General features: G+C 70.7%; 54 protein-coding genes and 2 pseudogenes (2 of these 56 only partly in view). 37 read left to right on the top strand and 19 right to left on the bottom strand.

What is annotated here, in order from left to right; all coding sequences use genetic code 11:
- From ACIP94_RS00815 to pgi, 7 genes and pseudogenes are all read left to right on the top strand, one after another.
- Positions 1-53 (top strand): annotated as a pseudogene (locus ACIP94_RS00815) (M14 family zinc carboxypeptidase); its annotated part reaches 260 nt to the left of the window's first position; the annotation flags it as partial.
- Positions 54-630: 577 nt separating this feature from the next.
- Entirely contained in the window at positions 631-1,638 is a 1,008-nt protein-coding gene (gene gap, locus ACIP94_RS00810) for a type I glyceraldehyde-3-phosphate dehydrogenase (protein ID WP_402417760.1), read from the top strand.
- Between the two features lie 166 nt (positions 1,639-1,804).
- Positions 1,805-3,016 (top strand): phosphoglycerate kinase, encoded by a 1,212-nt coding sequence (locus ACIP94_RS00805; RefSeq protein ID WP_402417758.1) that lies wholly within the window; start codon positions 1,805-1,807, stop codon positions 3,014-3,016.
- 3 nt (positions 3,017-3,019) lie between these two features.
- Entirely contained in the window at positions 3,020-3,796 is a 777-nt protein-coding gene (gene tpiA / locus ACIP94_RS00800) for a triose-phosphate isomerase (RefSeq protein WP_402417757.1), read from the top strand.
- Positions 3,797-3,927: 131 nt separating this feature from the next.
- Positions 3,928-4,164, top strand: coding sequence for a preprotein translocase subunit SecG (gene secG, locus ACIP94_RS00795; protein ID WP_355903554.1), 237 nt, complete (start codon positions 3,928-3,930; stop codon positions 4,162-4,164).
- 271 nt (positions 4,165-4,435) lie between these two features.
- Positions 4,436-4,723, top strand: coding sequence for an RNA polymerase-binding protein RbpA (locus ACIP94_RS00790; RefSeq protein WP_210719133.1), 288 nt, complete (start codon positions 4,436-4,438; stop codon positions 4,721-4,723).
- A 363-nt stretch (positions 4,724-5,086) separates the two neighbouring features.
- Positions 5,087-6,739, top strand: a complete 1,653-nt coding sequence (gene pgi, locus ACIP94_RS00785; protein ID WP_402417754.1) for a glucose-6-phosphate isomerase — start codon at positions 5,087-5,089, stop codon at positions 6,737-6,739.
- A gap of 79 nt (positions 6,740-6,818) precedes the next feature.
- On the opposite strand, the gene ACIP94_RS00780 is transcribed toward pgi, so the two are convergent.
- The 3 genes from ACIP94_RS00780 to ACIP94_RS00770 all read right to left on the bottom strand — a co-directional run bounded on the left by ACIP94_RS00780 (position 6,819) and on the right by ACIP94_RS00770 (position 10,426).
- Positions 6,819-9,101 (bottom strand): ABC transporter permease, encoded by a 2,283-nt coding sequence (locus tag ACIP94_RS00780; RefSeq protein ID WP_402417753.1) that lies wholly within the window; start codon positions 9,099-9,101, stop codon positions 6,819-6,821.
- A gap of 63 nt (positions 9,102-9,164) precedes the next feature.
- On the bottom strand, positions 9,165-9,953 hold the full coding sequence (locus tag ACIP94_RS00775; protein ID WP_402420271.1) for an ABC transporter ATP-binding protein: 789 nt from the start codon (positions 9,951-9,953) through the stop codon (positions 9,165-9,167).
- Positions 9,911-10,426: a PadR family transcriptional regulator gene (locus tag ACIP94_RS00770; protein ID WP_402417751.1), complete on the bottom strand. Its 516-nt coding sequence runs from the start codon at positions 10,424-10,426 to the stop codon at positions 9,911-9,913. The genes ACIP94_RS00775 and ACIP94_RS00770 overlap by 43 nt, the downstream gene beginning before the upstream one ends.
- A gap of 121 nt (positions 10,427-10,547) precedes the next feature.
- Between ACIP94_RS00770 and ACIP94_RS00765 the strand changes: the two genes are divergently transcribed.
- The 5 genes from ACIP94_RS00765 to ACIP94_RS00745 all read left to right on the top strand — a co-directional run bounded on the left by ACIP94_RS00765 (position 10,548) and on the right by ACIP94_RS00745 (position 17,238).
- A complete protein-coding gene (locus ACIP94_RS00765; protein ID WP_402417750.1) occupies positions 10,548-11,822 on the top strand; it encodes an ABC transporter substrate-binding protein in 1,275 nt (424 codons plus the stop codon).
- Between the two features lie 196 nt (positions 11,823-12,018).
- Positions 12,019-13,668 carry an alpha-amylase family glycosyl hydrolase gene (locus ACIP94_RS00760; protein ID WP_402417748.1) on the top strand — a complete coding sequence of 550 codons (1,650 nt, stop codon included), beginning with the start codon at positions 12,019-12,021 and terminating at the stop codon, positions 13,666-13,668.
- A 40-nt stretch (positions 13,669-13,708) separates the two neighbouring features.
- Complete coding sequence (locus ACIP94_RS00755) at positions 13,709-15,034, top strand: ABC transporter substrate-binding protein (RefSeq protein ID WP_402420268.1); 1,326 nt, start codon at positions 13,709-13,711, stop codon at positions 15,032-15,034.
- A 6-nt stretch (positions 15,035-15,040) separates the two neighbouring features.
- Positions 15,041-16,402 carry an ABC transporter permease subunit gene (locus ACIP94_RS00750; protein WP_402417746.1) on the top strand — a complete coding sequence of 454 codons (1,362 nt, stop codon included), beginning with the start codon at positions 15,041-15,043 and terminating at the stop codon, positions 16,400-16,402.
- A complete protein-coding gene (locus tag ACIP94_RS00745) occupies positions 16,399-17,238 on the top strand; it encodes a carbohydrate ABC transporter permease (protein WP_402417744.1) in 840 nt (279 codons plus the stop codon). The genes ACIP94_RS00750 and ACIP94_RS00745 overlap by 4 nt, the downstream gene beginning before the upstream one ends.
- 72 nt (positions 17,239-17,310) lie before the next feature.
- Here the strand turns inward: ACIP94_RS00745 and pgl are convergent, their stop codons facing one another.
- The 5 genes from pgl to tkt are packed head-to-tail and all read right to left on the bottom strand — an operon-like array spanning position 17,311 to position 23,940.
- The gene (gene pgl, locus ACIP94_RS00740) at positions 17,311-18,093 is read right to left on the bottom strand and encodes a 6-phosphogluconolactonase (RefSeq protein WP_402417742.1); all 783 of its coding nucleotides are present in this window, start codon (positions 18,091-18,093) and stop codon (positions 17,311-17,313) included.
- On the bottom strand, positions 18,090-19,166 hold the full coding sequence (gene opcA / locus ACIP94_RS00735) for a glucose-6-phosphate dehydrogenase assembly protein OpcA (protein ID WP_402417740.1): 1,077 nt from the start codon (positions 19,164-19,166) through the stop codon (positions 18,090-18,092). Before opcA ends, pgl begins: the two co-directional genes overlap by 4 nt.
- Positions 19,163-20,695: a glucose-6-phosphate dehydrogenase gene (gene zwf, locus ACIP94_RS00730; protein ID WP_402417738.1), complete on the bottom strand. Its 1,533-nt coding sequence runs from the start codon at positions 20,693-20,695 to the stop codon at positions 19,163-19,165. Before zwf ends, opcA begins: the two co-directional genes overlap by 4 nt.
- 4 nt (positions 20,696-20,699) lie before the next feature.
- A complete protein-coding gene (tal, locus tag ACIP94_RS00725; protein WP_402417736.1) occupies positions 20,700-21,818 on the bottom strand; it encodes a transaldolase in 1,119 nt (372 codons plus the stop codon).
- A gap of 34 nt (positions 21,819-21,852) precedes the next feature.
- Entirely contained in the window at positions 21,853-23,940 is a 2,088-nt protein-coding gene (gene tkt, locus ACIP94_RS00720; RefSeq protein WP_402417734.1) for a transketolase, read from the bottom strand.
- A gap of 395 nt (positions 23,941-24,335) precedes the next feature.
- Here tkt and ACIP94_RS00715 point away from each other — a divergent pair, with 395 nt between their 5' ends.
- The 3 genes from ACIP94_RS00715 (at position 24,336) to ACIP94_RS00705 (ending at position 26,960) form a co-directional block, all read left to right on the top strand.
- Complete coding sequence (locus ACIP94_RS00715; RefSeq protein ID WP_402417732.1) at positions 24,336-25,337, top strand: heme o synthase; 1,002 nt, start codon at positions 24,336-24,338, stop codon at positions 25,335-25,337.
- 91 nt (positions 25,338-25,428) lie between these two features.
- Entirely contained in the window at positions 25,429-25,785 is a 357-nt protein-coding gene (locus ACIP94_RS00710) for a hypothetical protein (protein ID WP_402417731.1), read from the top strand.
- Positions 25,786-25,853: 68 nt separating this feature from the next.
- Complete coding sequence (locus tag ACIP94_RS00705) at positions 25,854-26,960, top strand: amidohydrolase family protein (protein WP_402417729.1); 1,107 nt, start codon at positions 25,854-25,856, stop codon at positions 26,958-26,960.
- Positions 26,961-27,017: 57 nt separating this feature from the next.
- Here the strand turns inward: ACIP94_RS00705 and ACIP94_RS00700 are convergent, their stop codons facing one another.
- The 4 genes from ACIP94_RS00700 to ACIP94_RS00685 all read right to left on the bottom strand — a co-directional run bounded on the left by ACIP94_RS00700 (position 27,018) and on the right by ACIP94_RS00685 (position 30,707).
- Positions 27,018-28,025 (bottom strand): heme A synthase, encoded by a 1,008-nt coding sequence (locus ACIP94_RS00700; protein WP_402417727.1) that lies wholly within the window; start codon positions 28,023-28,025, stop codon positions 27,018-27,020.
- A 55-nt stretch (positions 28,026-28,080) separates the two neighbouring features.
- Entirely contained in the window at positions 28,081-28,851 is a 771-nt protein-coding gene (locus ACIP94_RS00695; protein ID WP_402417725.1) for an ABC transporter permease, read from the bottom strand.
- Positions 28,852-28,939: 88 nt separating this feature from the next.
- Positions 28,940-29,863, bottom strand: a complete 924-nt coding sequence (locus ACIP94_RS00690; protein WP_402417723.1) for an ABC transporter ATP-binding protein — start codon at positions 29,861-29,863, stop codon at positions 28,940-28,942.
- 52 nt (positions 29,864-29,915) lie between these two features.
- Positions 29,916-30,707: an aminoglycoside N(3)-acetyltransferase gene (locus ACIP94_RS00685; protein ID WP_402417721.1), complete on the bottom strand. Its 792-nt coding sequence runs from the start codon at positions 30,705-30,707 to the stop codon at positions 29,916-29,918.
- 160 nt (positions 30,708-30,867) lie between these two features.
- Here ACIP94_RS00685 and ACIP94_RS00680 point away from each other — a divergent pair, with 160 nt between their 5' ends.
- The 11 genes from ACIP94_RS00680 (at position 30,868) to dapD (ending at position 39,637) form a co-directional block, all read left to right on the top strand.
- Entirely contained in the window at positions 30,868-31,641 is a 774-nt protein-coding gene (locus ACIP94_RS00680) for a helix-turn-helix transcriptional regulator (RefSeq protein ID WP_402417720.1), read from the top strand.
- The gene (sufB, locus tag ACIP94_RS00675; RefSeq protein ID WP_402417718.1) at positions 31,638-33,059 is read left to right on the top strand and encodes a Fe-S cluster assembly protein SufB; all 1,422 of its coding nucleotides are present in this window, start codon (positions 31,638-31,640) and stop codon (positions 33,057-33,059) included. The genes ACIP94_RS00680 and sufB overlap by 4 nt, the downstream gene beginning before the upstream one ends.
- 89 nt (positions 33,060-33,148) lie before the next feature.
- Positions 33,149-34,369 carry a Fe-S cluster assembly protein SufD gene (sufD, locus tag ACIP94_RS00670; RefSeq protein WP_402417716.1) on the top strand — a complete coding sequence of 407 codons (1,221 nt, stop codon included), beginning with the start codon at positions 33,149-33,151 and terminating at the stop codon, positions 34,367-34,369.
- Complete coding sequence (locus ACIP94_RS00665) at positions 34,366-34,695, top strand: non-heme iron oxygenase ferredoxin subunit (RefSeq protein WP_402417715.1); 330 nt, start codon at positions 34,366-34,368, stop codon at positions 34,693-34,695. The genes sufD and ACIP94_RS00665 overlap by 4 nt, the downstream gene beginning before the upstream one ends.
- Positions 34,696-34,702: 7 nt before the next feature.
- A complete protein-coding gene (gene sufC, locus ACIP94_RS00660) occupies positions 34,703-35,467 on the top strand; it encodes a Fe-S cluster assembly ATPase SufC (protein ID WP_402417713.1) in 765 nt (254 codons plus the stop codon).
- The gene (locus ACIP94_RS00655) at positions 35,464-36,720 is read left to right on the top strand and encodes a cysteine desulfurase (protein ID WP_402417711.1); all 1,257 of its coding nucleotides are present in this window, start codon (positions 35,464-35,466) and stop codon (positions 36,718-36,720) included. The genes sufC and ACIP94_RS00655 overlap by 4 nt, the downstream gene beginning before the upstream one ends.
- 16 nt (positions 36,721-36,736) lie before the next feature.
- Positions 36,737-37,204 (top strand): Fe-S cluster assembly sulfur transfer protein SufU, encoded by a 468-nt coding sequence (sufU, locus tag ACIP94_RS00650; RefSeq protein WP_402417709.1) that lies wholly within the window; start codon positions 36,737-36,739, stop codon positions 37,202-37,204.
- A complete protein-coding gene (locus ACIP94_RS00645; RefSeq protein ID WP_402417707.1) occupies positions 37,201-37,536 on the top strand; it encodes a metal-sulfur cluster assembly factor in 336 nt (111 codons plus the stop codon). Before sufU ends, ACIP94_RS00645 begins: the two co-directional genes overlap by 4 nt.
- A gap of 145 nt (positions 37,537-37,681) precedes the next feature.
- The gene (locus tag ACIP94_RS00640; RefSeq protein WP_402417705.1) at positions 37,682-38,002 is read left to right on the top strand and encodes a DMT family transporter; all 321 of its coding nucleotides are present in this window, start codon (positions 37,682-37,684) and stop codon (positions 38,000-38,002) included.
- On the top strand, positions 38,002-38,541 hold the full coding sequence (locus ACIP94_RS00635) for a TetR/AcrR family transcriptional regulator (RefSeq protein WP_402417704.1): 540 nt from the start codon (positions 38,002-38,004) through the stop codon (positions 38,539-38,541). Before ACIP94_RS00640 ends, ACIP94_RS00635 begins: the two co-directional genes overlap by 1 nt.
- A 106-nt stretch (positions 38,542-38,647) precedes the next feature.
- Positions 38,648-39,637, top strand: coding sequence for a 2,3,4,5-tetrahydropyridine-2,6-dicarboxylate N-succinyltransferase (dapD, locus tag ACIP94_RS00630; RefSeq protein WP_402417702.1), 990 nt, complete (start codon positions 38,648-38,650; stop codon positions 39,635-39,637).
- Positions 39,638-40,071: 434 nt separating this feature from the next.
- Here dapD and ACIP94_RS00625 read toward each other — a convergent pair whose 3' ends face one another.
- Positions 40,072-40,575, bottom strand: a complete 504-nt coding sequence (locus ACIP94_RS00625) for a hypothetical protein (RefSeq protein WP_402417701.1) — start codon at positions 40,573-40,575, stop codon at positions 40,072-40,074.
- Between the two features lie 41 nt (positions 40,576-40,616).
- Positions 40,617-41,537 carry a 4-hydroxy-tetrahydrodipicolinate synthase gene (gene dapA / locus ACIP94_RS00620; protein WP_402417699.1) on the bottom strand — a complete coding sequence of 307 codons (921 nt, stop codon included), beginning with the start codon at positions 41,535-41,537 and terminating at the stop codon, positions 40,617-40,619.
- Positions 41,538-41,872: 335 nt separating this feature from the next.
- Between dapA and ACIP94_RS00615 the strand changes: the two genes are divergently transcribed.
- Positions 41,873-42,013, top strand: a complete 141-nt coding sequence (locus ACIP94_RS00615) for a hypothetical protein (protein ID WP_402417698.1) — start codon at positions 41,873-41,875, stop codon at positions 42,011-42,013.
- Positions 42,010-42,672, top strand: coding sequence for a hypothetical protein (locus ACIP94_RS00610; protein WP_402417696.1), 663 nt, complete (start codon positions 42,010-42,012; stop codon positions 42,670-42,672). Before ACIP94_RS00615 ends, ACIP94_RS00610 begins: the two co-directional genes overlap by 4 nt.
- A 33-nt stretch (positions 42,673-42,705) precedes the next feature.
- Here ACIP94_RS00610 and ACIP94_RS00605 read toward each other — a convergent pair whose 3' ends face one another.
- Positions 42,706-43,185, bottom strand: a complete 480-nt coding sequence (locus ACIP94_RS00605) for a MarR family winged helix-turn-helix transcriptional regulator (RefSeq protein ID WP_402417694.1) — start codon at positions 43,183-43,185, stop codon at positions 42,706-42,708.
- 99 nt (positions 43,186-43,284) lie between these two features.
- Between ACIP94_RS00605 and ACIP94_RS00600 the strand changes: the two genes are divergently transcribed.
- The 4 genes from ACIP94_RS00600 to ACIP94_RS00585 all read left to right on the top strand — a co-directional run bounded on the left by ACIP94_RS00600 (position 43,285) and on the right by ACIP94_RS00585 (position 46,527).
- Positions 43,285-44,166: an NmrA/HSCARG family protein gene (locus ACIP94_RS00600; RefSeq protein ID WP_402417692.1), complete on the top strand. Its 882-nt coding sequence runs from the start codon at positions 43,285-43,287 to the stop codon at positions 44,164-44,166.
- Positions 44,167-44,375: 209 nt separating this feature from the next.
- Positions 44,376-44,801, top strand: coding sequence for a MarR family winged helix-turn-helix transcriptional regulator (locus tag ACIP94_RS00595; protein WP_402417691.1), 426 nt, complete (start codon positions 44,376-44,378; stop codon positions 44,799-44,801).
- A 253-nt stretch (positions 44,802-45,054) separates the two neighbouring features.
- Positions 45,055-45,720, top strand: coding sequence for an ArsR/SmtB family transcription factor (locus ACIP94_RS00590; protein WP_402417689.1), 666 nt, complete (start codon positions 45,055-45,057; stop codon positions 45,718-45,720).
- A gap of 72 nt (positions 45,721-45,792) precedes the next feature.
- Complete coding sequence (locus tag ACIP94_RS00585; RefSeq protein ID WP_402417687.1) at positions 45,793-46,527, top strand: SRPBCC domain-containing protein; 735 nt, start codon at positions 45,793-45,795, stop codon at positions 46,525-46,527.
- 25 nt (positions 46,528-46,552) lie between these two features.
- On the opposite strand, the gene ACIP94_RS00580 is transcribed toward ACIP94_RS00585, so the two are convergent.
- On the bottom strand, positions 46,553-48,379 hold the full coding sequence (locus ACIP94_RS00580; RefSeq protein ID WP_402417685.1) for an endonuclease/exonuclease/phosphatase family protein: 1,827 nt from the start codon (positions 48,377-48,379) through the stop codon (positions 46,553-46,555).
- Between the two features lie 415 nt (positions 48,380-48,794).
- Between ACIP94_RS00580 and ACIP94_RS00575 the strand changes: the two genes are divergently transcribed.
- Positions 48,795-50,222 carry a hypothetical protein gene (locus tag ACIP94_RS00575; RefSeq protein ID WP_402417684.1) on the top strand — a complete coding sequence of 476 codons (1,428 nt, stop codon included), beginning with the start codon at positions 48,795-48,797 and terminating at the stop codon, positions 50,220-50,222.
- 228 nt (positions 50,223-50,450) lie between these two features.
- Complete coding sequence (locus ACIP94_RS00570; RefSeq protein WP_402417682.1) at positions 50,451-51,896, top strand: alkaline phosphatase PhoX; 1,446 nt, start codon at positions 50,451-50,453, stop codon at positions 51,894-51,896.
- Positions 51,897-52,056: 160 nt separating this feature from the next.
- On the opposite strand, the gene ACIP94_RS00565 is transcribed toward ACIP94_RS00570, so the two are convergent.
- Positions 52,057-52,524: a nuclear transport factor 2 family protein gene (locus tag ACIP94_RS00565; protein WP_402417681.1), complete on the bottom strand. Its 468-nt coding sequence runs from the start codon at positions 52,522-52,524 to the stop codon at positions 52,057-52,059.
- Between the two features lie 138 nt (positions 52,525-52,662).
- Between ACIP94_RS00565 and ACIP94_RS00560 the strand changes: the two genes are divergently transcribed.
- Positions 52,663-53,229 (top strand): TetR/AcrR family transcriptional regulator, encoded by a 567-nt coding sequence (locus tag ACIP94_RS00560; protein ID WP_402417679.1) that lies wholly within the window; start codon positions 52,663-52,665, stop codon positions 53,227-53,229.
- Positions 53,230-53,352: 123 nt separating this feature from the next.
- Positions 53,353-54,006 (top strand): class I SAM-dependent methyltransferase, encoded by a 654-nt coding sequence (locus ACIP94_RS00555; protein WP_402417677.1) that lies wholly within the window; start codon positions 53,353-53,355, stop codon positions 54,004-54,006.
- Positions 54,007-54,158: 152 nt separating this feature from the next.
- Here ACIP94_RS00555 and ACIP94_RS00550 read toward each other — a convergent pair.
- A pseudogene (locus tag ACIP94_RS00550) lies at positions 54,159-54,344 on the bottom strand (helix-turn-helix domain-containing protein); the annotation flags it as partial.
- A 105-nt stretch (positions 54,345-54,449) separates the two neighbouring features.
- Positions 54,450-54,848, bottom strand: a complete 399-nt coding sequence (locus ACIP94_RS00545) for a VOC family protein (protein ID WP_402417675.1) — start codon at positions 54,846-54,848, stop codon at positions 54,450-54,452.
- 93 nt (positions 54,849-54,941) lie between these two features.
- Here ACIP94_RS00545 and ACIP94_RS00540 point away from each other — a divergent pair, with 93 nt between their 5' ends.
- On the top strand, positions 54,942-55,228 hold the start of the coding sequence (locus tag ACIP94_RS00540) for a helix-turn-helix transcriptional regulator (RefSeq protein ID WP_402417673.1). 703 nt of this gene lie beyond the right edge of the window; the window shows 287 of its 990 coding nt (coding positions 1-287); it begins with the start codon at positions 54,942-54,944; its stop codon lies beyond the right edge, outside the window.

Genomic DNA, 55,228 nt, shown 5'->3' with positions numbered 1-55,228 from the left:
CGGAGCCCGAGCCCCGAGCCCTGGACGCCTTCGAGAAGCGCATCGGGTTCACTTCGATCCGAGCGCCTGCGCCGGGAAGGCGGTCGAGGTCTCGCCGGCCTGCATCACCGACCCGAGCGGCGGCCGAGGCGTCCTCGCCGACGACGTCTCGCTCGTCGGCGGCGGCACCGCAGCGGAGACGGAGGGCTTCCGAGACGTCCCCCGGCGCCTGGAGCGTGCCCGGCCCGCCCCCGGGCAGCCCCGCCGTCCTCAAGGACTGGGCGCGCCGGGGCGCCGTTCCGGACGTATGGAGCGGTCACCACGGAGCGCACGGTGCCTCTCGGCTTCGGCCTGGAACACCTCGCCTCGGCGGCCGACCTGACCGCGCTGATCGGCAAGGCACTCGCCGCGCTCGGCGGCTGACGTCCTGTAGTCAACGGCAGTTGGTTCCGTATCGCCTGAAGGGGTGAGAGGGCCTTCGGGGCGGGGCGGTCCGTACCCCTACTGGCGGGTACGGACCACACTGCCGTGTATGAGCCATCTCGATGTCACTCCGGAGGCCTCAGGGAGGTAGGGTCGTAGGCGGTCGGGGACATCCCAAATAAAGCTCGCCGGCGTCGAAAGCCGGCGTACCAACGAGGAGATCGGTTCGTGACGATCCGCGTAGGCATCAACGGCTTCGGCCGCATCGGTCGTAACTACTTCCGCGCGCTGCTGGAGCAGGGTGCAGACATCGAGATCGTGGCTGTCAACGACCTGGGTGACACCGCGACCACCGCTCACCTGCTGAAGTACGACACCATCCTCGGCCGCCTGAAGGAGGAGGTGTCCCACACCGAGGACACCATCACGGTCGGCGGCAAGACCATCAAGGTCCTGTCCGAGCGCAACCCGGCCGACATCCCCTGGGGTGAGCTGGGCGTCGACATCGTCATCGAGTCGACCGGCATCTTCACCAAGAAGGAAGACGCCGAGAAGCACATCGCCGGTGGCGCCAAGAAGGTCATCATCTCGGCTCCGGCCAAGAACGAGGACGTCACCATCGTGATGGGCGTCAACCAGGACGTCTACGACTCGGCGAACCACCACGTCATCTCCAACGCCTCCTGCACCACCAACTGTGTGGCGCCGATGGCGAAGGTCCTCGACGAGAACTTCGGCATCGTCAAGGGTCTGATGACCACGGTGCACGCGTACACGAACGACCAGCGCATCCTGGACTTCCCGCACAAGGACCTGCGCCGCGCCCGTGCCGCCGCCGAGAACATCATCCCGACGACCACCGGTGCCGCCAAGGCCACCGCCCTGGTCCTGCCGCAGCTCAAGGGCAAGCTGGACGGCATCGCCATGCGCGTCCCGGTGCCGACCGGCTCGGTCACCGACCTGGTCGTCGAGCTCTCCCGCGAGGTCACCAAGGAAGAGGTCAACGCCGCCTTCCAGAAGGCCGCGGAGGGCGAGCTCAAGGGCCTGCTCGAGTACACGGAGGACCCGATCGTCTCCTCCGACATCGTCAACGCCCCGGCGTCCTGCACCTTCGACTCCTCCCTGACCATGGTCCAGGACGGCAAGAACGTGAAGGTCATCGGCTGGTACGACAACGAGTGGGGCTACTCCAACCGCCTCGTCGACCTGACGGTCTTCGTCGGCAACCAGCTCTGATCGCCGAAGCAGGCATCTCGATGTGAGAACAGGGCTCGGGCAGCGCACGCGCGCCGCCCGGGCCCTGACTCACGTACAGCGAGCGGCTCCGCGCATGGCGGCGGGGCCCCTTGTGTGCAGTGCGATCAGCCCTCGTACGATCAAGAGCCCTCTCCAGGAGTCCCCTATGAAGACGATCGACGAACTTCTCGCCGAAGGCGTGGACGGCAAGCGGGTCTTCGTCCGCGCCGACCTGAACGTCCCGCTGGCCGACGGCCTCATCACCGACGACGGCCGTATCCGCGCCGTCCTGCCCACCGTCAAGGCACTCGCCGAGGCGGGCGCCAAGGTGGTCGTGGCCTCGCACCTGGGCCGCCCCAAGGGCGCCCCGGACCCGGCGTTCTCCCTGCTGCCCGCCGCCGAGCGCCTCGCCGAACTGCTCGGCGCGCCCGTGGCGTTCGCCCAGGACACGGTGGGCCCCGCCGCCCATGACGCGGTGGACGGCCTCCAGCCGGGCCAGGTCGCGGTCATCGAGAACCTGCGCTTCAACCCCGGCGAGACCGCCAAGGACGACACCGAGCGCGGCGAGTTCGCCGACCGGCTCGCCGCCCTCGCCGATGTGTACGTGGGTGACGGCTTCGGCGCGGTACACCGCAAGCACGCCTCCGTCTACGACCTCCCGGCCCGCCTGCCGCACTACGCCGGCTACCTCATCGCCACCGAGGTCAATGTCCTGAAGAAGCTCACCGAGGACGTCAAGCGCCCGTACGTCGTCGTCCTGGGCGGTGCCAAGGTCTCCGACAAGCTGGCCGTGATCGACCAGCTGCTCGGCAAGGCCGACCGGCTGCTCATCGGCGGCGGCATGGCGTACACCTTCCTCAAGGCCAAGGGCTACGAGGTGGGCATCTCCCTCCTCCAGGAGGACCAGGTCCCGGCCGTCACCGAGTACATCGAGCGCGCGGAGAAGCGCGGCGTCGAGCTGCTCCTCCCCGTCGACGTGCTGGTCTCGCCGGAGTTCCCGGACCTGAAGACCAAGGCCCCGACCAACCCCACCGTCGTCGCCGCGGACGCGATCCCGGCGGACCAGGAGGGCCTGGACATCGGTCCGGAGACCCGCAAGCTGTACGCATCCAAGCTCGCCGACGCCGCCACCGTCTTCTGGAACGGCCCCATGGGCGTCTTCGAGCACCCCGACTACGCCGAGGGCACCAAGGCGGTCGCCCAGGCCCTCGTCGACTCCCAGGGCTTCACCGTGGTCGGGGGCGGCGACTCCGCCGCCGCCGTCCGCATCCTGGGCTTCGACGAGTCCGCATTCGGCCACATCTCGACCGGCGGCGGCGCCTCCCTCGAATACCTCGAGGGCAAGACGCTCCCCGGCCTCGCCGCACTGGAGGACTGACCCTTGAGCACGCGCACGCCGCTGATGGCGGGCAACTGGAAGATGAACCTCAACCACCTCGAGGCCATCGCGCACGTCCAGAAGCTCGCCTTCGCCCTGTCCGACAAGGACTACGAGGCCGTCGAGGTCGCCGTCCTGCCGCCCTTCACCGATCTGCGCTCCGTGCAGACGCTGGTCGACGGCGACAAGCTCAAGATCAAGTACGGTGCCCAGGACGTCTCGGCGCACGACTCCGGCGCCTACACCGGCGAGATCTCGGGCTCGATGCTGGCCAAGCTGAAGTGCACCTACGCGGTGATCGGCCACTCCGAGCGCCGGCAGTACCACCACGAGAGCGACGAACTGGTGAACGCCAAGGCCAAGGCGGCGTTCAGGCACGGGCTGACCCCGATCCTGTGCGTCGGCGAGGAGCTGGAGATCCGCGAGGCGGGCGACCATGTCGGGCACACGCTCGCGCAGGTCGAGGGCGGTCTGAAGGACCTCCCGGCCGAGCAGGTCGAGTCCATCGTGATCGCCTACGAGCCCGTCTGGGCCATCGGTACCGGCAAGGTCTGCGGCGCTGACGACGCGCAGGAGGTCTGCGCGGCGATCCGCGGCAAGATCGCCGAGCTGTACACGCAGGATGTGGCCGACAAGGTCCGCATCCAGTACGGCGGCTCTGTGAAGTCGGGCAATGTGGCCGAAATCATGGCAAAGCCGGACATCGACGGCGCCCTGGTCGGTGGCGCCTCGCTGGACGCCGACGAGTTCGTCAAGATCGTCCGCTTCCGCGACCAGTGACCGGCGCCCCGCGGGCGAGCCGAACGGTCGTGAGTGTGTCCTAGGGGCGATCCGTCGTACCCTTGCGGGGGCATGGTGGTCATCCACCGTGCCCCCGTCGTCCATCCGAGTCCGAGGAAGTTGGTCCAGCCGTGGTTTTGGGGTTCTCGATCGCCCTGATCATCTTCAGCCTGCTGCTGATGCTGCTGGTGCTGATGCACAAGGGGAAGGGCGGCGGCCTCTCCGACATGTTCGGTGGCGGCATGCAGTCCTCCGTCGGCGGCTCCTCGGTCGCCGAGCGCAACCTCGACCGGATCACCATCGTGGTCGGTCTGCTCTGGTTGGCGTGCATCGTGGTGCTCGGCATCCTGATGAAGGTCAAGAGCTAACAGCAAGAGCCGGCGCGGGCCGATACCGGCAGACCGCGCAGGAAGCACGTAACGCCCCATGCCGGGTACGCGCCTTCGGGCGCGGCCTATCATGGGGCTTGCGTCTGGGGGCGGGGGTAACTCCCATCACTGGACGCGCGTTGGGCCTTACGTAGACTGAGGCGCTCGCAGCGAAGCGAAACGCCGACTCGCTTCGCGGCACCATCACGCAGGGAGTTACGACGTGGCAAGTGGCAACGCGATCCGAGGAAGCCGGGTCGGGGCGGGGCCGATGGGCGAGGCCGAGCGCGGCGAGTCCGCGCCGCGTCTGCGCGTCTCCTTCTGGTGCTCCAACGGGCACGAGACCCAGCCGAGCTTCGCCAGCGACGCGCAGGTTCCCGACACCTGGGACTGCCCGCGCTGCGGCTTTCCGGCCGGACAGGACCGGGACAACCCGCCGGCTCCGCCGCGTACCGAGCCCTACAAGACGCACCTCGCCTATGTGCGGGAGCGGCGCAGCGACGCGGACGGCGAGGCGATCCTCGCCGAGGCGCTCGCCAAACTGCGGGGCGAGATCTAGAAACCCAGTCCGGCCGGGCACCGTGCGGTGCCCGGCCGGAACTGCTTTCCCCACCGGCGGCGGGGCGCCTCCACCACGCGGGTCCCTCGTGCCCTCCGGCGTACGCCCCTGCGCGCACGCCGTCCGCAGCCCGTCCGCGGCCGTGGTCCGGTGCCGCACCGCCGGGCTCGCCCCGCTCGCCGCCGCCTTCCTCGTTCCGCTCGTCACCGCGCCGATACCCCGGCGCAAGCCGGACGTACCTGTTGTTGTGCCGGACGACGGCGCGACACCGGCTCACCGCGCCCCCTGATCAATTAGGTTGGAACCGGCAGCGGGGTGAGGCACACGCAGCAGCACAGGCAAGGAAGAAGGCTGAAGTCCGAGATGAACGCAGACAGCCGTACCAGGCTCAATCAGACGCCCGAGTGGACCGCTCTGGCCAAGCACCGCGAGGAACTCGGCGAGGTGCGGCTGCGCGACCTGTTCGCGGCGGACCCCGGGCGCGGCAGCGGGTACACCCTCGAGGTCGGCGATCTGTACGTCGACTACTCCAAGCACCTGGTCACCGACGAGACACTCCGGCTGCTGCGCGAGCTGGCCGCCGCTCGGGACGTGTTCGGGCTCAGGGACGCCATGTTCCGCGGCGAGAAGATCAACACCACCGAGAACCGCGCGGTTCTGCACACGGCGCTGCGTGCCCCGAGGGACGCCGTCATCGAGGTCGACGGGAAGAACGTCGTCCCCGAGGTCCACGCGGTGCTGGACAAGATGAGCGCCTTCTCCGACCGGGTCCGCTCGGGCGAGTGGACCGGCCACACCGGCAAGCGCATCAAAAACGTCGTCAACATCGGCATCGGGGGCTCCGACCTTGGCCCGGCGATGGCGTACGAGGCCCTGCGCGCCTACACCGCACGCGATCTGACGGTCCGCTTCGTCTCCAACGTCGACGGCGCCGACCTGCACGAGGCCGTCCGGGACCTGGACGCCGCCGAGACGCTGTTCATCATCGCCTCGAAGACGTTCACCACGATCGAGACGATCACCAACGCCACCTCGGCGCGCGCCTGGCTGCTGGACGAGCTGAAGGCAGGTCAGGAGGCCGTCGCCAGCCACTTCGTGGCCCTGTCGACGAACGCCGCGAAGGTCGAGGAGTTCGGCATCGACACGGCCAACATGTTCGAGTTCTGGGACTGGGTCGGCGGTCGCTACTCCTACGACTCGGCGATCGGCCTGTCCCTGATGATCGCCATCGGCCCGGACCGCTTCCGGGAGATGCTCGACGGCTTCCACACCGTCGACGAGCACTTCCGCACCGCCCCCGCCGAGTCGAACGTCCCGCTGCTGCTCGGCCTGCTGGGCATCTGGTACAACAACTTCCACGACGCCCAGTCGCACGCGGTGCTGCCGTACGCGCACTATCTGTCCAGGTTCACCGCCTACCTCCAGCAGCTGGACATGGAGTCCAACGGCAAGTCCGTGGACCGGGACGGCAAGGAGGTCGACTGGCAGACCGGTCCGGTCGTGTGGGGCACGCCGGGCACCAACGGCCAGCACGCCTACTACCAGCTCCTCCACCAGGGCACCAAGCTGATCCCGGCGGACTTCGTCGGCTTCGCCCGGCCCGTCGACGAGCTGAGCGGCGACCTCGCGGCCCAGCACGACCTGCTGATGGCCAACTTCTTCGCCCAGACGCAGGCGCTGGCCTTCGGCAAGACTCCGGACGAGGTGCGCGCCGAGGGGGTCCCGGAGGAGCTGGTGCCGCACAAGACGTTCAAGGGCAACCACCCCACCACCACGATCCTCGGCGGACAGCTCACCCCGTCGGTGCTCGGGCAGCTCGTCGCGCTCTACGAGCACAAGGTGTTCGTCCAGGGCGCGATCTGGAACATCGACTCCTTCGACCAGTGGGGCGTCGAACTCGGCAAGGTCCTCGCCAAGCGCGTGGAGCCCGCGCTGACCGAGGGCGCTCAGGTCCCGGGCCTGGACGAGTCAACCAAGACCCTGGTCGCCAAGTACCGGGAGCTGCGCGGCCGTTAGCACGCGCGAACCGGGAGGCGGGCGGAGCGCCGCCGTCCGCCTCCCGCGTGCTCCCGGGTGGTGCGCCCGCCTTCCCCGCTCAGGTCACCGCGCTCAAGGTGTCCGCGAGCCGTCGGCGTGCGGCGCGCGACGCGGGCAGGGCGGCGAGGGCGCCGGCACCGAGCACGGCGACCGCCCCGAACGGGACCAGAAGGAGTGGGGACGGCCCCCGGGCGAGCCCGGCGCCGATACCGCTGGACCGGCCCTGGGCGTCGATCAGCCAGTGGGCGAGGGGAAGGCCGAGCGCCGTGCCGACGCAGACCGCGGCCAGGGCGGTGCAGACCATGGCCGTGACCGTGATCCCGGTGATCTGCCGCGGGGACAGCCCGATCGCCTTGAGCGCCAGCAGGTCCCGCTCGCCCTCCCGGACCGTGCCGCCGATCGCGGTCAGCAGCTCGACGATCCCGATCAGCGCGAGCACGGCGATCAGGCCGACGACGACCCCGCGCATCGGCGAGAGGCCGTCCGCGGGATTCGTTACCGGATGCACGTCCAGATGTCCGTGCGCGGCCCGGGACAGCTCGTCGGCGACCGCGTGCGGGTCGGCGCCGGGACGCAGCCGGAGCTGGTAGAGGGTGGGGCGCAGCCCCGGGTCGTTCTCGCGCAGGGTGTCGAGCGAGGTGGAGATGACCCGTCCGGCGTTCTCCGGCTCGATGCTGCGGCCCACGATGTGCAGGATCTGCGGCTGGTCGCCCACCGTCATCCGCACCCAGTCGCCGACGCGCACATCCAGCAGATCGAGCAGGCCCTGGCCGGCCACGGCCTCGTCGGGGCCGCGCGCGGCGCGGCCCTCGGCCAGGGCGTAGGGGTAGGGATCCCGGCGGGTGCCGAGGCCGCGCAGGGCGATCGTCGCGGTCTGGCCCGGCACCAGGGCCGCCACCTCCACACCGGGGTAGGCGGCGGTGACCCGGGGATTGCCCGCCAGCAGGGAGCGGGCGGCCGCGTCGCCGAGGCCGGGGTCGGGGCGCACGGTGAGGGCGGCGGCGAGGCCGATGTCCGCGGGCCTTGACTGGAAGCGGTCGATGGTGGTCCACGCACTCATGGCCACCACGATCAGCAGCAACGGCAGCGCCAGCCGGACGACCGTCGCCAGCGACCGGGCACGGCGCGTGAACGCCTGGTGCCAGCCCAGGACCAGCGCGGGCGGCAGCCGCAGGCCGAGCGCCGTGCGCGCCAGGCCCGTCAGCCGCCCGCCGGCCGGAGCCGCGGGCCGTGGCACCGGCACCGGAGGCACCCGCCCCGCCCGCCAGGCCGCGAGCCCGGTGGTGGCGGCGATGAACAGCACCGCGGCCACGGGCACGACAAGCAGCGCCACGGTGTGCCCCGGCAGCCCCTGCCACACCCCGACCGCGTCCCCGAGCCGCCCCGGGATCCGGCCGCCCAGCCCCTGCGTGAGCACGGCCGCGGCCACCGCTCCCAGCAGGGCGTACGCCACATGCTGGAGCAGGAAGACGCGGACGACCTGGCCAGGGGTGAAGCCGATCGCCTTCAGGACCGATATGTCCCTCAGATGCCCCCGGATCCGGGTGCCGATCGCCCCGTGCACCGCGCATCCGGCGGCGACCAGCGCGCCCAGCCCGAACAGACCGAGGACCTGGCCCAGCAGCCGGTTCTCGCCCTGCGCCTCGGCCCGCGCCTGCTGCCAGGTGGAGACCTCGCTGATCGCACCGGCACCCAGCACGGTGACGGCGCGCTGGACGGCGTAGTCCGTGTCCTCGGGCTCGCTCAGGCGCAGCCCGGTGACCTGGCCGTCGGGGGAGCGCACGGCGGACGGCAGCGCCCAGACGAGCCCCGGCTGCTCACCCGGGCTGTAGCGGGGCTCGGCGCTGTCGGCGATGCCCACGACGGTCAGTGCCCGGGCCGTTCCGGGCACGTTCAGGGTGTCACCGGGCTCGGCCAGCAGCGCCCGGGCGAGCCGGCTCTCCAGCACCACCCCGCTGGGGTCCGCCGGATCCAGCCAGTGGCCCGCGGTGAGCAGCGGCCGGCCGACCGACGGCGGCCGGAGCGTGCCGCGCAGTTCCACCGAGGCCCGGGTGCCGCGGGAGGCCACGGTCACGGACTCGGTGGGGTAGGGGCCGGCGACGGACTCGACACCGTCCAGCCGGGCCAGCTTCGAGGCGTCGGACGAGCGGCCGGAGTGGATCCACACATGGGCGCCGTGAGCCTGGGTGAAGACGCGCTGCCAGGGGTTGGTCGCATACCCGAACAGGGCGGTGGCGAGGAGCAGCGAGGCGACGATGCCGGCGGAGACGAGCACCATGAACAGCGCCTCGCCACGGTGCGACCGCAGATCGGAGTGCGCCCAGCGCAGGGTGGCCCGCACGGCGTCAGCCCCTCTGCCCGTGACGGCGGGAACGGGTCGGCGTCGGATGGTCGTGCACCGTGATCAGTCCTTCAGTTCCAGCACACCGGAGGTCCCGCCCCGGCGCGCGGGCGCCCCGTCCAGCTCCGCGTCGTCGACGATCCGGCCGTCGAAGAAGCTGATCACCCGGTCGGCGGCGCTCGCCAGCCGGGCGTCATGGGTGACCAGCACGATGGTCTGGCCGCGCTGGTGGAAGCGGGTGAGCAGCCGCATCACCTCGCGGGTGCCCTTGCTGTCGAGGCTGCCCGCGGGCTCGTCGGCGAGCAGCAGCGGCGGATGGTTGACCAGGGCCCGGGCCAGCGCGACCCGCTGCTGCTCGCCGCCGGAGAGCTCGCCGGGCATGCTGCGTTCCTTGCCCGTGAGGCCCAGCTCCGCCAGCAGCTCCTCCCGGCCGGCGCGCGCCTGCTTCGGCGGCCTTCCGGCGAGCAGCGCGGGCAGCTCGACGTTGTCCGCGACCGACAGCCCGGAGACCAGGTTGAAGAACTGGAAGACGATCCCGATGCGCTTTCTGCGCTCCACGGCCCAGCGCGCCTCGGTGTAGGAGTCCGTGCGCTCGCCGTCCAGCCAGATACGGCCGGCGTCCGGCCGCTGCAGCCCGCCCAGCAGGTGCAGCAGTGTCGACTTGCCGGCGCCGGAGGGGCCGGTGACGGCCACGAACTCGCCGCGCCTCACCCGCAGATCGACTCCCCGCACGGCATGGGCGGGAGCGCCCTCGCCGTGGTGGGTCTTGACGAGGCCCTCGGCTCGCAGCAGAGATGGGGAGCCGTCGCTCACTGAAGCTCCTCCAGTTCCTCCTGGCACCGCTCCAGCCAGTCGAGGTCGGCCTGCAGATGCAGCATCGCGCCCTCGATCAGCAGCTGGGCGATCCGGTTGTCGCGGTCTTCGGCGGCGGCCAGTTTCGACAGGCTGCGCATGGTGTTGAGGTACTGGCGCCGCTGCTGGTTGATCAGGGCGATCTGGTCGGCGAGACCGGTCTGCGGAGCGAGTGCCAGCTTCATGAAGAACTCGTCCCGTACCCGTGGTTCGTCCTCGGTCTCCTCGAACCAGGCGCGCAGCGCCTCCCGCCCGGCGTCGGTGAGGTGGTAGATCTTCTTGTTGGGCCGGCTGGACTGCTCGACCTCCTCGCCCTCGATCAGTCCCGACTTCTCGAGGCGGCCGAGGGTGACGTAGATCTGGCCGACGTTCGGCTGAGGGTACGCGGAGCCCAGCAGTTGCTCAAGGTCCTGCTTGAGCTCGTAGCCATGGGCGGGGCCGCGGGCGAGGAGTGCCAGGAGGGGCAGGCGCACGCGTGCTGTCCTCCTGTCCTCGTAATGTGCTCCAGGCCCTAGTATCGCCCATACCTAACAGGTATACATGGCCTCTGACCCCGGGCGAGGGCGCCCGGTGCCGGTGTACAGGGAGGAACCTATGCGGTGGATGCGCGCCGCCGGTAGGGGCCTCCTCGTCCTCGCCGTGGTTCTGGCCGGCTATGTCGCCTCGGGCGCCCGCGCCGACGACGGGACCGCGGGCGGCCGCGGCCCGCTCACCCTGGCCACGGCGGGCGATCTCACCGGCTATCTCGGCCCGCTCCTGCAGGGCTGGAATCGCACCCACCCCGGCGAGCGGGTCACCCTGGTCGAGCTGCCGGACTCCGCGGACGAGACCCATGCGCAGATGACGACGGACCTGCGCGGCGGCGACCGCGGCCGCTTCGACGTCCTCAACATCGACGTCGCCTGGACATCCGAGTTCGCGGCGGCCGGCTGGATCCGCCCGCTGCCGCGCGACCGCTTCCCGCTGAAGAGTTTTCTGCCGCCGGTCGTCGGCACGGCGACCTATGACGGCCGGCTCTACGCGGTCCCGTATGTCACCAACGCCGGTCTGCTGCTGTACCGCAAGGACATCCTCGCCAAGGAGGGCGTGGCGCCGCCGCGAACCTGGGCGGAACTGGAGCGGGACGCCAGGACCATCGCCCCGAAGTACGGTGTCGGCGGCTACGCGGGTCAGTTCCTGCCGTACGAGGGTCTGACCGTCAACGCGGCGGAGGCCGTGTACTCGGCGGGCGGCACGATCCTCGGCGACGAGGGCGAGCGCGTCACCGTGAACTCGGCCGCGGCCCGTGAGGGCATCGGGTTCCTGGCCCGCGGTGTGCGCGAGGGCTGGATACCCAAGGCCGCGCTGACGTACAAGGAGGAGGAGTCCAAGCAGGCCTTCCAGGACGGCCGGCTGCTCTTCCTGCGCAACTGGCCCTATGCGTACGTCGCCGCCTCCGCCAAGGGGTCGCGGGTGGCGGGCAAGGTGGGCGCCGTACCGCTGCCGGGTCCGCACGGGCCGGGCACCAGTGTCCTCGGCGGCTCCAACCTGGCCGTCAACGCGCATGCGCGGCACCCGGACTCCGCCGAGCGTCTGATCGCCTACCTCACCGGCGAACGGGTCCAGCGCCAGGTCCTCACACGCGGCGCCCTGCCGCCCGTGCGGGCCGCGCTCTACGACGACCCGGACCTGGTGCGGCGGTTTCCGTATCTGCCGACCCTGCGCGCGAGTGTGCTGGCCGCCGCCCCGCGTCCCAAGAGCCCGCGCTACGACCAGGTGAGCCTGGCCGTGCAGGCGGTCGTCCATGACGCGCTGACCGGACACGAGACGCCCGAGAGCGCGGTACGACGGCTGGCGCGGGAGCTGGCCGCCGTCTCTCGCTCTCGATGAGTTAGTTACATGTTAGGTAACGCCAGATCTCATTCTCGTGCCTAAGAGGTCCGATATATCTCCATATACAGGGCCAACTCCTGGCTATCTCGGACCAGTTCATTGACACCCTCACGACATCCGTACTTAACATGCATGCATAACAGCTGGCCCCGGACGACCGGGGCCTTCCCGCACGCACAGACAGGTCGACGGGGTGAGTCTCGAGCGCATCTGCACCCACCACTGGTGGCGCGACGCAGTGATCTACCAGGTGTACGTCCGCAGCTTCCTGGACAGCACCGGCGACGGTATCGGTGATCTCGCCGGCGTCAGGGCCGGACTGCCGTACCTGAGGAAGCTCGGCGTCGACGGGATCTGGCTGAGCCCCTTCTACCCCTCACCGCAGCACGACCACGGCTACGACGTCGCCGACTACTGCGACGTCGACCCGCTCTTCGGTGATCTCGCCGAGTTCGACCTGCTGACGGCGGCGGCCCACCGGCTCGGCCTCAGGATCCTCCTCGACATCGTCCCCAACCACTGCTCCAGCGAGCACCCGTGGTTCCGCGAGGCGCTCGCCGCCGCGCCCGGCAGCCCGGCCCGCGCCCGCTTCCACTTCGCCGACGGCCGTGGACCGGACGGCGCGCAGCCGCCCAACAACTGGCACGCCATGTTCGGCGGTCCGGCCTGGACCCGCGTCACCGAGGCGGACGGCAGTCCCGGCCAGTGGTACCTGCACATGTTCACGCCCGAGCAGCCCGACTGGAACTGGCGCACCCCCGAGGTCGCCGCCGAGTTCGACCGGGTGCTGCGCTTCTGGCTGGACCGGGGCGTCGACGGCTTCCGTATCGACGTCGCCGCCGGCCTCTTCAAGCACCCCGCGCTGCCGGACTCCCCGGACCCGGAGGCCGACGCCCGCACCCGCGACTCGGTCAACCCGCTCGCCTGGAACCAGCCCGAGGTACACGAGATCTGGCGGCACTGGCGGGCGGTGTGCGAGGAGTACACCGCACGGGACGGCCGTGAACGCCTGCTGGTCGGCGAGGTCTCCGTCCCGACCGCCCGTGACCACGCCCGGTACGTCCGCCCGGACGAGCTGCACCAGGCGTTCTTCTTCGACCTGCTGAGCGCCCCCTGGGACCCCGACGCCTTCCGCAAGGTGATCTCGGAGGCCATGCAGGACATCGCCGGCACCGGCTCCACGGTCACCTGGGTCCTCAACAACCACGACCAGGTCCGCACGGTCACCCGCTACGGAGAACCCGCCACCGAGGGCAGCGGCCTGGGAACCGCCCGGGCGCGCGCCTCCGCGCTGCTGATGCTGGCGCTGCCCGGGGCCGCGTACATCTACCAGGGCGAGGAGCTGGGCCTGCCGGAGGTCGTCGACCTGCCCGACGACGTCCTCACCGACCCGATCTTCCATCGCACCGGCAGCCGCGCCCGGATCCGCGACGGCTGCCGGGTGCCGCTGCCCTGGTCGGGGCAGGCCTCCCCGTTCGGCTTCACCTCCGGCGCCGAGGGCGCCAAGCCCTGGCTGCCGCAGCCCGAGTGGTTCGCCGAGCACGCCACCGACCGGGCCCTCGCCGACACCCGATCCTTCTGGCATCTGTACCGCGACGGTCTGCAACTGCGCGCCGCGCTGCCCCAGTTGGGGGAGGGCGAGCTGCGCTGGCTGGACACGCCGCCCGGCGTCCTCGGCTTCGTCCGCGGCGACGGCCTGGTCTGCGCCGTCAACTTCGGCACCGCCCCCACGCCCGCCCCCGTCTCCGGCACCCCGCTGCTGGCCAGCGGACCCTGCCCGCCCGGTGTGCTCGCCGGCTCCACGGCCGCCTGGTGGATCGCCGACGACGCACCCGGCCTCTGAGCCCCCTCAGTTTTCCCAACTCCCCGAAGGGACATCAATGATGATGCGACGACGTACCACCCTGCTCACCGGCTGCACCGCCCTGGCGCTGGCGCTCGGCGCGACGGCCTGCGGCGGCGGACCGGTCGCCGCCGGCGGCGGCGACAAGGCGCTCAGCGGTCAGACGGTCACCGTGGCCGGCGTCTGGTCGGGCAGCGAACAGAAGAACTTCCAGAAGGTGCTGGACGCCTTCACCGCAAAGACCGGCGCCAAGACGCAGTTCGTGTCCACCGGCGACAACGTCTCCACGGTCGTCGGCAGCAAGATCGAGGGCGGCAACGCCCCCGACGTGGTGATGGTCCCGCAGGTCGGTGTGCTCCAGCAGTTCGCGAAGAAGGGCTGGCTCAAGCCGCTGTCGGCGACCACGCGGCAGACCGTCGACGCCGACTACGCCTCCGTCTGGAAGAAGTACGGCAGCGTCGACGGCACCCTCTACGGCCTGTACTTCAAGGCCGCCCACAAGTCGACCGTCTGGTACAGCCCCGACGCCCTGACCCAGGCCGGGGTCAAGGCCCCGAAGACGTACGACGAGATGCTCAAGGCCGGGCACACCGTCTCCGACTCCGGGCTCGCCGCCTTCGCCGTCGCCGGGCAGGACGGCTGGACCCTCACCGACTGGTTCGAGAACATCTACCTCTCCCAGGCCGGACCCGAGAAGTACGACGCCCTCGCCGCCCACCAGCTCAAGTGGACCGACCCGAGCGTGGTCAGGGCGCTCACCACGCTCGGCAAGCTCTTCAAGGACAGGCAGCTGATCGCGGGCGGCCGGAAGGAGGCCCTCAACACCGACTTCCCGGGCTCCGTCGAGAAGGTCTTCGGACCCAAGCCCGAGGCGGGCATGGTCTACGAGGGCGACTTCGTCGCCGGGGTCGCCCACGACCAGTTCGGGAAGACGATCGGCAAGGACGCCGACTTCTTCCCGTTCCCGGCCGTCGACGGCGGCACCGCGCCCGTGGTCAGCGGCGGTGACGCGGCGGTCGTCCTCAAGGACGGCAAGAACGCCAAGGCCGGCATGAAGCTCCTGGAGTACCTGGCGACCCCCGAGGCGGCGGCCGTCTGGGCGAAGGCGGGCGGTTTCCTCTCCCCGAACAAGAAGCTCGCCCTCGCCTCCTACGGCGACGACGTCACCCGCGCCACCGCCAAGTCCCTCGTGGCCGCCGGGGACTCGGTCCGCTTCGACATGTCCGACCAGGCACCCGCGGTCTTCGGCGGCACCAAGGGCACGGGCGAGTGGAAGCTCCTCCAGGACTTCCTGCGCGACCCGTCGAACCCGAAGGCGACCGCGGCGGCGCTGGAGGCCGCAGCGGCCAAGGCCTACCAGGGCTGACCGGTCATGACCACCGCCACGCTCGCGAACGAGGCGAGCTCCCCGCCCGTCGCGTCCGCCGCCCGCACGCGGCGCACGCGACGGCGCGGCCGGACCGTCGCCCTGCTGTTCGTCCTCCCCGCGCTGCTGCTGCTCGGCGCGCTCGTCGTCTACCCGGTGCTGTTCTCCGTCGGCCGCAGCTTCTTCGACGCCTCCGGCACCCGCTTCGTGGGCGGCGGCAACTACGCCGAGATGTTCCGGGACCCGGCGACGCTGAAGGCCATCCGCAACACCGCGATCTGGGTCGTCGTCGCCCCGGCGCTGCTGACCGGCCTGGGCCTGGTCCTGGCCGTCCTGGTCGAGAAGGTCCGCTGGGCCACGGCGTTCAAGCTCCTGCTCTTCATGCCGATGGCCGTGTCCTTCCTCGCCGCGGGCATCATCTTCCGGCTCGCCTACGACGAGGACCCGAACAAGGGCGTGCTGAACGCCGCCGTGGTCTCGGTCCACGACGCCTTCGAGGGCACGTCCTCGTATCCGACCGCCCGGGCCCGCTTGGGGCAGGGGCTGACCCAGGGCCGGGACGGCTCCTACGTCACGAGCGAGGGCGTGTCGCCCGGTGCCTCGGTGGTGCTTCCGATGGTCGGCGTGCTGCCCAAGGACCTTCCCGGGAGCGCCGCGCCCGCCGCTGCGGCTGCCGGGCGCCGGGCGGCGCCCGACGAACTGCGCGGAGTCGTCTATCTGGACTTCACACCCGGCGGGGGAGGGCGGCAGGGCAAGGTCGACCGGCGGGAGAGCGGCCTGCCGGGGATGAAGGTCGAGGCGGTGCGAGACGGGCGAACCCTGGCGCGTACCACGACCGCGTCCGACGGTTCCTTCCGCTTCCCGAAGCTGGCCTCCGGCACCTACACGGTGAAGCTGCCGGCGGCGAACTTCGCACCGCCGTACCAGGGCGTCTCCTGGCTCGGGCCGGCCCTGGTCACCCCCGCGATCATCGGGGCGTATCTGTGGATCTGGACCGGCTTCGCGATGGTGCTGATCGGCGCGGGCCTGTCCACCCTGCCGCGGGACGCGCTGGAGGCGGCGCGGATGGACGGGGCGAACGAGTGGCAGATCTTCCGGCGCATCACCGTGCCGCTGCTCGCCCCCGTCCTGACCGTCGTCTTCGTGACCCTCGTCATCAACGTGATGAAGGTCTTCGACCTCGTCTACATCATCGCGCCCGGCCCTGTGCAGGAGGACGCGACCGTGCTCGCCACACAGATGTGGCTGGTCTCGTTCGGAGGCGGCAACAACCAGGGGCTCGGCAGCGCGCTCGGTGTGCTGCTTCTGCTGCTGGTGATCCCCGCGATGGTCTTCAACGTCCGCCGCTTCAGAAGGAGTCAGCGATGAACGCGGTCAGGCGCGGCTTGGGCAACGGGCTGGTGCAGGCCTTCCTCGTGGTGATCGGCCTGGTCTGGCTCACGCCGCTGGCGGGACTGTTCGTCTCGTCGCTGCGGTCGGCCGAGGACACCGCGAAGGGCGGCTGGTGGACCGCACTGGCCAGTCCGGGGCAGCTGTCCTTCGACAACTACTCGGCGCTGCTGAAGAACGCCGGGATCACCCAGGCGTTCTGGAACACGGTGCTGATCTCCGTGCCGACCACCGCGCTGGTCGTCGTCATCGCGGCGCTCGCCGGATACGCCTTCGCCTGGCTGGACTTCCCCGGGCGCGAGCCGCTCTTCCTGCTGGTGGTCGCCCTGCTGGTGGTGCCGGTGCAGATCGGCCTGCTGCCGGTCGCCAAGCTCTTCGGGCAGCTGGGCCTGTTCGGCACGATTCCCGGAGTCGTCCTCTTCCATGTGGCCTACGGTCTGCCGTTCGCCGTGTTCCTGCTGCGGAACTACTTCGCCGAGATGCCCAAGGAGATGCTGGAGGCGGCCCGGATGGACGGCGGGAACGAGTGGCGCATCTTCACCCGGCTCGTGCTGCCCGTGGGACGGCCCGCCATCGCCAGCCTCGCGATCTTCCAGTTCCTGTGGGTGTGGAACGACATGCTGGTGGCCCTGCTGTTCGCCGACAGCTCCTCCCAGCCGCTGACCGTCGAACTCCAATCACAGATACGGCAGTTCGGCAGCAACATCGATGTCCTGGCGCCGGGGGCGTTCCTGTCCCTGATCGTGCCGGTGGTGGTCTTCTTCGCCTTCCAGCGGCACTTCGTGCAGGGGGTCATGGCGGGCTCGGTCAAGTAGCCCCGCCCCGGAAAAGCGAGACGCCGCACGGGCCGTCACCCGGCCCGTCCGGCGTCTCGCCCACGTCGTGCCTCAGGCGGAGGCCGGCGGATACAGCGACCTCGGCAGCTGGGCGGCCGCGGCCGCGTCCAGCAGCCACAGCGTGCGGGATCTGCCGTAGGCTCCGGCCGCCGGGGCCTGGATCTCGCCCGCGCCCGACAGCGCGATCGCCACGGCCTGCGCCTTGTCCTCGCCGGCCGCCAGGAGCCACACCTCCCGCGCCGAACGGATCGCCGGCAGCGTGAGGGTGATCCGGGTCGGCGGCGGCTTCGGCGCGCCGTGCACGCCGACCACCGTCCGCTCCGTCTCCCGCACCGCGGGCAGCTCCGGAAAGAGCGAGGCCACATGGGTGTCCGGGCCGACGCCCAGCATCAGGACGTCGAAGGTGGGCACCGAGCCGTGGTTCTCGGGGCCCGCGGCCCGGGCCAGCTCCGCCGCGTACGCCTCGGCCGCCGCTTCCACGTCGGCCCCGTACGGGCCGTCCGACGCGGGCATGGGGTGCACGCGCTTCGGGTCCAGCGGGACGGCGTCGAGCAGCGCCTCGCGCGCCTGGGTGTAGTTGCGTTCAGGGTCGCCCTCCGGCAGGAAACGCTCATCGCCCCACCACAGGTCGAGCCGGCCCCAGTCGATGGCGTCCCGGGCGGGCGCGGCGGCGAGCGCGGCGAGCAGCCCGTTGCCGTTGCGGCCGCCGGTGAGCACCACCGAGGCGGAGCCCCGCGAGGCCTGCGCGTCCACGATCTTGGTGATCAGCCGGGCAGCCGCGGCCTGGGCCATCAGCTCCTTGTCGCGGTGCACCACGAGCTGGGGCGTACTCACTTCGCTGCCGCCTTCCTCGCCGGGGCCTTCTGGGCGGCCTGCTTCGCGGGTGCCTTCGCGGCGGTCTGCACGGGTGCCTCGGCCGCCCCCGGGCCCTCGGCCGCGGACTCCTTCGCGCCGGGTTCCCCGGCCGGGGCCGGTGCGGCCGCGGTGGTCAGCCGGTGCACGCCGTACCGCAGCGCCGATGCGTAGGTGTCGTCGGGGTCGAGCCGACGCAGCTCCTCCGCGATCAGCTCGGAGGTGTCGCGGCGCTTGAGCGCCACCGCCCGGTCCGGCTGCCCCTCGATCGAGAGCGTGGCCAGCGCGCCGTCCGCCCGGTCGAGGACGATCGGGCCGCAGCTCGTGTCCATCCGGACGGCCGTGAGGCCGGGGCCGGCGGACAGGGACCGCTTGACGGGGACGTCCAGCCGGTCCGCGAGCCACATCGCGAGCAGCTCACAGCTCGGGTTGAACTCCTCGCCCTCCACCTCGACGGCCTCGACCTCGCAGGTGACCTGGTCGAGCGCCGCGGCCAGCATCGAGCGCCAGGGCGTGATGCGGGTCCACGACAGGTCGGTGTCGCCGGGGGTGTAGGCATCGGCGCGGGCGCTCAGCTCCCGCACCGGGGCCTCGGCCGTGTAGGAGTCGGTGACCCGGCGCTGGGCGAGCGCGCCGAGCGGGTCGTTGGCCGGGTCGAGCGGGGCGTTCACCGGCCACCACACGACCACGGGCGCGTCCGGCAGCAGCAGCGGCAGCACCACCGAGTCGGCGTGGTCGACCACCTCGCCGTACAGCCGCAGGACGACCGTCTCGCCGGTGCCCGCGTCCGCGCCGACCCGCACCTCGGCGTCCAGCCGCGAGGACGTGCGGTCGCGCGGGGAACGCGAGACGCGCTTGACGACCACCAGGGTGCGCGAGGGGTGCTCGCGGGACGCGTCGTTGGCGGCCCTCAGGGCGTCGTACGCGTTCTCCTCGTCGGTGACGATGACCAGCGTGAGCACCATGCCGACGGCGGGGGTCCCGATGGCGCGGCGGCCCTGCACCAGCGCCTTGTTGATCTTGCTGGCCGTGGTGTCCGTGAGGTCTATCTTCATGGCCGGCGCCAGCTCCGTCCGTCTCGTTCCAGCATCTTGTCGGCCTGGACGGGCCCCCAGGTGCCGGCCGGATACTGCGCGGGCTTGCCGTGCTTGTCCCAGTACTCCTCGATCGGGTCGAGGATCTTCCAGGACAGCTCGACCTCCTCGGTGCGCGGGAACAGGTTCGAGTCGCCGAGCAGGACGTCCAGGATCAGACGCTCGTACGCCTCCGGGCTGGACTCCGTGAAGGACTCGCCGTACGCGAAGTCCATGGACACGTCCCGGATCTCCATCGACGTGCCCGGCACCTTGGAGCCGAAGCGCACGGTGACGCCCTCGTCCGGCTGGACGCGGATGACGACCGCGTTCTGCCCGAGTTCCTCGGTGGCGGTGGTGTCGAAGGGGGAGTGCGGGGCGCGCTGGAAGACGACCGCGATCTCGGTGACCCGGCGGCCGAGCCGCTTGCCGGTGCGCAGGTAGAAGGGAACGCCCGCCCAGCGGCGGTTGTCGATCCCGAGCTTGACCGCGGCGTAGGTGTCGGTCTTCGACTGCGGGTCGATGCCCTCCTCCTGGAGGTAGCCGATGACCTTCTCGCCGCCCTGCCAGCCGGCGGTGTACTGGGCGAACACGGTGTCGCGGCCCAGGTCCTTGGGCAGCCGGACGGCCCCGAGCACCTTGGTCTTCTCGGCGGCGAGCGCGTCCGCGCCGAAGGAGGAGGGCTCCTCCATGGCCGTCAGCGCCATCAGCTGGAGCAGGTGGTTCTGGATGACGTCCCGGGCGGCGCCGATGCCGTCGTAGTAGCCGGCCCGGCCGCCGATGCCGATGTCCTCCGCCATGGTGATCTGCACATGGTCCACGAAGGACCGGTTCCAGACCGGCTCGAAGAGCTGGTTGGCGAAGCGCAGCGCCAGAATGTTCTGGACGGTCTCCTTGCCCAGGTAGTGGTCGATGCGGAAGACCTGGTCCGGGGCGAAGACCTCGTGCACGATCGCGTTGAGCTCCTCGGCCGACTTAAGATCGTGGCCGAAGGGCTTCTCGATGACCGCCCGGCGCCAGGAGCCTTCCGTCTGGTCGGCCAGGCCGTGCTTCTTCAGCTGCTGGATGACCACCGGGAAGGAGCGCGGCGGCACCGAGAGGTAGAAGGCGAAGTTGCCCCCCGTGCCCTGTGCCTTGTCCAGCTCCTCGATGGTGGCGCGCAGCCGCTCGAAGGCGTCGTCGTCGTCGAAGGTGCCCTGGACGAAGCGCATGCCCTGAATGAGCTGCTGCCAGACCTCCTCGCGGAAGGGGGTGCGGGCATGCTCCTTGACAGCGTCGTGGACTTCCTTGGCGAAGTCCTCGTCCCGCCATTCGCGACGGGCGAAGCCGACGAGCGAGAAGCCCGGCGGCAGCAGGCCGCGGTTGGCCAGGTCGTAAACGGCAGGCATCAGCTTTTTACGTGACAAATCGCCCGTAACGCCGAAGATGACCAGGCCCGACGGCCCCGCGATACGCGGGAGCCGTCGGTCCGCGGCGTCACGAAGCGGATTCGCTCCGTGTACGGATGTCAAGGTGTCAGCCCTCCGAGGGGGCGAGGCGCTCGAGTTCCGCCTCGGTCGACTTCAGGAGGTCGTTCCAGGACGCCTCGAACTTCTCTACGCCCTCGTCCTCCAGGATCTGGACCACGTCGTCGTACGAGATCCCGAGCTTCTCGATCGCGTCCAGGTCGGCGCGGGCCTGCTCGTAGGTGCCGGCGATGGTGTTGCCGGTGATCTGCCCGTGGTCCTCGGTGGCCAGCAGGGTGGCCTCCGGCATGGTGTTCACCGTGTTCGGCGCCACCAGTTCCTCGACGTACATGGTGTCCTTGTACGCCGGGTCCTTGACGCCCGTGGACGCCCACAGCGGACGCTGCTTGTTGGCCTGCGCCTTGTCCAGGGCGAGCCAGCGGTCGCCGCTGAACACCTCCTCGTAGGCCTGGTAGGCGAGGCGGGCGTTGGCGATGGCCGCCTTGCCGCGCAGCGCCTTGGCCTCGGGGGTGCCGAGGGCGTCGATCCGCTTGTCGACCTCGGTGTCCACGCGGGACACGAAGAAGGACGCCACCGAGTGGATCTTCGACAGGTCCAGGCCGCGCTCCTTGGCCTTCTCCAGGCCGGTCAGATAGGCGTCCATGACCTTGCGGTAGCGGTCCAGCGAGAAGATCAGCGTGACATTGACACTGATGCCGTTGGCGATCGTCTCGGTGATCGCCGGGAGTCCCGCCTCGGTGGCCGGGATCTTGATGAGCGTGTTCGGCCGGTCGACCAGCCAGGCCAGCTGCCTGGCCTCGGCGACGGTGGCCCGGGTGTTGTGCGCCAGGCGCGGGTCGACCTCGATCGACACGCGGCCGTCCTGGCCCTGCGTGGCGTCGAACACCGGGCGCAGGATGTCGGCGGCGTCACGGACGTCCGCCGTGGTGATCATGCGGATTGCCTCTTCGACCGTGACCTTGCGGGCGGCGAGATCGGCGAGCTGCTGCTCGTAGCCGTCGCCCGACGAGATCGCCTTCTGGAAGATCGTCGGGTTGGTGGTGACGCCCACGACGTGCTGCTGGTCGATCAGTTCGGCGAGGTTGCCGGACGTGATCCGCTTGCGCGACAGGTCGTCCAGCCAGATCGCGACGCCTTCCTCGGAGAGGCGCTTGAGTGCGTCTGTCATGGAAAATGCATCTCCTACGTGTCGTGTATCAGCGTCAGCGCTGGGCTGCGGCGATCGATTCCCGGGCGGCGGATGCAACGTGCTCGGCAGTGAAACCGAACTCGCGGAAGAGCACCTTGCCGTCGGCCGAAGCACCGAAGTGCTCCAGGGAAACGATGCGGCCCGCATCCCCGACGAACCGGTGCCAGGTGAGGCCGATCCCGGCCTCGACCGCGACCCGAGCCTTCACCGACGGCGGCAGGACGCTGTCCCGGTACCCCTGGTCCTGCTCCTCGAACCACTCCACCGACGGCATCGAGACGACCCGCGTCGGGACGCCCTCGGCCTGAAGCTGCTCACGGGCCTCGACGGCGAGGTGCACCTCGGAGCCGGTGGCGATCAGGATCACCTGCGGCCGGCCGCCCTCTGCCTCGAACATCACATAACCGCCGCGGACGGTGTCCTCGTTGGGCTCGTACGTCGGCACGCCCTGACGGGTCAGCGCGAGACCGTGCGGAGCGCCCTTGCCGAACTCCTTGGTCCATCGCCGCTGGATCTCGCGCCAGGCGATCGCGGTCTCGTTGGCGTCGGCCGGGCGGACGACGTTCAGACCCGGGATGGCACGCAGGCTGGCCAGGTGCTCGATCGGCTGGTGGGTGGGGCCGTCCTCGCCGAGACCGATGGAGTCGTGCGTCCACACGTACGTCACCGGCAGGTGCATCAGGGCCGACAGACGCACGGCGTTGCGCATGTAGTCGGAGAAGACGAGGAAGGTGCCGCCGTAGACGCGGGTGTTGCCGTGGAGCGTGATGCCGTTCAGCTCCGCGGCCATGGAGTGCTCGCGGATGCCGAAGTGGATCGTGCGCCCGTAGGGGTTCGCCCCCGGCAGCGGGTTGTCCGCCGGCAGGAAGGAGCTGTTCTTGTCGATGGTGGTGTTGTTGGAGCCGGCCAGGTCGGCCGAGCCGCCCCACAGCTCGGGAATGACCGCGCCGAGGGCCTGGAGCACCTTGCCGGAGGCGGCACGGGTGGCCACCGCCTTGCCCGCCTCGAAGACCGGGAGCTTCTCCTCCCAGCCGGTGGGAAGTTCACCCTTGCTGATGCGGTCGAACTCGGCGGCGCGCTCGGGGTTGCCCGTCCGCCACTCCTGGAAGCCCTTCTCCCACTCGGCCTTGGCCTCACGCCCCCGCTCCAGCGCCTTGCGGGTGTGCGCCAGGACCTCGTCCGTGACCTCGAAGGTCTTCTCGGGGTCGAAGCCGAGGACGCGCTTGGTGGCCGCGACCTCCTCCTCGCCCAGCGCAGAGCCGTGCGCGGCCTCGGTGTTCTGCGCGTGCGGGGCCGGCCAGGCGATGATCGAGCGCATCGCGATGAAGGACGGCCGGTCGGTGACCTTCTTGGCCTCCTCGATCGCGTCGTAGAGGGCGTGCGGGTCCAGGTCGCCGTCCGGCTTCGGCGCCACGCGCTGCACATGCCAGCCGTACGCCTCGTAGCGCTTGACCGTGTCCTCGGAGACCGCGGTCTCGGTGTCGCCCTCGATCGAGATGTGGTTGTCGTCCCACAGCAGGATCAGGTTGCCGAGCTTCTGGTGGCCGGCCAGCGAGGACGCCTCCGCGGAGATGCCCTCCTGGAGGCAGCCGTCACCGGCGATGCAGTAGATGAAGTGGTCGAAGGGCGAAGCGCCCTGGGCGGCGTCCGGGTCGAACAGGCCGCGCTCGTAACGAGAGGCCATCGCCATGCCCACAGCGTTCGCGACACCCTGGCCCAGCGGGCCGGTCGTCGTCTCCACACCCGTGGTGTGCCCGTACTCCGGGTGGCCGGGGGTCTTCGAACCCCAGGTGCGGAACGCCTTCAGATCGTCCAGTTCCAGCCCGAACCCGGCCAGGTACAGCTGGGTGTAGAGGGTCAGGGACGAGTGGCCCGCGGACAGCACGAAGCGGTCGCGCCCCACCCAGTCGGCGTCCGCCGGGTCATGGCGCATCACCTTCTGGAAGAGGGTGTAGGCGGCCGGAGCCAGGCTCATCGCCGTACCCGGATGGCCGTTGCCGACCTTCTGTACGGCATCGGCGGCCAGGACGCGGGCGGTGTCCACGGCCCGCTGGTCCAACTCGGTCCACTCGAGGTCTGTGGTGGTCGGCTTGGTGCTCACCCTGAGTCAGGGCTCCTCTCCACATGTCGAATGCCGGTGCACTGGGCGCCCACCGGCCGCTGCTGAGCCTACCCCTGTAAGTACGTGCGTCTTTTCGAGTCATTCCAGACTGCCGGGCCTCGTTCCGATCCGCCTCCCGACCGCCCGAACGGTATTCGGCAAATGAATACGGAGCCGCTCATCCGACTGCTCAATCGAGCGGTCCCGGGCTCGTCCATTTCCGCCTTTCCCTCGTCTTTCCGCCCGCTCGGCGGACGGGCCCCACCGCTCACCTGCGCACCGGGCGGCGGTGCCAACACGACCGACCCCCGCGAAGGGCGGGCTGGGGGCAACGTCTAAAGTTGCGTGGGTACGCGCGAGCCTTTACCGCAAGTTCACAGCCCGGGCTCGCTGGGATGTCTCTGTCAGGGGTGTACGTGACGGCCGTCGAATCCCGTCCGCTGGGTGGGGGTAGTACCACCCATGCCCTCAAGGCCATGGGGGAGCCCGGGACGAGCAGCAGCGGCCGGCGGCCGTTTGGGGCCCGTGTCAAGGCTTTCGTGGCGCTGACCAAGCCACGGATCATCGAACTGCTGCTGATCACCACCGTCCCGGTGATGTTCCTCGCCCAGCAGGGCGTGCCGAGCCTGAGACTGGTCGTGGTCACCTGCATCGGCGGCTACCTCTCCGCGGGCGGCGCCAACGCGCTGAACATGTACATCGACCGTGACATCGACGCGCTCATGGAGCGCACGTCGCGGCGTCCTCTGGTCACCGGCATGGTCAGCCCCCGTGAGTGCCTCGCCTTCGGCATCACGCTGGCGGTCGTCTCGACGCTGTTGTTCGGATTCACCGTCAACTGGCTGTCGGCCTGGCTGTCGCTCGGAGCGCTGCTCTTCTACGTCGTCGTCTACACGATGATCCTCAAGCGGCGTACGTCGCAGAACATCGTGTGGGGCGGCATCGCCGGCTGCCTCCCGGTCCTCATCGGCTGGTCCTCCGTCACCGACTCCCTGTCGTGGGCGCCGGTCATCCTCTTCCTCGTCATGTTCTTCTGGACTCCGCCGCACTACTGGCCGCTGTCCATGAAGGTCAAGGAGGACTACGCGCGCGTGGGCGTGCCGATGCTGCCGGTCGTCGCCTCCAACAAGGTGGTCGCCCGGCAGATCGTGATCTACAGCTGGGTGATGGTCGCGGTCTCGCTGCTGCTCACCCCGCTCGGCTACACGGGATGGTTCTACACGGCGGTCGCCCTCGCGGCCGGCGGTTGGTGGCTGTGGGAGGCGCACGCGCTCCAGAACCGCGCGAAGGCGGAGGCGACCGGCGGGAAGCTGAAGGAGATGCGCCTGTTCCACTGGAGCATCACCTATGTCTCGCTGCTGTTCGTCGCGGTCGCCGTGGACCCGTTCCTGCGGTAGCCGCCCCGCGGACCAACCGGGAGGGGGGCGTGGTCAAGGCCACGCCCCCCTCCCGTCGCCGTTTGGTCTACTCGTCGGTAGCATCCTGGCCATGGCAGACACGCAGCAGGTTGACGAGGGCACCGACGCCAGGCAGGCCGCGAAGGCCGAGCGCAGGGCGGCCCGGCTCGCCAAGGAGATCGGTGCCTTCGCCAAGGCGCATGGCGGCGCCGAGGGCCAGGTGGCGTACATCGGGGAGCGCGGCGCCCGGATCGTGCTCGTCGGCGAGGACGGCGGCTGGGGTGACCTCGTCGCACCCACGTACGACATCGCCGAGAAGGCGGTACGGAAGGCGGGCATCACCGTCCACGAGAGCTTCGACGGCGAGTTCGCGGGCAAGGTGCGGACCGGCCCGTACGAGTGGACGCGGATGGCGGGGATCCAGGTGGGCGGCAAGCGCGGCGCCTGAGAGCAACACCTCACGCCGGTTCACCCGTTAGGACCTTTGGAGGCACGGTCCAGTCGCGGGGAGTCCGGATGATCGAAACGCCGTCCCTGGTGGACCAGTACTGCCACGGCGTGCTCCGTACCGAGCTGGGCCTCGGCACGTTCGAGGCCCACCTGGCCCGCACCGAGGGCCCGCCGGCCGCCGGCACCACCCTCTTCGACACCCAGACCGGTTTCGCCGTACGCCGCTGGTGTCCGCCGCTGCTCGGCCTGGAGCCGCACTGCCCGCCCGCCCGCTATCTCGCCCGGCGCCGCGAACTCGGCGTTCTGGAAGCGGACCGCAGACTGCTGCGCGGCAGCGGCATCACCACGTACCTCGTCGACACCGGGCTGCCCGGCGACCTGACCGGGCCGGCCGAGATGGCCTCCGCGGGAGACGCCGAGGCGCACGAGATCGTCCGCCTGGAGCTGCTCGCCGAGCAGGTGGCCGACACCTCCGGCACGGTGGAGGCCTTCCTCGCCAATCTGGCCGAGTCCATCCACGGTGCGGCGGCCCACGCGGTGGCGTTCACCTCCCTGGCGGGCGTGCGGCACGGTCTGGCGCTCGCGCCCGAGCCGCCGGGGCCGGGGGAGGTACGAGGCGCCGCCGGCCGCTGGCTCGCCGGCCGCCGGGTGGGCGGCGCCCTGTCGGATCCCGTCCTGCTCCGTCATCTGCTGTGGAGCGCGGTGGCCTCGGGCCGCCCCCTCCAGCTCCACGCGGGCCTGGGCGAACCGGGTCTGCGCATCGACCGCACCGACCCGGTCCTGCTCACCGACTTCGTGCGCGCCACGGCCGGGCTCGGCACGGACCTGGTGCTGCTGCACGGCTATCCGTACCACCGGCACGCGGCACATCTGGCGGGGGTGTTCCCGCATGTGTACGCGGATCTGGGCGCGGTGCTCGCCCGCACCGGTGCCCGGGCCGCCGCCGTCCTGGCCGAACTGCTGGAACTGGCCCCCTTCGGCAAACTCCTCTTCTCCAGCGGCGCCCACGGCCTGCCCGAGCTGCATGTCATCGGCGCCCGCCTGTTCCGCGAGGCGCTGTCCCGGGTACTGGGCGGCTGGGTCGCCGAGGGCGCCTGGTCGCTGGAGGACGCGCAGCGGGTGGCTGGGATGATCGCCGCCGGGAACGCCCGGCGGGTGTACGGGCTGACATGACCGTGGGCCCGCCGGGCGCGCCGGATCAGTGGGGCCGCACGGCCCCGGGGCCCGCACTCACGCGGCGGTGAGCGCCGACTCGGCCGACGGGCCCGGAAGACCGGCCGTCACCCCGGGGCGCTCGCGCAGCGACAGAAGCACACGGAGCGTTCCGATCCACACCAGGCAGGAGCCGAGCATGTGGACGCCGACCAGGACCTCGGGAAGGTGCGTGAAGTACTGCACATAGCCCACGACTCCCTGGCACAGCAGCACCACGAACAGATCGCGGGTGCGGTGCAGCGGCCCCTTGGGCGCGTCGACCGCCTTGAGGACGAACCACAGGGCGAAGGTCAGCGTCACCACGATCCAGGCGAGCACCGCGTGCAGCTTGCTGACGGTCTCCCAGTCGAGCGGAATGCGCTTGACGTCGCTGGAGTCACCGGCGTGCGGTCCGGCGCCGGTGACGACCGTGCCGACCGCGATCAGCAGCGCCGAGGCGACGACCAGGAACCACACCAGCTGCTGCACGGCCCTGCCGACCAGCGGGCGCGGGGCCGCGTCGCCCTCGCGGGTGCGCTGCCACATGAGCGCGGCCACCGTGATGAGCGCGGTCGTGAGCAGGAAGTGGGCGGCGACGGTGTACGGGTTGAGGCCGACGAGGACGACGATGCCCCCGAGGATCGCGTTGCTCATCACGATCCAGAACTGCGCCCAGCCGAGCCGGGTGAGGCTGCGCCGCCGCGGCTTCTCCGAGCGTGCGGCGATGATCGCCCAGCCGACCGCCGCGCACAGCACATACGTCAGCATGCGGTTGCCGAACTCGATGGCGCCGTGCATGCCCATGGCGCTGGTCGTGGTCAGCGAGTCGTCCGTGCACTGCGGCCAGGTCGGGCAGCCGAGCCCCGAGCCGGTCAGGCGCACGGCGCCGCCGGTGACCACGAGGACCACCGACATGACGAGCGCGGCGAACGCCGCCCGCTGCACCGTCCGGGGTTCCGGGGTCCAGCGTGCGGCGATGAAGGCGAGCGGGTTGCGCACGGCCGCTACGGCGTCGGCGCGGGTCACGTTTGGCACGCCCCTCATGGTAGGGGGCCGCTTGTGCATGAATTCACGTGGGTGGGGTCAGGGCCCCCGCCGCTCACTCCCAGCGGAAGAACCGGCCGGCCGAGGCCAGTCCCACGACCGCCCACACGGCCAGGATCCCGAGGTCGCCGAGGGGCATGCCGGCCCCGTGCTGGAGGACGCTCCTCAGGCCGTCCGAGAGCGCGGAGATCGGCAGCAGGCCGAGGACGTCCTGGGCGCCGGAGGGGAACTTGTCCAGCGGCACGATCACGCCGCCGCCGACGAGCAGCAGCAGGAAGACCAGGTTCGCCGCGGCGAGGGTCGCCTCCGCCTTCAGGGTGCCCGCCATCAGCAGGCCGAGCCCGGAGAAGGCCGCGGTGCCCAGGACGAGCAGGAGCAGCACGGCGAAGGGGTTGCCGTGCGGCGACCAGCCCAGCGCGAAGGCGATGACCGTCAGCAGGATCACCTGGAGGACCTCGGTGACCAGGACGGAGGCCGTCTTCGCGGTCATCAGGGCCCAGCGGGGCAGCGGCGAGGACGCGAGCCGCTTCAGTACGCCGTAGCGGCGCTCGAAGCCCGTCGCGATGGCCTGCCCGGTGAACGCGGTCGACATCACGGCGAGCGCGAGGATGCCGGGTGCGAGGAAGTCGACGGCCTTGCCCGCGCCGGTGTCCACGATGTCGACGGAGCTGAAGAGGACCAGCAGCAGCGTCGGGATGACGACCGTCAGCAGCAGCTGCTCGCCGTTGCGCAGCAGCATCCTGGTCTCGAGCGCGGCCTGCGCGGCGATCATCCGCGGCAGCGGCGCGGCGCCCGGCTCGGGGGTGTAGGTGCCGGCGGTGGTCATGAGCGCGGCTCCTTGCCGGTCCGTTCCAGGCCGTGTCCTCCCGGGAGGCGGCCCCCGGGCCCCCGGCCGAAGGCCGTGCGTGCCGCCGTCATGAGCGCAACTCCTTGCCGGTGAGCTCCAGAAAAACGTCTTCGAGGGTGTGCCGTTCGACGGAGATCCGGTCCGGCATCACTCCGTGCTGGGCGCACCAGGAGGTGACCGTGGCGAGCAGCTGCGGGTCGACCTTGCCCACGACGCGGTACGCGCCCGGCGTCAGTTCCGCCGCCGTGCAGTCCGCCGGGAGGGCCTTGAGCAGGGAGCCCACGTCGAGGCCCGGCCGGCCCGTGAAGCGCAGCGTGTTCTCGGCGCCGCCGCGGCACAGCTCCTCCGGGGAGCCCTGGACGACGACCCGGCCCGCGTCGATGATCGCGACATCGTCGGCGAGCTGCTCGGCCTCGTCCATGAAGTGGGTCGTCAGGATCACGGAGACGCCATCGGTCCGCAGATCGCGCACCAGGTCCCAGGTGGCCCGGCGGGCCTGTGGGTCGAGGCCGGCGGTGGGCTCGTCCAGGAAGACCAGTTCCGGGCGGCCGACGATGGCCATGGCAAGCGCCAGCCGCTGCTGCTGGCCGCCCGACAGCCGCCGGTAGGGCGTACGCCCGCAGCCGCCGAGCCCGAGCCGCTCGATGAGGGCGTCCACGTCCAGCGGGTGGGCGTGCAGCTTCGCGACGTGGCGGAGCATCTCCTCGGCTCGTGCGCTCGCGTACACACCGCCGGACTGGAGCATCACGCCGATCCGGGGGCGCAGCGCCGCGGCGTCGCGGACCGGGTCGAGACCGAGGACACGCACCGTTCCGGAGTCCGGCTTCCGGTATCCCTCGCAGGTCTCGACGGTGGTGGTCTTGCCCGCCCCGTTGGGGCCGAGTACGGCGGTGACGCCCATACGGGCCACCAGGTCGAGGCCGTCCACCGCGGTCTTCGTGCCGTACCGCTTCACCAGGGACTGCACCTGGATGACCGGCTCACTTCGCATGGGTCCAGAGTCTAGGTAGGAGCGCCGGACGCCGGACGAGCGGGTCCGGAAACTACTCGTCGCGTGGCCGGTGCACGGCCAGCCAGCGCTCCGCGTAGGCCACCGCGTCCGCCACCGGGAAGAGCCGGACGTCGGCCGCGCCCACCGTCCCGCGGACCACCGGACGGTCCCGTTCGAAGTCGTGGCCCAGCTCGTCGAACCGCTCCGAGGTGATCGAGACCTCGGTCACCACCTCCCAGCCGTCCGGTCCGGGACGCCCCACCCGGGCCAGGGGGGACGGGATCCGGTACTCGGCGAGATGGAAGCTCGTGCAGGTGTCGTAGCCCGTGCCCAGCAGGAGCACCCGGGCGGCCATCGCCTCCAGCCGCGCCAGCGGGCTCCGCTCGCCCAGCCGGCAGTCGCTCGCGTGCCCCGCGACCACCTCCGCCGCCCGCGCTCCGACGGCCGCGAACGACGTCTGGGGGTGCGCGCTGCGCAGGGCGCCCGGCCATCGGCGGACGGTCTCCGGTATCAGGCCGACGCCGAGCGAGGGGGTGATGAGCGGGTCGAACGCGGGCATGGTGGCGCGGATCGTGTCCCACCACTCCTCGGGCACCGGCGGCCGGGACCACACCGCCGGGTCCGAGAGGTTCCCGGACTGGGTGGGAACCACCAGGGTGCCGTCCGGGCCGAGCGTGTCGAGCAGTCCCTGGACGGCCGCGACGGCGCCTCCGCAGACCCAGCCGAGAGCGCTGAGCGAGGAGTGCACGAGGAGCGTCTCACCGGGCTTGACGCCGAGCGCGCGCAATTGGGCGGCGACCGTGTCCCGGGTGACAAGAGGGCCGGTCGGAGGGGGTGTGGGCATGGTCCGGGAGTCTCGCGGAGACCGCTGCGAACCGCCACCGGTTTGATCGGCCGGGATCGTTTGCGCAGGTCAGCTTAGGTATGCCTAAGTGATGTACCGCACCGGTGGGGCGTTCGGGCGGCGCTTGTCAGTCTTCGAGGAATTACGCAACAATGGCGTTGTGAAAAACGTCGACGAGGCCCGGGAGGCGCCCATGGGGGCGGCCCCTCAGGAGGAACTCGCGACCGGGGAGCGCTCCACGCGCAACCGGGTCGCGCGCTCCATCCTGGACCACGGCCCGTCGACCGTCGCCGAGCTGGCCGGACGGCTCGGGCTCACCCAGGCGGCCGTACGGCGGCATCTGGACGCCCTGGTCGCGGACGACGTGGTCCAGGCACGCGAGCAGCGGGTGTACGGCGCGCGTACGCGAGGCCGCCCCGCCAAGGTCTTCGCGCTCACCGACTGCGGCCGGGACGCCTTCGACCAGTCGTACGACAAGCTCGCCGTGGACGCGCTGCGCTGGATCCGGGAGCGGTTCGGCGGGGACGAGGCCGTCGTCGCTTTCGCGCGCGCGAGGATCGCCGAGCAGGCCGCCGCCTACCGGCGGGCCATCGAGGCCGCCGACCCCGAGGAGCGGACCGAAGCCCTGGCCAAGGCCCTGAGCGTCGACGGGTACGCTGCCACGGCGCGCAGCGCACCGGTCGGCGAGCAGCTCTGCCAGCACCACTGCCCGGTCGCCCACGTCGCGGAACAGTTCCCCCAGCTGTGCGAGGCCGAGACGGAGATCTTCTCCGAGCTGCTCGGCACACATGTCCAGCGACTGGCGACGATCGCGCACGGCGACGGCGTCTGCACGACGTTCATCCCCAAGGCGCCCCCAGCGACCAAAGCCTCGAAGATTTCCAAGACCAACCACAACGCATCCGCCAGCACGGCCGGGAGGAACCCCGCATGACTCTCCCCACGGAGACTGCCCACCCCGAACTCGAGGGCCTGGGCACGTACGAATACGGCTGGGCCGACTCCGACGAGGCCGGTGCCGCAGCGAAGCGCGGTCTGAGCGAAGAGGTCGTCCGTGACATCTCCGGCAAGAAGTCCGAGCCGGAGTGGATGACCAAGCTGCGCCTCAAGGGCCTGAGGCTCTTCGAGAAGAAGCCCATGCCGAACTGGGGCTCGGACCTGTCGGGCATCGACTTCGACAACATCAAGTACTTCGTGCGCTCCACGGAGAAGCAGGCGGAGTCCTGGGAGGACCTGCCCGAGGACATCAAGAACACCTACGACAAGCTCGGCATCCCCGAGGCGGAGAAGCAGCGCCTCGTGGCCGGTGTCGCGGCCCAGTACGAGTCGGAGGTCGTCTACCACCAGATCCGCGAGGACCTGGAGGAGCAGGGCGTCATCTTCCTGGACACCGACACCGCGCTCAAGGAGCACCCGGAGCTCTTCAAGGAGTACTTCGGGACGGTCATCCCGCCCGGTGACAACAAGTTCGCGTCGCTGAACACCGCCGTGTGGTCGGGTGGCTCCTTCATCTATGTGCCGCCGGGCGTCCACGTGGAGATCCCGCTCCAGGCCTACTTCCGCATCAACACGGAGAACATGGGCCAGTTCGAGCGGACCCTGATCATCGTCGACGAGGGTGCCTATGTGCACTACGTCGAAGGCTGCACGGCCCCGATCTACAAGTCGGACTCGCTGCACTCCGCGGTCGTCGAGATCATCGTCAAGAAGAACGCCCGCTGCCGCTACACGACCATCCAGAACTGGTCGAACAACGTCTACAACCTGGTCACCAAGCGCGCCGTGGCCTACGAGGGCGCGACCATGGAGTGGATCGACGGCAACATCGGCTCCAAGGTGACGATGAAGTACCCCGCCGTCTACCTGATGGGCGAGCACGCCAAGGGCGAGACGCTCTCCATCGCCTTCGCCGGCGAGGGTCAGCACCAGGACGCGGGCGCCAAGATGGTCCACATGGCCCCGAACACCTCGTCCAACATCGTCTCCAAGTCGGTGGCGCGCGGTGGCGGCCGTACGTCCTACCGTGGTCTGATCGAGATCGGCGAGGGTGCCTCGGGCGCCAAGTCGAACGTGCTCTGCGACGCCCTGCTCGTCGACACGATCTCCCGGTCGGACACGTATCCGTACGTCGACGTCCGCGAGGACGACGTCTCCATGGGCCACGAGGCCACCGTCTCCAAGGTCTCCGAGGACCAGCTCTTCTACCTGATGAGCCGCGGTCTGTCCGAGGACGAGGCGATGGCCATGATCGTGCGCGGCTTCGTCGAGCCGATCGCCAAGGAGCTGCCCATGGAGTACGCGCTGGAGCTCAACCGGCTGATCGAGCTGCAGATGGAAGGCGCGGTCGGCTGACGGCCGTCCTCGTCCGCAGCAGGCGGCCCGCCTTTCCGGGGCGGGCCGTGGGTCACCCACTGACTTAGGAAGAGAGCACAACGACAGCCATGGCTGAGGCCCAGAACTCCCCCACGCTCGGCTCCGCTCGCGCGGGGGGACCCCCACCGGTGGGCTCCACCACCGCCGGCGCGATCGCGGTCGCCGCCGAGTCGACCGTCGCCACGCGCATGAGTGCGCCGCCGTCCTTCGACGTGGCGGACTTCCCGGTGCCGTACGGCCGCGAGGAGGAATGGCGGTTCACGCCGCTGGAGCGCCTGCGCGGTCTGCACGACGGCACCGCCGTCGCGAACGGCGAGGGCGTGAAGGTGACCGTCGAGGCCCCCGAGGGCGTCACCGTCGAGACCGTCGGCCGTGACGACGCCCGGCTCGGCAAGGCGGGCACCCCGGTGGACCGCGTCGCCGCCCAGGCGTACTCCGCCTTCGAGAAGGCCTCGGTCGTGACCGTCCCGAAGGGGACCGTCCTCACGGAGCCGATCCGCGTCTCCGTGCACGGCCAGGGCGGGACCGCCTACGGTCACCAGGTGATCGAGCTGGGCGCCTTCGCCGAGGCTGTCGTGGTCATCGACCACACCGGTGACGCGGTGCTCGCGGCCAACGTCGACTACCTGCTGGGCGACGGCGCCAAGCTGACCGTCGTCTCCGTCCAGGACTGGGACGGCAAGGCCGTGCACGTGGCCCAGCACAACGCGCTGGTCGGCCGGGACGCCTCCTTCAAGTCGGTCGTCGTGACCTTCGGCGGCGACGTGGTCCGCCTGCACCCGCGGGTGACCTACGCGGGCACCGGCGGCGAGGCCGAGCTGTTCGGGCTCTACTTCACCGACAAGGGCCAGCACCAGGAGCACCGGCTCTTCGTCGACCACAACGCCCCGCACTGCAAGTCGAACGTCGTCTACAAGGGCGCGCTCCAGGGCGACGACGCGCACGCGGTGTGGATCGGCGACGTGCTCATCGAGGCCAAGGCCGAGGGCACGGACACGTACGAGATGAACCGCAACCTGGTGCTGACCGACGGCGCCCGCGTCGACTCGGTCCCCAACCTGGAGATCGAGACCGGCGAGATCGTCGGCGCCGGCCACGCGAGCGCCACCGGCCGCTTCGACGACGAGCAGCTCTTCTACCTGATGGCCCGCGGCATCCCGGAGCACGAGGCCCGCCGTCTGGTGGTGCGCGGCTTCTTCGCCGAGCTGGTCCAGCAGATCGGTGTCGCGGACATCGAGGAGCGGCTGCTCGCCAAGATCGAAGAGGAGCTGGAGGCCTCGGTCGCATGACTGACTCGCCGAAGTTCGTACGCGTCTGTGGGCTGAGCGAGCTGGAGGAGGACACCCCGAAGCGGGTGGAACTCGACGGCACGCCCATCTCCGTCGTGCGCACCGAGGGCGAGGTGTTCGCGATCAACGACATCTGCTCGCACGCGAACGTCTCGCTGTCCGAGGGCGAGGTCGACGACTGCCACATCGAGTGCTGGCTGCACGGCTCGCGCTTCGACCTCCGTTCGGGCAAGCCCGACGCCCTTCCCGCGACGCGCCCCGTCCCCGTATACCCCGTAAAGATCGAAGGGGACGATGTGCTCGTCTCCCTCACCCAGGAGTCCTGAGGCACCCATGGCAACGCTTGAAATCCGAGACCTGCACGTCACCGTCGAGGCCGACAACGCCACGAAGGAGATCCTCAAGGGCGTCGACCTCACCGTGAAGCAGGGCGAGACGCACGCCATCATGGGCCCCAACGGCTCGGGCAAGTCGACCCTCGCCTACTCGCTCGCGGGTCACCCCAAGTACACGATCACCAGCGGCACCGTGCTGCTCGACGGCGAGGACGTCCTGCAGATGTCCGTCGACGAGCGCGCCCGCGCGGGCCTGTTCCTGGCCATGCAGTACCCGGTCGAGGTCCCCGGTGTCTCCGTCTCCAACTTCCTGCGCACCTCCGCCACCGCGGTACGCGGCGAGGCGCCGAAGCTGCGCACCTGGGTGAAGGAGGTCAAGGAGGCCATGGAGCGCCTCAACATGGACCCGTCCTTCGCCGAGCGCAACGTCAACGAGGGCTTCTCCGGCGGTGAGAAGAAGCGCCACGAGATCCTCCAGCTCGAGCTGCTCAAGCCGAAGGTCGCGATCCTCGACGAGACCGACTCGGGTCTGGACGTGGACGCGCTCCGCATCGTCTCCGAGGGCGTCAACCGCGTCCGCGAGACCGGTGAGGTCGGCACCCTGCTGATCACGCACTACACGCGCATCCTGCGCTACATCAAGCCCGACTTCGTCCACGTCTTCTCCGGCGGCCGGATCGTCGAGTCCGGCGGTGCCGAGCTCGCCGACAAGCTGGAGGACGAGGGCTACGAGGCATACACGAAGGGTGGCGTATCCGCGTGACACAGCTGCCGGGCCTCCTCGACACCGAGGCGATCCGCAAGGACTTCCCCGTCCTGGACCGGCTGGTCCACGACGGCAAGAAGCTCGTGTACCTGGACAACGCGGCGACCTCGCAGAAGCCGCGCCAGGTGCTCGACGTCCTCAGCGAGTACTACGAGCGCTACAACGCCAACGTCCACCGCGGTGTGCATGTGCTCGCGGAGGAGGCCACGGCGCTGTACGAGGGCGCGCGTGACAAGGTCGCCGAGTTCATCAACGCACCGAGCCGCGACGAGGTCATCTTCACCAAGAACGCCTCCGAGTCGCTCAACCTCGTGGCGAACATGCTGGGGTGGGCCGACGAGCCCTACCGGGTGGACCACGACACCGAGATCGTCATCACGGAGATGGAGCACCACTCCAACATCGTGCCGTGGCAGCTGCTCGCGCAGCGCACCGGCGCGAAGCTGAAGTGGTTCGGCCTGACCGACGACGGCCGTCTCGACCTGTCGAACATCGACGAGATCATCACGGAGAAGACGAAGATCGTCTCCTTTGTGCTGGTGTCCAACATCCTCGGCACGGTCAACCCGGTCGACGCGATAGTCCGCCGCGCCCAGGAGGTCGGCGCGCTCGTGTGCGTCGACGCCTCCCAGGCAGCGCCGCACATGCCGCTGGACGTGCAGGCCCTGCAGGCCGACTTCGTGGCCTTCACCGGCCACAAGATGTGCGGTCCGACGGGTATCGGCGTCCTGTGGGGCCGCCAGGAGCTGCTGGAGGACCTTCCTCCGTTCCTGGGCGGCGGCGAGATGATCGAGACGGTGTCGATGCACTCGTCGACGTACGCCCCCGCCCCGCACAAGTTCGAGGCGGGCACCCCCCCGATCGCCCAGGCGGTCGGTCTGGGCGCGGCGATCGACTACCTGACCTCGATCGGCATGGACAAAATCCTCGCCCATGAGCACGCCCTCACCGAGTACGCGGTCAAGCGGCTGAGCGAGGTCCCCGAGCTGAAGATCATCGGTCCCACCACGGCCGAGGACCGGGGCGCGGCGATCTCCTTCACCCTCGGTGACATCCACCCCCATGATGTGGGCCAGGTCCTGGACGAGCAGGGCATCGCGGTCCGGGTCGGCCACCACTGCGCCCGCCCCGTCTGCCTGCGGTACGGAATTCCTGCGACCACGCGAGCGTCGTTCTATCTGTACTCCACGCCGGCCGAGATCGACGCACTGGTCGAGGGGCTGGAGCACGTACGGAACTTCTTCGGCTGAAGGGCGTGCTGAAACCGTGAAGCTGGATTCGATGTACCAGGAAGTCATCCTGGACCACTACAAGAACCCTCACGGGCGTGGTCTGAGGGATGGCGACGCCGAGGTGCACCATGTCAATCCGACCTGCGGCGACGAGATCACGCTGCGTGTGAAGTACGACGGCACGACGATCAAGGACGTCTCGTACGAGGGCCAGGGCTGCTCCATCAGCCAGGCCTCCGCCTCCGTACTGAACGAACTCCTCGTCGGCAAGGACCTGGCGGAGGCGCAGAAGGTCCAGGAGACCTTCCTGGAGCTGATGCAGTCCAAGGGCAGGATCGAGCCCGACGACGCGATGGAGGACATCCTGGAGGACGCGGTCGCGTTCGCGGGTGTCTCCAAGTACCCCGCACGGGTCAAGTGCGCCCTCCTGAGCTGGATGGCGTGGAAGGACGCGACGGCCCAGGCGCTGGGCGGGGCCGACGCCGAAAGGAAGACGGCATGAGCGACACCGTGGAGATGAAGCCGGTCTCGGAGGAGGAGCTCCGCGAGGCCCTGATGGACGTCGTCGACCCCGAGCTGGGTATCGACGTCGTCAACCTCGGCCTGATCTACGGCATCCACATCGACGAGTCGGCCAACATCGCCACCGTCGACATGACCCTGACCTCCGCGGCCTGCCCGCTGACGGATGTCATCGAGGACCAGGCCAAGTCCGCCACGGACGGTCTGGTGAGCGAGCTGCGGATCAACTGGGTCTGGATGCCGCCGTGGGGTCCCGACAAGATCACGGACGATGGCCGCGAGCAGCTTCGGGCGCTCGGCTTCAACGTCTGAGAACCCCCGGACCTCCCCTGGGGTCCTTCGGCCTTCCCCGGCCGCGGAGAACGGCGACGCCCGACGGGCGTCGCCGTTTCTTGTGGCGAAGGAATCGGGCAGGCGATATGTACGGCCGTACACATCCCTGCGTACACTTGTACACATGGGATACGCGTTCCTTGCCGGGGCCATAGCCGCCGAAGTCGTCGCCACCACGGCCATGAAGTACAGCGAGGGCTTCAGCAAGATGGGGCCGTCCGTGGTCACCGTCCTCGGGTACGTCGTGTCCTTCGCACTGCTCGCGCGAGCCCTCAAGACCCTGTCGATCGGTGCCGCCTACGCGATCTGGTCGGGGGTCGGCACCGCGACCGTGGCCGCCCTCGGGCTGCTGCTCTTCGGCGAGGGGCTGGGTCTCGCGAAGATCGCCGGCATCGTGCTGATCGTCGGCGGGGTGGTGGTCCTGAATCTGGGAGGTGCTCACTGATGCCTCGGCGCTACGACCCCGAGCGACGGCAGCGGATCGTGGACGCGGCGATCCGGGTGGTGGGGAAGAAAGGCCTGGCCGGACTGAGTCACCGCTCCGTCGCCGCCGAGGCGGATGTGCCGCTCGGCTCCACGACGTACCACTTCAAGACCCTCGACGAGCTGATGGTCGCCGCGTTGCGGCAGACGAACGAGGGCTTCGCCACGGCGCTCGCCGAGAGCGGTCTGCCGCGGGCCGCGGGGAGCGATCTCGCGGCGGAGCTCGCCCGGGCCCTCGGGGAGTGGCTGGGCGGCGACCGCACGGGCGTGGAGCTGGAGTACGAGCTGTACCTCGCGGCCCTGCGCCGGCCCGCCCTGCGCCCCGTCGCCGCCGAGTGGACGGAGGAGACCGCCGAGCGGCTGTCCCGGCGCACCGACCCGGTCACCGCGCGGGCGCTGCTCGCACTGATGGACGGGATCTGTCTCCAAGTGCTGCTGACGGGGGCGGAGTACGACGAGGGGTACGCGCGGGAGATGCTCCGACGCGTGCTGGGCGGATGACCCCCGAGGCACCGGTGTGGGGCTCACCACCGGGGCCGGGCCCGGCTCGTGAGACGGCTCGGTCACCGGTTCGCCCGCGTGCCCCCCGCCACGTTAGGTTTCCCTCATGACCGACACGACTGCTCCCCGCACCACCGGTGCCGTGGCCGCCGGCCTCGCCACCATCGCCGCCGACGGCACCGTTCTCGACACGTGGTTCCCCGCGCCCGAGCCGGCCGCCGAGCCCGGCCCGTCCGGCACCGAGCGGCTGTCCCCCGAGCGTGCTGTGGAGCTGCTCGGCGAAGGCGCCGCGCGGGCGATCGGCCCGGACGCCCGCCGGGGCGTCGAGGTGATCGCGGTCCGCACGGTCATCGCCTCGGTCGACGACAAGCCGATCGACGCGCATGACGTCTATCTGCGTCTGCACCTGCTCTCGCACCGCCTGGTCAAGCCGCACGGCCTGAGCCTGGACGGCATGTTCGGATTCCTCGCCAACGTCGCCTGGACCTCGCTCGGCCCGGTCGCCGTCGACGACATCGAGAAGGTGCGCCTCAACGCCCGCGCCGAGGGCCTGCACCTCCAGGTGACGTCGATCGACAAGTTCCCGCGCATGACGGACTACGTCGCGCCGAAGGGCGTCCGCATCGCCGACGCCGACCGGGTGCGCCTCGGCGCCCACCTCGCCGAGGGCACGACGGTCATGCACGAGGGCTTTGTGAACTTCAACGCCGGCACTCTCGGCACCTCCATGGTCGAGGGCCGTATCTCCGCCGGCGTCGTGGTCGGCGACGGCTCCGACATCGGCGGCGGCGCCTCCACCATGGGCACGCTCTCCGGCGGCGGCAACGTGATCATCTCCATCGGTGAGCGCTGCCTGATCGGCGCGGAGGCGGGCGTCGGCATCGCCCTCGGCGACGAGTGCGTCGTCGAGGCCGGCCTGTACGTCACCGCCGGCACCCGGGTGACCATGCCCGACGGCCAGATCGTCAAGGCCCGTGAACTCTCCGGCGCCTCCAACATCCTCTTCCGCCGCAACTCGGTCACGGGTGCGGTCGAGGCCCGCCCGAACAACGCGGTCTGGGGCGGCCTGAACGAGATTCTGCACAGCCACAACTGATCACCGGCGGCCGTGACCTGTGGGCGCCTGCGCTTGTGCGTCGGCGCCCCTCCCGTCGGGCACTCCTGTTCGGCCGTGACGGCCGATGGGTACGCTTCCTGGCAGCCCCTGGCGATCAGTGCCGAAGTGGCGGGGGTGGCGACAGGCCACCCGGTGCTGACTGTGTCAGCGGTCGCGTCCATCGTGGGGACCGCGGTGATCGTGCGTGTGCGCCATGAACGGTGCCGGACGGTTTCGAGTCCGCAGGCGCAGCGCATCGAAGCGGCGGCCACAAGAGGCCTTCGCGATGCGCCGCCAGGCACATGCCTGGCGGCACTTCAGCGATTCCAGCGCCGTCAGTGCCCTGCGGGATCGCGACTCCCCCTTGTCAGCGCGAGTGGTCATGGCCCGTGAGCTTCCGGCGCACCGGGGCGGTCACGTGGCGGGGCGCCCGCTCAGGGCGTCACGGAGGCCGCGAACTCCGTCAGCGCCGCGAAGTCGCCCCGGCGCAGGCCGATGCGCGGGTCCACCTGGTGCAGCAGTGCAGGCCCCGGGTGGTGGGCGGCGACGTATGCCTCGTCCGCGGGGCTCTGTTCGTCGTCCACCCATGCGAAGGGGCGGCCCCGGGCGTACGCCACGATCGCCTCGGTCTTCCAGTGCACGCCGTCGGGGCGCAGTGCGAACAGTCCCGCGCCGAAGTCGACGTAGGGAAGCTCCGGCAGGCCGATGACCGGGCCGATCCAGCGGTTCGCGGCGTCCATCCACGTGGATGCCCAGCACAGGTCGTATCCGAGCGCCAGCAGGGCCGGGCCGTGTCCGGGGTGCAGCCATACGCGCAGTGTCCGGCCCGGGTGCAGGGCGACCCTGATGGTCGTGTAGCCCTCCGGGCGCCGTTCCGGCTGGGCCGCCCACGGGTTGAGAGGGCCGTCGACGTCGAGGAAGAGCAGCGGCCGGTCCACGCGGCCACCGTACGGCACGGGCGGCGCTCGCTGGACGCCTTTTATCGGACGAGCGCCGAGCAGGCGGTCATCAGCCGCTCGTACACCGCCAGCAGCCCCTCGACCACCTCGCGGTCCGCGGGACGCAGCGGTGCGCGGACCGGACCGGCGGGCAGACCGAGGGCGCCGAGCAGCGCCTTGGCCGTGACCGTGCCGGGCAGGTCCGCCGCCATCATCGCCTCGATCAGGGGCAGCGCCCGGTGCTGCGACCGGGCGGCTCCCGCGGTGTCGCCCGCGTCGAAGGCGTCCAGTGCGGACCGCATGGCGCGCGGGGCGACGTTGGCCACCGTGCTGACGTAGCCCGCGCCGCCGACCGCGTACATGGCGAGATTGTGCTCGTCGCAGCCCGCGTAGTAGGCCAGTCCCGTTCGGGAGAGCACCTTCTGGATGCCGAGGAAATCGTAGGAGCAGTCCTTGACCGCCACGATCCTGGGGTGTTCGGCGAGACGGAGCATCGTGTCGGGCTCGATGCGGGTGCCGGTGCGGCCGGGGATGTCGTACAGCGCGAGCGGCAGTCCCGCCGCGTCCGCGATCTGCCGGAAGTGCCAAGCCAGGGCGTCCTGCGGGGGCTTGCTGTAGTAGGGGCTGACCACCAGCAGGCCGTCCGCCCCCGCCTTCCCGGCCGCCAGGGCCAGCTCGACGGTGTGCCGGGTGTCGAAGGTGCCCACGCCCGCCACCAGCGACGCCCGGTCGCCGACCGCCTCCCGGACGGCCTCGACGAGTGCGGACTTCTCGGCGTCCGTCGTGGTCGGCGACTCGCCCGTCGTTCCGTTCAGCACCAGTCCGTCACACCCGTCCGACACCAGCCGGTCGGCGAGCCGCTGGGCCCCGTCGAGGTCGAGCGCGCCCTCCTTGGTGAAGGGCGTGACCATGGCGCAAAGGGCGCGGCCGAAGGGCGGCGGCGCGGAGGTGGTGGTCGTCATGGGAGTAGTGTCGGCAACGCGATCGTGAAGCTCCACTTAAAACTTCTTCAGGGTATTGATTAGGGATGCTGTATGAGTGAGATCGAGTGGCTAGACCTCGGCGACGTGCCCTAGGGGAGGCGATCACGGCGTGCGGGCTGCCGGGTGTCCCGAGGGCCTCGCTCGCCGAGACCGCGGCCACCCAGGGGTGTCCGGCGTCCTCCGAGATGGAGGTCAGGGAGGTGGTGGCGGAGGCACTCGGGGCGCGTTGAGGGGCGCGGAGCCTCCCCTGGTGGTGCCAAATCGGGCCGGTTGGGTCACCATGGCCGGGACGGTCACCAACCGTGGGAGGCGTTATGAAGCTGGGCAAGGCACTCGCCACCGGGGTCGTGGAGGAGCGTTGGGAGGCCCCCGAGAGGGAGACGGGTCTCGAGGCGGCAGACGTCGTCGAGGAGCCCGCGGCCTCCGCCCCTGAAGAGGTCCCGGCCGCCCGATGAGACTGCGGCTTCCCGAGGAACGCCCGACGGAGCCGCCGACCGGATACAAGATCGCCCACCCTGTGCTGTCCCAGGACGGCGGCCGGGCCGGGTTCACCGGTGTCTCCCTGGGCGGCGCACTGCCCTACGGAGTCCTCGACGACGCCCGGTGTGTGTACGGGCGCCGGCACCGCGCGCCCCATCGCCGCTGCGACTGCGGCTTCCACTGTGTGCACGACCGCGCGGAGGCCGAGGCGCTGCTGTGCACCGAGGAGCACCGGGCGGCCGCGCTGCTGGAGGTCTCCGTCCTCGGCTCGTACATCCGCTTCGAACACGGCTACCGCTATGCCCGCCAGCGGGTGCGGACCATGATGGCCGGCAGGTGTGCCTGCGGAGGAGCGGCTGTCGCCCTGGCCGACGCCGGCTGGGGGCGCCCGGGCTGGCGCGCCCTCCGGTCAGCGTGCGCGGGGTGCGTGCGCGGCCGTACGTCGCTGTCGCTCGCCGTGTTCGCGCGGCTCGCCGGTGAGGGGCTGCGGGTGCGGGCCGGCCGGGAAACCGGGAGCCCGCCCGCCGGCCTCGAGGCGTCCGAGCTGGCCGCCGAGGCGGCCCTCCTCCAGGCGCGGCTCGACTGGTTCCAGACCCAGTTGGCGCGTCTGCAGGAGCGGGGGCCGAAGGGGTAGGGACCCGGCCGCGCATGTCCGCGGCCCGCCCGCTCAGTCCGGCCTGGGCAGGGAGCGCAGGCGTTCCATCTGGGCATGGCTGAGGTCGTAGGCCTGCCGCATATGGCGGGTGATCACCTCGAGCTCGTCCTCGGAGTGGCCGTCGAGCAGGGTCTGCCAGGCCTGGCCGAGGTCGTCCCATACCGCGGTGACCCGGGCGATCCGCTCGGGAACCGGAGCGACCAGCACCCGTCGGCGGTCCCGCTCGTCGGGGGTGCGGGCCACATAGCCCCCACGTTCGAGGCGGTCCACCAGCCGTGTGGCCGAGCCCGTGGTCAGACCCGTCATATCGGCGATCTGTCGCACGGTGAGCGGCCCGGGCTCGGCCGTCAGCAGGCTCAGACACTGCACATCGGTCGGATGCAGCCCGAGGTGATCGGCGACGGCCTGGTTGAAGAGCACATACGCCGCGAGATAGCGGCGGGACTCCAACGACAACGCCTCGTACAGCCGCTCCCGGCGCGACTCCGCCATCCGGATCACACTCCCCTTTGCTGCGAGGCACAGCATTTCTGTACTCTGCTGCGTGACGCAGTTGATGCGTCGCACAGTCATTCTATCCCGGGGGGAACCATGCTCACCGTCGCCGTCAGCGGAGCCACCGGAGCCCAGGGCGGGGCCACCGCCCGTGCCCTTCTCGCCGCGGGCCACCGGGTCCGCGCACTCACCCGTGATCCCGGCTCGCCCGCCGCCGACACCCTGCGCGCCCTCGGAGCCGATGTGCGCCGGGCCGACTTCGACGACCGCGCCTCCCTCGACGCGGCGCTCGCCGGGACCGACTCGCTCTTCGCCGTCACCACCCCGTTCGGTGCTGACACCGCCGTCGAGACGCGGCAGGGCGAGGCCCTCGTCGATGCTGCGGCAGCCGCCCGCCTCGGTCACATCGTGCTGACCTCCGCCGCACATGCCGACCGCGGCACCGGCGTCCCGCACTACGAGAGCAAGTACCTGGTCGAGCGGTATCTGCGGACGGCCGGCGTGCCCTGGACCGTGATCGCCCCCGCTGCGTTCATGGAGAACTACTCCGGCGGCTGGACGCTCGACGGACTGAGCGAGGGCGTCTTCGCCTGGCCCATGCCCTCCGACCGGCCGCTCACGCTCATCCCCGTCGACGACATCGGCGCCTTCGCCGCGCTGGCCCTCCAGCGCCGCGACGCGTTCGCCGGCCGGCGCATCGACATCGCCTCCGACGTATGCACACCCGGCCGGATCGCACAGACTCTCGCCGCCGCGATCAACAGGCCGATCGTCCACCACGAGGTGCCCTTGGCCGATGTGCGGATCTGGTCCCCGGACCTGGCGGCCATGTTCGCCTACATCACCTCCTCCGGCCTGGAGGTCGACGTGGCCGGGCTGCGCCGTGACCACCCCGAGGTCGGCTGGCACGACTTCACCGACTGGGCCGCCGGCCAGGACTGGGACGCGCATCTCGCCTCCGTACCCGCCCGTCGGTGACGTTCGCCCGGGGGTGCGGCATCCCGCGCGTCCCCCCGCCACGGCCGCAGGTCTGCGGCCCCCCGTGCGGGGCAATGGTGCGGGCCCTCCGCGCGGGGCAATCGTGCGGGCCTCCGCGCGTGGCAACCGCGCAGGGGGTCCGCACGGCATCTATGCAGAGAGTCCGCAGGACAGCCGGGCGGAACCCTCCAGAAAGGCACGGCACCCTCATGAAGCCGATCGGCTACTGGCTCAATCGCACCGACCAGGCACTCACCCGCTCCATGGACGCCATGCTGGAGGAGTTCGGCCTCACCCGGATCGCCTGGCAGGTCCTCAACACCCTTCGTGAAGCCCCGGAGACCGTCGACGCCGATGTCCTGGCGGCCCTCTCCGCCAACGCCGACGCGCACACGCTCACCGCCGCCGTCGGCACCGTGCTCGCCGACGGCTGGGCGATGCGTCCCGCGCCGGGCCGGCTCGCCCTCACCGGCGACGGCCGTGAGCGCCTCGCCGAGGTCGCACGGCGCGTCGACGATTTCCGCGCCCTGGCCATGACCGGTATCACCCCGGACGAGTTCCGCGCGGCCGTCCTCGTCCTGGAGCGCATGACCCACAACGTCGAGACGGCGACGGGCGCCGAGCTCCGGTCCTGAGGGCGCACCACTCTCTTCCGCAAGCTCCGCGGCCTCCGCGTTTCCGCGGCCTCCGCGCCTCCGGCCGCCTTCGCGCCTCCGCCGCCTCCGCCGCCTCTGCGGCCTCCGCGCGTCCGCCGCCTCCGCGGCCTCCGCGCCTCCGGCCGCCTTCGCGCCTCCGCCGCCTCCACGCCTCCCGTACTCCTGGCAGCCCCGCCCACCGAACACTCCACCCGTCTGGAGAAAAAAAGTTTTCGGTGGGAGGGTGGGACGCATGCTGGATGTGACCGTGATCGAGGACGCCGAAGCCGCAGCCGTATGCCTGGACCCCGTGCGGGCCCGCCTGCTCGCCGAGTTGGCGGCCGGGCCCGCGTCGGCGGCCATGCTGGCCGGCCGCGTCGGACTGCCCCGGCAGAAGGTGAACTACCACCTCAAGGCCCTGGAGCGGCACGGCCTCGTCGAACTGGCCGGCGAGCGCCGCAAGGGCAATGTCACCGAGCGGCTGATGCGGGCCACCGCCGCCTCGTATGTGATCAGCCCACTGGCACTCGCCTCCGTGCAGCCGGACCCCGACCGGTTCCGTGACCAGCTCTCCGCCCGCTGGCTGCTCGCCCTCGGCGCCCGACTGGTGCGGGACGTCGGCTCGTTGATCACCGGCGCCGCGAAGGCCCGTAAGCGGCTCGCGACCTATGCGCTGGACGGCGAGGTGCGGTTCGCCTCGGCCGCCGACCGCGCCGCGTTCATCCAGGAGCTGACGGCGGGCGTCAGTGCCCTGATCCGCAAGTACGACGCCCCGGACGCCGAGAGCGGCCGCGACCACCGGATCGTGGTCGCCGTCCACCCCACCCTCAAGCCGGGGCCCAACGAGCCCGAGCCGGAGCCCGGGCCCGAACCCGAACTAGAGCCCGCCGCGCCCCAGGCCGCCGAACTCACCGACTGACTGTGAGGATGCACAAGGCACCGCTTGGGGGTCTGACCCGCCGACTGACTGACACTGTGCGCAGGAGCCATCATGTCCAAGGAATTCGAGATCGCCCGAGAGTTCGAGGTCGACGCCACGCCCGAGGAGGTGTGGGAGGCGATCACCCATGGCACCGGAGGCTATCTGTGGCCGATGGAGCCCCCGGAGCCCCGGGTGGGCGGCACCGGGCCCTTCGGCTCCGAGGTCGTCGCCTGGGACCCGCCCCACCGCTATGTCAACCGCGTCGCGAACGTCGAGGGCATCTCCCGGCAGACCCTCAACCAGCTCGACCACACCATCGAGCCGCGCGACGAGGGCCGTCGCGCCTGGGTGCGCTATGTGCACAGCGGGATCTTCGTCGACGACTGGGACAACCAGTACGACGGGGCAAGCAAGCACACCGACTTCTATCTGCACACCCTGCGCGAGTATCTGACCCACTTCGCGCCGCGGCCGGTCGCCTTCGCGACCCTGAACGGCCCCGAGGCGTCCACCGGGCCCGACGCCTTCACCGCCGTCGCCGAGGCCCTCGGCCTGCCTGAGGGCACCACCGAGGGGGCGTCGGTCAGCCTTCGGGGGCCCGGCGGCGAGTTCCTGGAGGCCGTAGTGGACTTCCGCAACCCGTATTTCATCGGGCTGCGCACCGGGGGCGCCCTGATCCGCTTCTTCGGCCGCAACCACTGGGGCGCCCCGGTGGGCATCAGCGTCCACGACTTCGCCCCGGACGCCGACGCCAAGGCGAACGAACTCGCCTGGCGGCGGTGGCTGGACGAGGTCTACGCCTGACCCCGTCCAGCACACCCCGCGGGTGCTACGGGCGGAACCGCAGCACCTGCGGGTCGTGGTCGCTGATCTGGTCGTGGAACTCCGAGTTGATGTGCACGCTGTCGTAGTCGAGGTCGCAGCCACGGCGGATCGAGGGGCTCACCAGGATCTGGTCGAGGACCTGGCTGTTGCCCTGGTAGTCGTACGTGTACCGCTCGCTCTTCGGCAGCGACTTGATCGCCGACCACAACTCGCCGTCACCCTCGAGGATCTTCGTGGTGTCGGAGAACTGGAAGTCGTTCATGTCGCCGAGCGCGATGACCTCGGCGTTCTTCTGGGTGTCGAGGATGTCCTCGACGAAGGTGTGCACCTCGGTCGCCTGAAGGTGGCGCTGGGTCTCGGAGCTGCGCGTCGGCGGCTGGTACTGCGCCGTCAGGCCCTGGTCGCCGCCCTTGGAGATGAGGTGGTTGGCGATCACGAAGACCGTCTTGCCACGGAAGACGAACTCGCCGACGAGCGGCTTGCGGCTGGCCTTCCAGGCGTCGCTGGCAGGGTCGATCCGGCCGGGCGAGACCGTGAGCCGGGCCTTGCCGTGCACCTTGGTGACGCCCACGGCGGTGGTGGAGTCGCCGCCCGGACGGTCGGTGAAGGACACCCGCGCCGGGTTGAAGAGGAAGACCTGGCGGATGTTGCCGCCCGGCTCGCCGCCGTCCTGGTCGTTGACCGGGTCGATCGAGCGCCACTCGTACTTCGGGCCGCCCGCCGCGACGATCGCGTCGATCAGCTTGTTCACCGTCTGGCTCGCGTCGACCGTGCCGTCGTCCTTGGCGCCGTTGTTGTCCTGGATCTCCTCCAGGGACACGATGTCCGGCGACTGGAGGTTGTTCACGATCGCGGAGGCGTGGGCCGCGAAGGTGGTGTCGGACGGGTCCAGGTTCTGCACGTTGTACGTGGCCACGGCCAGCTCGCCGCGCTCCTGCTTGCGGGTCGTCTCGCGCTTCAGGCCTCCGCTCTGGAGGGTGCCGAGCTTGCTCGCGACGAGGGTGTAGCCGCCGAACTGGTTGTAGTCCAGCGGGCCGGCGGTCGTGCCGGTGAGCGTGTCGCCTACGTTCGCGGCGGGGAAGTCGGCGGTCGATCCGAGCGACTGGATCTGGATCCGGCCGGAGTTCTGGGAGGTGTAGGAGCCGTAGACCGTGCCGCCGCGGCGGTTGGCGTGCTCGTGCGGCTTCACCGTGACCCACAGCTCGGTGTACGGGTCGGTGGCGGTGACCACACGGGCGTCGGCGACCTGGACGTTCATGTCCTCCAGGGACTCGTAGTAGTCCAGGGCGTACGTCGACGGCTCCAGCGGGAGGCCGTTGATCGAGCCGTTCGCGGCCGTGTCGCCCGCCGGGGCGTACGCGGCGGGCACCGACTTCGCGTCGATGACGACGGGCGCCGGGACGGCGTTGCCGCTGGAGAGGACCGTCACCGTCGGCTTGGTGATCTCGGTCACCGACTGGTTGCCGGACGCGGTGCCGCCCGGGACGTACTCCGAGACCGTGCCCGTGACCGTGACCGAGTCGCCCGCGGCGACCTTCGGGGTGGAGCCGGTGAAGACGAAGACGCCCTCACTGGTGGCCGGGTTGTCGTCCGGGTTCGGGTCCTGCATCCAGAACCCCTTCGACGAACCGTAGGTGCGCACACCCGTGACGATTCCGGCCACGTCCGTGACCTTCTGGCCCGCGAGCGGCGATATACGAGTGGTGCCCTGGATGTCATGGATACGCACGGTGTCCGCGTGGGCCGGCGCGGTGAGCAGCACACCGGACAGCGTGGAACAGACGGCGGCGACGGTGAGCGCGGCGAGGCGCGCGGAAGACTTGCTCGGCAACGGGATCCCTCCGGGGACATACGTGGGCGCCGGGACGAGAGTGGAGCGTGGAACGGTGGCGGCCGCGACCGGTGGGGCGGCGGCGACGCACGCAGAAGGCGGAGGACGCCGACGAGCGCCGGTGAGCGCTGACGGGCACCGGTGCACGCCATGAGCGCCGGCGGACATCACTGAACGCCGACGCGCACGAGCGGACGCTCGTGATCACCGGGCGCATCCCGGTGAACAAGTGTCCGCCGACTTCTACGCGCGTCAATCTCCTGTGTTCTCAGGCCAGTTGTCAAGGTTTCGGCCATGTACGGTGTCCGGCACGGAGATGAACCGGGCGGCATGGGTGGAAATCCGTCTAGGCTGAGCCGTGTGTCTCGGGGTGCCCCCCCTCGGCCACTACGTACGTCCCAAGGAGACCCAGCCGATGTCAGACAGTTCTCCCTTGCCGCCGGTTCGGCTGCGCTCCGAAGCGGAGCTCGCGCGGGACGCGCTCGCCACACCGCTGCTGTCCCGTGCCGCCCGTCTCGCCCGCTGGGCAGGGCCGGACACCCGCGTCGGCGGCGGAGGCGAACTCGTCGAGGAGCAGCTGCCCGCCGCGGCCGAGGTCCTCGGGCTGGCCGGCGAGGACGCCGCCGCCGTCGCCAGTGAGGCCTGGCGGGTCGCCGTCGACACCGGACTCGTCGAGATCGTCGACGAGGACGAGGGGACGGTCACCCAGGGTGCCGACCTGGCGCTGCTCACCTCCGGCAGCCCGAACGATGTGCTCGGTGTGTGGCTCGGCGCGCTGGAGACCGTGCTCGCCGACGCGAGCGTGCCCGACCTCGACGATCTCGTGGACGCGCTGGGCGAGGGCGGCGAGATCGACTTCTCGTCCCTCGACTGGGACCCGGAGGCGGAGGCCGAGTTCCTCGACGGCGTGCTCGGCAACCTCTATGTTCTGACGGTGAGCGAGGAGGGGCCCGGTGACGGCCCGGTACCGCTGCCCGCGCTCGCCGCGTCGATGATCGTGCCCGACAACATGGGCGATCCCACCAATGACGTCCTTGAGCAGGTGTCGGACGCCATGATGCGGCTTGACGACCAGTTCCGGATCCTCGAACCGATCGGGATCGTCGACTTCCAGCCGGTCGACGAGGCGCTGATGGCCGACCCCGAGGAGGAACCGGCCGCGCCCCTCGACGAGACGGACGTCAGCCGGTACGGGATGGTACGGCTGACCCCGCTCGGGCTGTACGGGATGCGCGCACGGCTGTTGGAGGCCGGGATGGCCGCGCCCGCGGTCGGGGAACTGACGGACAAGGGCGCGGACGCGCTGCTCGACGGCGCATCGGCGTTTCCCCCGGCGGCGGCGCAGGCCGAGACCGAGCAGTGGCTCGCCCGCCGGGAACCGCTCGCGGCCGCACGGGAGTTGCTCTCGGCGGCACGCGGTTCGGACGCGGGTGCGCCGCTGCGCCGGCTGCGCTGTCAGCAGGCGCTGTCCCTGGTCGGGCCGGAGGCGGAGCCCGCGCTGCGCGAGGTGCTGGACGATGCGGAACTGGGCGGCCTGGCACGGGTCTGGCTCACCGAGCGCGGGGCGGCCGAGGTGCCCGCGCCGCCGGAGTCGATGGTCTTCTGGCTGACCATCGACACCGTGGCCGCGCAGCTGGCGGCCGAGGGCAACTCCGCCGAGCTGCGGGGCCTGGTGGAGGGCCTGGCGGCCCAGCACAGCGGCTTCTTCGCCACCGCGTGGCGGGTGGACCACCCCGCGACGCCGGACGTCCTGGAGGCGATGGGGCGCCTGCACCCGGACAAGAAGATGGCGAAGGAGGCCCGGAAGGCGGCGTTCAAGGCGCGCAGCCAGCAGGGAAGTTGAGGCGCGGCGGTCCGGAGGGCGGAGGGCGCCGCGGTCATCGCCCCGACACGGCCTGTCGTGGGGACGCGGGCCCTCTCCCCGGGCAGGGCTTGGGGGATTCATGGAACAGCGCCCCCGGACGTCAGCCTGTGTTCAACCGGGGTTCAGACCCGGGCGGGACCGTGTGGCCGGCAACGAGGTCCGCGGAGCCGCCCCCGACCGGCTCACTCCCCTTCCCCAGGAGCCCGCATGTCTCTCACCCGCAGGGACTTCGCCAGAGGGTCCGCGCTCACCGGCGCGGGCATCGCGCTGGCCGGCAGCGTCGGTGCCCTCGCCACCGCTCCGGGCGCGCTCGCCTCGACGGACATCGAGACGGCGGGCCACCGGGCGGAGGACCGGCACCCCGGCCTCGGCTACGGACCGCTGATCCCCGACCCCCACGGCATCCTCGCGCTGCCCGCCGGGTTCGCCTACCGGATCATCACCTACAGCGGGAAGACCAGGCTGGAGTCCGGCGAGTTCACCCCCTCCCACCACGACGGCACGTCCACCTTCGACGGCCCGCGCGGCGCGACGCTGCTCGTCAACAACCATGAGCTCAAGGGCCCGCGCGCCGACTGGGCCCACCCCGTTCCGCTCATCGAGGGACTCGTCTACGACCCGGCCGCGTCCGGCGGCTGCACCGTCGTCGAGGTCCGTCACGAGCATGTCGCCGAGTGGGTCGGCATCGCGGGCACCTCCACCAACTGCGCGGGCGGCAAGACCCCGTGGGGCACCTGGCTCACCTGCGAGGAGACCGAGGACAAGGCCGGGCGGAACGGCATGACCAAGGACCACGGCTATGTCTTCGAGGTCGACCCGGAGGACCGCCGCGCCAACCGCGACCCCAAGCCCGTCAAGGCGCTCGGCCGCTACGCCCACGAGGCCGTCGTCGTCGACCCCAGGCGCGGCCACCTCTATCTGACCGAGGACGCCTCCGGCCCGAACGGTCTGCTCTACCGCTGGACCCCGCCCGAGGGCTTCCACCACGGCCGCGGCGGACTGCGCGGCCTCGCCGACGACGCGGGCCGCCTTCAGGCCTTCAGGTGCTTCGACTCCGGCGGCCGGTTCGTGGACGACCTCTCCCGGGCCACGAGGATCGGCACGGTCTACGGCGTCGACTGGATCGACGTCCCGGACCGTGACGCCACGACCGTCTCCGTCCGCAGGCAGTTCGCCTCCGGCGAGATCACCCGTGCCCGCAAGCTGGAGGGCATGTGGTGGGGCGACGGCGGCGCGTACATCGTCTCCTCCTACGCCCGCGAGGAGAGCCCCGGCCGGCATGACGGCCAGGTCTGGTTCTACGACCCCCGGCGCCGGACCCTGACGCTGAAGGTACTGCTCGGTGTGAACACGGACCCGGCGAAGGAGGGCGACTTCGACGGTCCCGACAACATCACCGTCTCCCCCTACGGCGGCCTGGTCATCGCCGAGGACGGTGAGGGCGTCCAGCACCTCTTCGGTGCCACCGACAGCGGTCGCACCTATCCCATCGCACGCAACGAGCTGAACATCGGCTCCGCGGAGGAGCCCGAGTACGGCGAGTTCACGGGCGTCACCTTCTCGCCCGACGGGACGACCCTGTTCGCCAACATCCAGGACCCCGGCATCATGCTCGCGATCACCGGCCCCTGGAAGCGCCAGAAGCGCCACTGACCTCCGGCGGCCCCTGCCCGGTCCGGGTTCCGCCCGACCGGGCCCATCGCGCCCCGCGGGGCCCGCAGCCGGGTGCGGGCTCACCGGCGTGAACGGGCAACCGCCCCGGGCCCCCTGTGGCGCGCCGTCCGCCTGCCGTGCCGCGCCGGGTGCCCGACGGTCAACGGGACCGCCGGCCGTCGAGCAGGGCTGCCACGGTGGTCAGCCGGCCCAGCGCCTGCGCCACGCCGAGACCGTCCATGTAGTCCCGCACCTGTACCAGCGCACCGCCGCGGACACGCATCACCAGAAGTCCGGGGAACGCGAACGGCTGTCCGGTGCCCGCCACGGTCCCCGTGACGGTCTGCTCGACGGTGATCACCTCGGGGTCGGTGGACGGATGGACGGCCACCTCCAGGATCTGCCCGGGCAGCGCCGGGCTCGCGTCCCAGGCGGCCCTGTACCCCGCGCGCACCTCCTCGCGTCCGTGAAGGCGGGCGGGCATGCCCGGGAAGAGGAACGGGAACTCGTGCACGGCGTCGACCGCGTACAGGTCGGCCAGGTCGTCCGCGGACCTGTCGAGCATCGCACGGCGGTAGCGGGCCAGTACTCCGAGAGGGCCGAGGTCGGCCGGGGGAGTGGGGGACATGCCGTCGGGGTCCCTTCGGTCGTCGGGGCGGGGGCGCCGCCCCGGGGCGGTGGTGAACCCCGGAAATAACCGGGGAGTGTCTCCGGTTGGTGCCCGCTAAAGTACGGAAGGGGTCCCCGGTTCGCAAGGAGTGTCCGGATGTCACAGGTCAGGCCCATGCGAGCGGACGCGAGGCGCAACTACGAACGGTTGCTGAAGGCGGCGGCCGTCGCCTTCGCCGAGCACGGCGAGAACGCGTCGCTCGATGACATCGCCAAGCGGGCGGGAGTCGGATCCGGCACCCTGTACCGGCACTTCCCGACGCGGCAGGCGCTGCTGGAGGCGGCCTACGTCGACCGGATCGAGGCGATCGCGGCCAGGGCCGACGCGCTCGCGGTGGAGCTGCCGCCGGGCCAGGCGCTGACGGAGTGGCTGCACGAACTCTGCGTCGGGACGATCCAGGTGCGTGGGCTCAAGGCCCTGCTGGGGTCGGCCGTCGCGGACGGCGGGTCGGCGGCGCTCACGGTCTGCGGCACCTCGATCAAGGGGGCGGCGACGCGACTGGTGGAGGCGGCGCAGCGAGAGGGGACCCTCCGGGCGGACATCGAGCCGATCGAGGTTCTGCGGCTGGCACACGGGGTGGCGACGGCGTCGGAACTGGCGGACGGGGAGGGCACTCGCATCCGCCGCTATCTCTCGCTGCTGACGGAGGGTTTGCGGCCTTAGTGCCGTGACCGAAAACGATCATCGGGGTAATGTGACGGCTGGGTGTCGGCAGCGGTGGATGTCGCGCAGATCAGCTGAAAGCCGTGCCATGCTCTGTCAGTTGCCTGGTCTAGGGTCGCCCGCATGGCTGAGCCCTCCTTTCTGACCGCCGTCCGCGAGTCGTACGACACGGTCGCCGCCGATTACGTCGAACGCGTCCCGCCTCCAGCCGGGATGGACCCGCTGTCACGCGCGATGCTGGCGGGGTTTGCCGAACTGGTGCGGACGGCCGGTCTGGGGCCGGTCGCGGACCTGGGGTGCGGCCCCGGCCGCGTGACGGCGCACCTGGCCGGGCTGGGGGTGTCCGTCTTCGGCGTCGATCTGTCGCCGAAGATGGTCGGGCTGGCCCGGCACGCCTATCCGAACCTGCGGTTCACTGAGGGCTCGATGACCGCGCTGGAGATGAGGGACGACGAGCTCGGCGGCATCCTGGCCTGGTACTCCACCCATCACACGCCCCCGCAGTGGCTGCCTGCGGTCTTCGCCGAGTTCCACCGCACGCTCGCGCCCGGCGGCTACCTGCTCTGGGGAGCGTACGTCGGCAACGAGCGGCTGCAGCCGACCCACGGCTATGGCCGTCCGGTGTCCTACGAGTCGTACCTCCTGCCCCTGGACCGCATGGTCGACCTGCTGGACAAGGCCGGACTCGTCGTCACCGCGAGACTGGAACAGGAGCCTGGCGGACGGGTGAACAGACCGCACGCCTGCCTCCTGGCCCGCAAGCCCGAAACGCCCTGACGAAGCGCGTTCCCGGGGTGGGGCCGCTCGGCTGGACCGTCGACGATCACGGGGCGGGCGGTCAGACCACTGGGTTCAGAGGGCGGCCGCCTCAGCGCATGCCCTTCTCGCTGCGGACACGGGCGCGTTACCGGCGCCGCGCGGCCAGGACGCCGGGATGGCGTGCGTTCTGATTGCGCCAGTGCATGGTCGAGCAGTCCGTTCTGGCCGTGCGCGCGCCAGCGGGCGTACCACTTGGCCAGGCAGCGGCGGGAGATCCCGGCTCCCGCAGCGACGTGCGCGATCGGACGTCCGGCATCCATCCGCAGACACAAGCGCAGACGTCCTTCGGGGGTCAGCGGTGCGTTCCGGGTCCCCTGCCGGTGGCGTTCCTGGACTCGGCGGCCGCGTTCATCGGGAGCCCTGGGGTCTCAGGGCTCCCGCGTGAGCGGCTTTGCGTGGCGTCAGCGTGCGAACTTTGCGATGGCCCCCGGAGTGACGGGGGTGAAGAAGTTGACGAGGTTGCCGTCGGGGTCACGGAACAGCAGCGACCGGTTGCCCCAGGGCATCGTGGTGGGCTCGGTGACGAGGTCGGTGACGAAGCCGGTCAGATTCTGGTGAACGCGGTCCACGTCGTCGACGAGGAACTCGGTTATCACGCTGTGGTTGTCCGCCGGGCGGGCGGAGCCCGGGGCGAACAGCGGAACGGTGCTGGTGCCGGCGATCGCGAGGGTGGCGCCCGCAGTCCTGAGTTCGGCGAATTCTTCGGTGGCCCACGTCGCCCGTGCCCCTGTGGCTCGCTCATAGAACTCGACGAGGCGCGCTACGTCGCCGGTGATGATGCGGATCGAGACGAACTCCATGGAAGTCTCCCTGGCTGTACTGGTGGCGTGCACTGCGCAGGCTAGGAGAAATAGAGGACAGAATCGGTCCCGTATTCGCGTTACGCTGCGAACATGCCTCGCCCGACCGCCCGCGTGCTGACACTCCTGGAGCTGCTGCAGTCGGGCGGCACCCGGACGGTGGCCGAACTAGCCGACCGGCTCGGCGTCGAAGGGCGCACCGTGCGGCGCTATGTGGACCAGCTGATCGACCTGGACGTGCCCGTGGAATCGGTGCGCGGCCGCTACGGCGGGTACCGGCTCGCCCCCGGGTACCGCTTGCCTCCGCTCATGCTCAGTGACGACGAGGCGCTGGCCGTGCTGCTCGGCCTGGTCGCCGGCCGCCGAGCAGGGTTGACGAC

Source organism: Streptomyces sp. NPDC093261 (genome assembly GCF_044753645.1).
Taxonomy (GTDB): Bacteria; Actinomycetota; Actinomycetes; order Streptomycetales; family Streptomycetaceae; genus Streptomyces.
This window is presented reverse-complemented; position numbering and strand designations above follow the sequence as displayed.

What these genes read in the sequence shown, in the direction of transcription:
- ACIP94_RS00805 (WP_402417758.1), top strand. Translation starts at nt 1,805, where the DNA reads ATGAAGACGATCGACGAACTTCTCGCCGAAGGCGTGGACGGCAAGCGG.
- ACIP94_RS00790 (WP_210719133.1), top strand. Translation starts at nt 4,436, where the DNA reads ATGGGCGAGGCCGAGCGCGGCGAGTCCGCGCCGCGTCTGCGCGTCTCC.
- pgi (WP_402417754.1), top strand. Translation starts at nt 5,087, where the DNA reads ATGAACGCAGACAGCCGTACCAGGCTCAATCAGACGCCCGAGTGGACC.
- ACIP94_RS00765 (WP_402417750.1), top strand. Translation starts at nt 10,548, where the DNA reads ATGCGGTGGATGCGCGCCGCCGGTAGGGGCCTCCTCGTCCTCGCCGTG.
- ACIP94_RS00755 (WP_402420268.1), top strand. Translation starts at nt 13,709, where the DNA reads ATGATGCGACGACGTACCACCCTGCTCACCGGCTGCACCGCCCTGGCG.
- ACIP94_RS00750 (WP_402417746.1), top strand. Translation starts at nt 15,041, where the DNA reads ATGACCACCGCCACGCTCGCGAACGAGGCGAGCTCCCCGCCCGTCGCG.
- ACIP94_RS00745 (WP_402417744.1), top strand. Translation starts at nt 16,399, where the DNA reads ATGAACGCGGTCAGGCGCGGCTTGGGCAACGGGCTGGTGCAGGCCTTC.
- opcA (WP_402417740.1), bottom strand. Translation starts at nt 19,166, where the DNA reads ATGAAGATAGACCTCACGGACACCACGGCCAGCAAGATCAACAAGGCG.
- tal (WP_402417736.1), bottom strand. Translation starts at nt 21,818, where the DNA reads ATGACAGACGCACTCAAGCGCCTCTCCGAGGAAGGCGTCGCGATCTGG.
- ACIP94_RS00715 (WP_402417732.1), top strand. Translation starts at nt 24,336, where the DNA reads ATGTCTCTGTCAGGGGTGTACGTGACGGCCGTCGAATCCCGTCCGCTG.
- ACIP94_RS00710 (WP_402417731.1), top strand. Translation starts at nt 25,429, where the DNA reads ATGGCAGACACGCAGCAGGTTGACGAGGGCACCGACGCCAGGCAGGCC.
- ACIP94_RS00705 (WP_402417729.1), top strand. Translation starts at nt 25,854, where the DNA reads ATGATCGAAACGCCGTCCCTGGTGGACCAGTACTGCCACGGCGTGCTC.
- ACIP94_RS00700 (WP_402417727.1), bottom strand. Translation starts at nt 28,025, where the DNA reads ATGAGGGGCGTGCCAAACGTGACCCGCGCCGACGCCGTAGCGGCCGTG.
- ACIP94_RS00695 (WP_402417725.1), bottom strand. Translation starts at nt 28,851, where the DNA reads ATGACCACCGCCGGCACCTACACCCCCGAGCCGGGCGCCGCGCCGCTG.
- ACIP94_RS00690 (WP_402417723.1), bottom strand. Translation starts at nt 29,863, where the DNA reads ATGCGAAGTGAGCCGGTCATCCAGGTGCAGTCCCTGGTGAAGCGGTAC.
- ACIP94_RS00685 (WP_402417721.1), bottom strand. Translation starts at nt 30,707, where the DNA reads ATGCCCACACCCCCTCCGACCGGCCCTCTTGTCACCCGGGACACGGTC.
- sufB (WP_402417718.1), top strand. Translation starts at nt 31,638, where the DNA reads ATGACTCTCCCCACGGAGACTGCCCACCCCGAACTCGAGGGCCTGGGC.
- sufD (WP_402417716.1), top strand. Translation starts at nt 33,149, where the DNA reads ATGGCTGAGGCCCAGAACTCCCCCACGCTCGGCTCCGCTCGCGCGGGG.
- ACIP94_RS00665 (WP_402417715.1), top strand. Translation starts at nt 34,366, where the DNA reads ATGACTGACTCGCCGAAGTTCGTACGCGTCTGTGGGCTGAGCGAGCTG.
- sufC (WP_402417713.1), top strand. Translation starts at nt 34,703, where the DNA reads ATGGCAACGCTTGAAATCCGAGACCTGCACGTCACCGTCGAGGCCGAC.
- ACIP94_RS00645 (WP_402417707.1), top strand. Translation starts at nt 37,201, where the DNA reads ATGAGCGACACCGTGGAGATGAAGCCGGTCTCGGAGGAGGAGCTCCGC.
- ACIP94_RS00640 (WP_402417705.1), top strand. Translation starts at nt 37,682, where the DNA reads ATGGGATACGCGTTCCTTGCCGGGGCCATAGCCGCCGAAGTCGTCGCC.
- ACIP94_RS00635 (WP_402417704.1), top strand. Translation starts at nt 38,002, where the DNA reads ATGCCTCGGCGCTACGACCCCGAGCGACGGCAGCGGATCGTGGACGCG.
- dapD (WP_402417702.1), top strand. Translation starts at nt 38,648, where the DNA reads ATGACCGACACGACTGCTCCCCGCACCACCGGTGCCGTGGCCGCCGGC.
- dapA (WP_402417699.1), bottom strand. Translation starts at nt 41,537, where the DNA reads ATGACGACCACCACCTCCGCGCCGCCGCCCTTCGGCCGCGCCCTTTGC.
- ACIP94_RS00615 (WP_402417698.1), top strand. Translation starts at nt 41,873, where the DNA reads ATGAAGCTGGGCAAGGCACTCGCCACCGGGGTCGTGGAGGAGCGTTGG.
- ACIP94_RS00610 (WP_402417696.1), top strand. Translation starts at nt 42,010, where the DNA reads ATGAGACTGCGGCTTCCCGAGGAACGCCCGACGGAGCCGCCGACCGGA.
- ACIP94_RS00605 (WP_402417694.1), bottom strand. Translation starts at nt 43,185, where the DNA reads ATGGCGGAGTCGCGCCGGGAGCGGCTGTACGAGGCGTTGTCGTTGGAG.
- ACIP94_RS00600 (WP_402417692.1), top strand. Translation starts at nt 43,285, where the DNA reads ATGCTCACCGTCGCCGTCAGCGGAGCCACCGGAGCCCAGGGCGGGGCC.
- ACIP94_RS00595 (WP_402417691.1), top strand. Translation starts at nt 44,376, where the DNA reads ATGAAGCCGATCGGCTACTGGCTCAATCGCACCGACCAGGCACTCACC.
- ACIP94_RS00590 (WP_402417689.1), top strand. Translation starts at nt 45,055, where the DNA reads ATGCTGGATGTGACCGTGATCGAGGACGCCGAAGCCGCAGCCGTATGC.
- ACIP94_RS00585 (WP_402417687.1), top strand. Translation starts at nt 45,793, where the DNA reads ATGTCCAAGGAATTCGAGATCGCCCGAGAGTTCGAGGTCGACGCCACG.
- ACIP94_RS00575 (WP_402417684.1), top strand. Translation starts at nt 48,795, where the DNA reads ATGTCAGACAGTTCTCCCTTGCCGCCGGTTCGGCTGCGCTCCGAAGCG.
- ACIP94_RS00570 (WP_402417682.1), top strand. Translation starts at nt 50,451, where the DNA reads ATGTCTCTCACCCGCAGGGACTTCGCCAGAGGGTCCGCGCTCACCGGC.
- ACIP94_RS00565 (WP_402417681.1), bottom strand. Translation starts at nt 52,524, where the DNA reads ATGTCCCCCACTCCCCCGGCCGACCTCGGCCCTCTCGGAGTACTGGCC.
- ACIP94_RS00560 (WP_402417679.1), top strand. Translation starts at nt 52,663, where the DNA reads ATGTCACAGGTCAGGCCCATGCGAGCGGACGCGAGGCGCAACTACGAA.
- ACIP94_RS00555 (WP_402417677.1), top strand. Translation starts at nt 53,353, where the DNA reads ATGGCTGAGCCCTCCTTTCTGACCGCCGTCCGCGAGTCGTACGACACG.
- ACIP94_RS00545 (WP_402417675.1), bottom strand. Translation starts at nt 54,848, where the DNA reads ATGGAGTTCGTCTCGATCCGCATCATCACCGGCGACGTAGCGCGCCTC.